The 55,425-nt window shown below is 65.6% G+C and carries 55 protein-coding genes (1 of these 55 only partly in view); 30 read left to right on the forward strand and 25 right to left on the reverse strand.

Annotation, left to right across the window (positions count from 1 at the left end):
• The first annotated feature begins 331 nt into the window (after positions 1–331).
• From pstS to C167_RS0123130, 7 genes are all read left to right on the forward strand, one after another.
• Complete coding sequence (pstS, locus tag C167_RS0123100) at positions 332–1,303, forward strand: phosphate ABC transporter substrate-binding protein PstS (RefSeq protein WP_017520680.1); 972 nt, start codon at positions 332–334, stop codon at positions 1,301–1,303.
• 395 nt (positions 1,304–1,698) lie between these two features.
• Positions 1,699–3,732 carry an ABC transporter permease subunit gene (locus C167_RS0123105; RefSeq protein WP_085988861.1) on the forward strand — a complete coding sequence of 678 codons (2,034 nt, stop codon included), beginning with the start codon at positions 1,699–1,701 and terminating at the stop codon, positions 3,730–3,732.
• A gap of 25 nt (positions 3,733–3,757) precedes the next feature.
• Complete coding sequence (gene pstA / locus C167_RS0123110) at positions 3,758–5,434, forward strand: phosphate ABC transporter permease PstA (RefSeq protein WP_026079231.1); 1,677 nt, start codon at positions 3,758–3,760, stop codon at positions 5,432–5,434.
• A gap of 52 nt (positions 5,435–5,486) precedes the next feature.
• Entirely contained in the window at positions 5,487–6,323 is an 837-nt protein-coding gene (pstB, locus tag C167_RS0123115) for a phosphate ABC transporter ATP-binding protein PstB (RefSeq protein WP_017520683.1), read from the forward strand.
• Between the two features lie 165 nt (positions 6,324–6,488).
• On the forward strand, positions 6,489–7,232 hold the full coding sequence (phoU, locus tag C167_RS0123120; protein WP_017520684.1) for a phosphate signaling complex protein PhoU: 744 nt from the start codon (positions 6,489–6,491) through the stop codon (positions 7,230–7,232).
• A gap of 133 nt (positions 7,233–7,365) precedes the next feature.
• Positions 7,366–8,259, forward strand: a complete 894-nt coding sequence (locus tag C167_RS0123125; protein WP_017520685.1) for a response regulator — start codon at positions 7,366–7,368, stop codon at positions 8,257–8,259.
• Positions 8,260–8,382: 123 nt separating this feature from the next.
• A complete protein-coding gene (locus tag C167_RS0123130; RefSeq protein WP_026079232.1) occupies positions 8,383–9,282 on the forward strand; it encodes a peptidoglycan DD-metalloendopeptidase family protein in 900 nt (299 codons plus the stop codon).
• Positions 9,283–9,350: 68 nt separating this feature from the next.
• Here the strand turns inward: C167_RS0123130 and C167_RS0123135 are convergent, their stop codons facing one another.
• From C167_RS0123135 to phoB, 3 genes are all read right to left on the reverse strand, one after another.
• On the reverse strand, positions 9,351–10,691 hold the full coding sequence (locus tag C167_RS0123135) for a hemolysin family protein (protein ID WP_017520687.1): 1,341 nt from the start codon (positions 10,689–10,691) through the stop codon (positions 9,351–9,353).
• 92 nt (positions 10,692–10,783) lie between these two features.
• Positions 10,784–12,088 (reverse strand): phosphate regulon sensor histidine kinase PhoR, encoded by a 1,305-nt coding sequence (gene phoR, locus C167_RS0123140; RefSeq protein ID WP_017520688.1) that lies wholly within the window; start codon positions 12,086–12,088, stop codon positions 10,784–10,786.
• Between the two features lie 39 nt (positions 12,089–12,127).
• Complete coding sequence (phoB, locus tag C167_RS0123145) at positions 12,128–12,817, reverse strand: phosphate regulon transcriptional regulator PhoB (RefSeq protein WP_017520689.1); 690 nt, start codon at positions 12,815–12,817, stop codon at positions 12,128–12,130.
• Positions 12,818–13,130: 313 nt separating this feature from the next.
• On the opposite strand from phoB, the gene C167_RS0123150 reads away from it, so the two are divergent.
• A complete protein-coding gene (locus C167_RS0123150; RefSeq protein WP_017520690.1) occupies positions 13,131–13,496 on the forward strand; it encodes a hypothetical protein in 366 nt (121 codons plus the stop codon).
• Between the two features lie 48 nt (positions 13,497–13,544).
• Here the strand turns inward: C167_RS0123150 and ubiA are convergent, their stop codons facing one another.
• The gene (gene ubiA / locus C167_RS0123155; RefSeq protein ID WP_017520691.1) at positions 13,545–14,435 is read right to left on the reverse strand and encodes a 4-hydroxybenzoate octaprenyltransferase; all 891 of its coding nucleotides are present in this window, start codon (positions 14,433–14,435) and stop codon (positions 13,545–13,547) included.
• Positions 14,436–14,462: 27 nt separating this feature from the next.
• Positions 14,463–15,002: a chorismate lyase gene (locus tag C167_RS0123160; RefSeq protein WP_200860175.1), complete on the reverse strand. Its 540-nt coding sequence runs from the start codon at positions 15,000–15,002 to the stop codon at positions 14,463–14,465.
• A gap of 235 nt (positions 15,003–15,237) precedes the next feature.
• Between C167_RS0123160 and C167_RS0123165 the strand changes: the two genes are divergently transcribed.
• The 5 genes from C167_RS0123165 (at position 15,238) to C167_RS0123185 (ending at position 18,002) form a co-directional block, all read left to right on the forward strand.
• Positions 15,238–15,405, forward strand: coding sequence for a rubredoxin (locus C167_RS0123165; protein ID WP_015479573.1), 168 nt, complete (start codon positions 15,238–15,240; stop codon positions 15,403–15,405).
• 197 nt (positions 15,406–15,602) lie between these two features.
• A complete protein-coding gene (locus C167_RS0123170) occupies positions 15,603–15,770 on the forward strand; it encodes a rubredoxin (protein ID WP_017520693.1) in 168 nt (55 codons plus the stop codon).
• A gap of 71 nt (positions 15,771–15,841) precedes the next feature.
• Entirely contained in the window at positions 15,842–16,996 is a 1,155-nt protein-coding gene (locus tag C167_RS0123175) for an NAD(P)/FAD-dependent oxidoreductase (RefSeq protein WP_017520694.1), read from the forward strand.
• Positions 16,997–17,192: 196 nt separating this feature from the next.
• The gene (locus C167_RS0123180; RefSeq protein ID WP_017520695.1) at positions 17,193–17,465 is read left to right on the forward strand and encodes an HU family DNA-binding protein; all 273 of its coding nucleotides are present in this window, start codon (positions 17,193–17,195) and stop codon (positions 17,463–17,465) included.
• Positions 17,466–17,600: 135 nt separating this feature from the next.
• On the forward strand, positions 17,601–18,002 hold the full coding sequence (locus C167_RS0123185) for a hypothetical protein (RefSeq protein WP_026079233.1): 402 nt from the start codon (positions 17,601–17,603) through the stop codon (positions 18,000–18,002).
• Between the two features lie 147 nt (positions 18,003–18,149).
• On the opposite strand, the gene C167_RS0123190 is transcribed toward C167_RS0123185, so the two are convergent.
• From C167_RS0123190 to C167_RS0123200, 3 genes are all read right to left on the reverse strand, one after another.
• Positions 18,150–19,556: an aminoacyl-tRNA deacylase and HDOD domain-containing protein gene (locus C167_RS0123190; RefSeq protein WP_017520697.1), complete on the reverse strand. Its 1,407-nt coding sequence runs from the start codon at positions 19,554–19,556 to the stop codon at positions 18,150–18,152.
• Between the two features lie 91 nt (positions 19,557–19,647).
• Positions 19,648–21,723 carry an ATP-dependent DNA helicase RecG gene (recG, locus tag C167_RS0123195; protein ID WP_017520698.1) on the reverse strand — a complete coding sequence of 692 codons (2,076 nt, stop codon included), beginning with the start codon at positions 21,721–21,723 and terminating at the stop codon, positions 19,648–19,650.
• Positions 21,720–22,652: a hydrogen peroxide-inducible genes activator gene (locus C167_RS0123200; RefSeq protein WP_017520699.1), complete on the reverse strand. Its 933-nt coding sequence runs from the start codon at positions 22,650–22,652 to the stop codon at positions 21,720–21,722. Before C167_RS0123200 ends, recG begins: the two co-directional genes overlap by 4 nt.
• 95 nt (positions 22,653–22,747) lie before the next feature.
• Here C167_RS0123200 and C167_RS0123205 point away from each other — a divergent pair, with 95 nt between their 5' ends.
• The 3 genes from C167_RS0123205 (at position 22,748) to C167_RS0123215 (ending at position 25,110) form a co-directional block, all read left to right on the forward strand.
• Positions 22,748–23,617 (forward strand): NAD-dependent epimerase/dehydratase family protein, encoded by an 870-nt coding sequence (locus C167_RS0123205; protein WP_017520700.1) that lies wholly within the window; start codon positions 22,748–22,750, stop codon positions 23,615–23,617.
• 1 nt (position 23,618) lies between these two features.
• Positions 23,619–24,419, forward strand: coding sequence for a helix-turn-helix transcriptional regulator (locus C167_RS0123210; protein WP_017520701.1), 801 nt, complete (start codon positions 23,619–23,621; stop codon positions 24,417–24,419).
• Between the two features lie 67 nt (positions 24,420–24,486).
• Positions 24,487–25,110 (forward strand): LysE family translocator, encoded by a 624-nt coding sequence (locus tag C167_RS0123215; RefSeq protein ID WP_017520702.1) that lies wholly within the window; start codon positions 24,487–24,489, stop codon positions 25,108–25,110.
• Between the two features lie 29 nt (positions 25,111–25,139).
• Here C167_RS0123215 and C167_RS0123220 read toward each other — a convergent pair whose 3' ends face one another.
• From C167_RS0123220 to C167_RS0123245, 6 genes are all read right to left on the reverse strand, one after another.
• Positions 25,140–25,874, reverse strand: a complete 735-nt coding sequence (locus C167_RS0123220) for a hypothetical protein (protein ID WP_017520703.1) — start codon at positions 25,872–25,874, stop codon at positions 25,140–25,142.
• Between the two features lie 60 nt (positions 25,875–25,934).
• Entirely contained in the window at positions 25,935–26,315 is a 381-nt protein-coding gene (locus tag C167_RS0123225; protein WP_017520704.1) for a RidA family protein, read from the reverse strand.
• Positions 26,316–26,336: 21 nt separating this feature from the next.
• Entirely contained in the window at positions 26,337–28,445 is a 2,109-nt protein-coding gene (gene spoT, locus C167_RS0123230) for a bifunctional GTP diphosphokinase/guanosine-3',5'-bis pyrophosphate 3'-pyrophosphohydrolase (protein WP_017520705.1), read from the reverse strand.
• Positions 28,446–28,505: 60 nt separating this feature from the next.
• Positions 28,506–28,772 (reverse strand): DNA-directed RNA polymerase subunit omega, encoded by a 267-nt coding sequence (rpoZ, locus tag C167_RS0123235; protein WP_017520706.1) that lies wholly within the window; start codon positions 28,770–28,772, stop codon positions 28,506–28,508.
• 99 nt (positions 28,773–28,871) lie between these two features.
• Positions 28,872–29,483 carry a guanylate kinase gene (gmk, locus tag C167_RS0123240; RefSeq protein ID WP_017520707.1) on the reverse strand — a complete coding sequence of 204 codons (612 nt, stop codon included), beginning with the start codon at positions 29,481–29,483 and terminating at the stop codon, positions 28,872–28,874.
• A gap of 46 nt (positions 29,484–29,529) precedes the next feature.
• Positions 29,530–30,393 carry a YicC/YloC family endoribonuclease gene (locus tag C167_RS0123245; RefSeq protein ID WP_017520708.1) on the reverse strand — a complete coding sequence of 288 codons (864 nt, stop codon included), beginning with the start codon at positions 30,391–30,393 and terminating at the stop codon, positions 29,530–29,532.
• Positions 30,394–30,559: 166 nt separating this feature from the next.
• Here C167_RS0123245 and rph point away from each other — a divergent pair, with 166 nt between their 5' ends.
• Together rph and C167_RS0123255 are read left to right on the forward strand one after the other, a co-directional pair.
• Positions 30,560–31,279, forward strand: coding sequence for a ribonuclease PH (rph, locus tag C167_RS0123250; protein WP_015479557.1), 720 nt, complete (start codon positions 30,560–30,562; stop codon positions 31,277–31,279).
• Between the two features lie 49 nt (positions 31,280–31,328).
• Positions 31,329–31,700, forward strand: a complete 372-nt coding sequence (locus C167_RS0123255; protein WP_017520709.1) for a DUF4870 domain-containing protein — start codon at positions 31,329–31,331, stop codon at positions 31,698–31,700.
• 68 nt (positions 31,701–31,768) lie between these two features.
• On the opposite strand, the gene C167_RS0123260 is transcribed toward C167_RS0123255, so the two are convergent.
• Positions 31,769–32,548 carry an exodeoxyribonuclease III gene (locus tag C167_RS0123260; RefSeq protein ID WP_017520710.1) on the reverse strand — a complete coding sequence of 260 codons (780 nt, stop codon included), beginning with the start codon at positions 32,546–32,548 and terminating at the stop codon, positions 31,769–31,771.
• Positions 32,549–32,629: 81 nt separating this feature from the next.
• Here C167_RS0123260 and pyrE point away from each other — a divergent pair, with 81 nt between their 5' ends.
• Positions 32,630–33,271, forward strand: a complete 642-nt coding sequence (gene pyrE / locus C167_RS0123265; RefSeq protein ID WP_017520711.1) for an orotate phosphoribosyltransferase — start codon at positions 32,630–32,632, stop codon at positions 33,269–33,271.
• Between the two features lie 56 nt (positions 33,272–33,327).
• A complete protein-coding gene (locus C167_RS0123270) occupies positions 33,328–33,909 on the forward strand; it encodes a DUF4124 domain-containing protein (protein WP_416774639.1) in 582 nt (193 codons plus the stop codon).
• Between the two features lie 16 nt (positions 33,910–33,925).
• Here the strand turns inward: C167_RS0123270 and C167_RS0123275 are convergent, their stop codons facing one another.
• Genes C167_RS0123275 through coaBC form a run of 5 tightly spaced genes read right to left on the reverse strand, consistent with a single transcriptional unit; the run spans position 33,926 to position 39,700 of the window.
• On the reverse strand, positions 33,926–34,372 hold the full coding sequence (locus C167_RS0123275) for an acyl-CoA thioesterase (protein ID WP_017520713.1): 447 nt from the start codon (positions 34,370–34,372) through the stop codon (positions 33,926–33,928).
• A 58-nt stretch (positions 34,373–34,430) separates the two neighbouring features.
• Positions 34,431–35,336, reverse strand: a complete 906-nt coding sequence (argB, locus tag C167_RS0123280; protein ID WP_017520714.1) for an acetylglutamate kinase — start codon at positions 35,334–35,336, stop codon at positions 34,431–34,433.
• 28 nt (positions 35,337–35,364) lie between these two features.
• Positions 35,365–37,989 (reverse strand): phosphomannomutase/phosphoglucomutase, encoded by a 2,625-nt coding sequence (locus C167_RS0123285; RefSeq protein WP_017520715.1) that lies wholly within the window; start codon positions 37,987–37,989, stop codon positions 35,365–35,367.
• Between the two features lie 39 nt (positions 37,990–38,028).
• Positions 38,029–38,484 carry a dUTP diphosphatase gene (gene dut / locus C167_RS0123290; RefSeq protein ID WP_017520716.1) on the reverse strand — a complete coding sequence of 152 codons (456 nt, stop codon included), beginning with the start codon at positions 38,482–38,484 and terminating at the stop codon, positions 38,029–38,031.
• A gap of 7 nt (positions 38,485–38,491) precedes the next feature.
• Positions 38,492–39,700, reverse strand: coding sequence for a bifunctional phosphopantothenoylcysteine decarboxylase/phosphopantothenate--cysteine ligase CoaBC (coaBC, locus tag C167_RS0123295; protein WP_017520717.1), 1,209 nt, complete (start codon positions 39,698–39,700; stop codon positions 38,492–38,494).
• Between the two features lie 140 nt (positions 39,701–39,840).
• On the opposite strand from coaBC, the gene radC reads away from it, so the two are divergent.
• The gene (gene radC / locus C167_RS0123300) at positions 39,841–40,515 is read left to right on the forward strand and encodes a RadC family protein (RefSeq protein WP_026079234.1); all 675 of its coding nucleotides are present in this window, start codon (positions 39,841–39,843) and stop codon (positions 40,513–40,515) included.
• A 4-nt stretch (positions 40,516–40,519) separates the two neighbouring features.
• Here radC and C167_RS0123305 read toward each other — a convergent pair whose 3' ends face one another.
• Positions 40,520–42,091, reverse strand: a complete 1,572-nt coding sequence (locus tag C167_RS0123305; protein ID WP_017520719.1) for an ABC transporter substrate-binding protein — start codon at positions 42,089–42,091, stop codon at positions 40,520–40,522.
• 365 nt (positions 42,092–42,456) lie between these two features.
• Here C167_RS0123305 and rpmB point away from each other — a divergent pair, with 365 nt between their 5' ends.
• Both rpmB and rpmG read left to right on the forward strand, forming a co-directional pair.
• Positions 42,457–42,693 carry a 50S ribosomal protein L28 gene (gene rpmB / locus C167_RS0123310; protein ID WP_015479545.1) on the forward strand — a complete coding sequence of 79 codons (237 nt, stop codon included), beginning with the start codon at positions 42,457–42,459 and terminating at the stop codon, positions 42,691–42,693.
• A gap of 12 nt (positions 42,694–42,705) precedes the next feature.
• Positions 42,706–42,861, forward strand: coding sequence for a 50S ribosomal protein L33 (gene rpmG, locus C167_RS0123315; protein WP_017520721.1), 156 nt, complete (start codon positions 42,706–42,708; stop codon positions 42,859–42,861).
• A gap of 114 nt (positions 42,862–42,975) precedes the next feature.
• Here rpmG and C167_RS0123320 read toward each other — a convergent pair whose 3' ends face one another.
• Complete coding sequence (locus tag C167_RS0123320; protein WP_017520722.1) at positions 42,976–43,338, reverse strand: cupin domain-containing protein; 363 nt, start codon at positions 43,336–43,338, stop codon at positions 42,976–42,978.
• 300 nt (positions 43,339–43,638) lie between these two features.
• On the opposite strand from C167_RS0123320, the gene C167_RS0123325 reads away from it, so the two are divergent.
• A complete protein-coding gene (locus tag C167_RS0123325; RefSeq protein ID WP_017520723.1) occupies positions 43,639–45,132 on the forward strand; it encodes an aldehyde dehydrogenase in 1,494 nt (497 codons plus the stop codon).
• Between the two features lie 294 nt (positions 45,133–45,426).
• Positions 45,427–46,596 (forward strand): MFS transporter, encoded by a 1,170-nt coding sequence (locus C167_RS0123330; protein WP_017520724.1) that lies wholly within the window; start codon positions 45,427–45,429, stop codon positions 46,594–46,596.
• Here C167_RS0123330 and C167_RS0123335 read toward each other — a convergent pair.
• The 3 genes from C167_RS0123335 to dadR form a co-directional block, all read right to left on the reverse strand.
• Positions 46,593–48,146, reverse strand: a complete 1,554-nt coding sequence (locus C167_RS0123335) for a phospholipase D family protein (RefSeq protein WP_017520725.1) — start codon at positions 48,144–48,146, stop codon at positions 46,593–46,595. The two genes, C167_RS0123330 and C167_RS0123335, sit on opposite strands and share 4 nt — an antisense overlap.
• Before the next feature lie 69 nt (positions 48,147–48,215).
• On the reverse strand, positions 48,216–49,535 hold the full coding sequence (locus tag C167_RS0123340; protein ID WP_017520726.1) for an NAD(P)/FAD-dependent oxidoreductase: 1,320 nt from the start codon (positions 49,533–49,535) through the stop codon (positions 48,216–48,218).
• Between the two features lie 147 nt (positions 49,536–49,682).
• Positions 49,683–50,171, reverse strand: coding sequence for a transcriptional regulator DadR (gene dadR / locus C167_RS0123345; RefSeq protein WP_015479539.1), 489 nt, complete (start codon positions 50,169–50,171; stop codon positions 49,683–49,685).
• A 172-nt stretch (positions 50,172–50,343) separates the two neighbouring features.
• Between dadR and C167_RS0123350 the strand changes: the two genes are divergently transcribed.
• From C167_RS0123350 to C167_RS0123370, 5 genes are all read left to right on the forward strand, one after another.
• Complete coding sequence (locus C167_RS0123350; protein ID WP_017520727.1) at positions 50,344–52,908, forward strand: intermembrane phospholipid transport protein YdbH family protein; 2,565 nt, start codon at positions 50,344–50,346, stop codon at positions 52,906–52,908.
• Between the two features lie 17 nt (positions 52,909–52,925).
• A complete protein-coding gene (locus C167_RS0123355) occupies positions 52,926–53,117 on the forward strand; it encodes a YnbE family lipoprotein (RefSeq protein WP_015479537.1) in 192 nt (63 codons plus the stop codon).
• A gap of 14 nt (positions 53,118–53,131) precedes the next feature.
• Entirely contained in the window at positions 53,132–53,476 is a 345-nt protein-coding gene (locus tag C167_RS0123360) for a YdbL family protein (RefSeq protein ID WP_017520728.1), read from the forward strand.
• A gap of 361 nt (positions 53,477–53,837) precedes the next feature.
• A complete protein-coding gene (gene dadA, locus C167_RS0123365) occupies positions 53,838–55,133 on the forward strand; it encodes a D-amino acid dehydrogenase (protein ID WP_017520729.1) in 1,296 nt (431 codons plus the stop codon).
• A protein-coding gene (locus C167_RS0123370) for a RidA family protein (protein ID WP_017520730.1) crosses the window boundary here: on the forward strand, positions 55,108–55,425 show its 5' portion. Its footprint extends 36 nt past the window's final position; the window shows 318 of its 354 coding nt (coding positions 1–318); the start codon lies at positions 55,108–55,110; its stop codon lies off the right edge, out of view. Before dadA ends, C167_RS0123370 begins: the two co-directional genes overlap by 26 nt.

Here is a 55,425-nt window from a genome sequence, read left to right on the forward strand (position 1 = left end):
TGGCCGGGGGTTTTGCTTTTGCGCGCGAGAAAGCCGGGTGTGCTGCTCAGGCGGCCCGTTGTAAATCTCGCTTCTGAAGCCGCTTAGGGTGATTTATGTTCGCCTGATTCGCGAGCAAGCTCGCTCCTACAAAGAGCATCAGCGCCCTTGGGATGGCTCTGGAACGCCCTTTCCCGCCCTGCTGGCTACTCCAATGGGCGTTGTTGCAACCGCCTGCCAACAGACTGATGGCATTTCATCCAACTGTCACATTCGCGTCATAGAGTCTTCATGCGGCCTGACGATACTGGCCCCCGTTCCATCCAACCCCATTCTCCTCAAGGAGCAAGGCATGAAACTCAAGCGTTTGATGGCGGCCCTGACTTTTGTCGCTGCAGGCGTAGGCACCGCCAGTGCGGTAGCCGCGATCGATCCGGCCCTGCCGGAATACCAGAAAGCCAGCGGTGTGTCGGGTAACCTGTCGAGCGTCGGTTCCGACACTCTGGCCAACCTGATGACCATGTGGGCGGAAGAGTACAAGCGCCTGTACCCGAACGTGAACGTGCAGATCCAGGCCGCCGGTTCCTCCACCGCGCCGCCGGCGCTGACCGAAGGCACAGCGAACCTCGGCCCGATGAGCCGCAAGATGAAGGACGTCGAGCTGCAGGCCTTCGAACAGAAGTACGGCTACAAGCCGACCGCTGTTCCGGTTGCCGTGGACGCCCTGGCGATCTTCGTGCACAAGGACAACCCCATCAAAGGCCTGACCATGCAACAGGTCGACGCCATCTTCTCCTCCACCCGCCTGTGCGGCGGCAAGTCGGACGTGAAGACCTGGGGTGATCTGGGCCTGACCGGCGACTGGGCCAACAAGCCCGTCCAGCTGTTCGGCCGTAACTCCGTGTCCGGCACCTACGGCTACTTCAAGGAAGAGGCCTTGTGCAAAGGCGACTACAAGCCGAACGTGAACGAGCAGCCGGGTTCGGCTTCCGTGGTTCAGTCGGTCAGCCAGTCCCTGAACGGCGTTGGCTACTCCGGCATCGGTTACAAGACCGCTAGCGTGAAGACCGTTGCCCTGGCCAAGAAAGAAGGCGGCGAGTTCATCGAAGACAACGAGGCGAATGCCCTGAACGGCACCTACCCGCTGTCGCGCTTCCTCTACGTCTACGTCAACAAGGCGCCGAACAAGCCGCTGAACCCGCTGGAAGCACAGTTCCTGAAGATGGTGCTCTCCAAGACCGGCCAGCAGGTTGTCGTGAAAGACGGCTACATCCCGCTGCCGTCCAAAGTCGCCGAAAAAGCGATCAAGGATCTGGGTCTGTAATCAGCCCTCCAACCGGGCGGAAACCGCCGCCCGGCATGGGCTGACGCTTACTCGACCGAGCCCGCCAGCATGGCTCTGCTGGTGGGCTTTGTCGCGTCACTTCCATGTCATCTTTCTGTCATACAGAGCCGCTAGGGTGTCACCCCATGAACGACATGGCCAACTCCCCGATGACTTCTTCTCTCCCCGAGCGGATCGATTTCAATACGCCTGCCCTGCAGCGCAAGCGCCGTATCCGCGCGCTCAAGGATCGACTGACCCGTTGGTACGTCCTGGTCGGCGGTCTCGCCGTGCTGGCGGCCATTACCCTGATTTTCTTCTACCTCGCCTACGTCGTGCTGCCGTTGTTCCGCGGCGCCGAACTGGAGACCCGCGATCCCCTGGCGCCCGCCTGGCTGAAGACGGCCCAGGCGCCGCTGCTGCTGAGCATCGAAGAGCAGAACATGGTGGGTATGCGCGTCGCCGCCAACGGCGAAGTGGTGTTCTTCGACGCCAAGAAGGGCGACGAGATGCAGCGCGTTGCGCTGAAGCTGCCCGCCGGCGCCAGCGTCACCTCCATTGCCGAGGACCAGCCGGGTCATCCGACCGTGGCGCTGGGCCTGTCCAACGGCCAGGTGCTGGTGTTCAAGCACAACTACCAGGTCACCTATCCGGACAACAAGAAGACCATCACTCCGCACATCGACTATCCCTACGGTGAAGCGCCGATGAACCTGGATCCCCAGGGACGTCCGCTGGAGCACGTGGCGATCGTCTCGGGTGATGACAGCCTGTTGCTCGCCGCGTCTGCCGGCAGCGAAATGCTGCTGCTTGGGCTGACCCAGCAGGAAAACATGCTGACCGGCGAGAGTACCCTGCAGGAAGAGCGCATCAACCTGCCGCAGATCGCCGAGCCGGTGAAGGCCATCTACATGGACCCGCGCAAGCAGTGGCTCTATGTGCTCAATGGCCGCGCCCAGGCCGACGTGTTCGACCTCAACAGCCACCAGCTCAACGGCCGCTACAAGCTGCTGGATGACGCCTCCGCCGAAGTGACTGCCAGCAGCCAGCTGCTGGGCGGTATCTCGCTGATGGTCGGCGATTCCAAGGGTGGCATCGGCCAGTGGTTCATGGCCCGTGGCGAAGATGGCGAACCGCGCCTGTCCCACGTGCGTGACTTCAAGCTGGGCGACCAGCCGATCACCAGCATCGCGCCGGAGCAACGCCGCAAGGGCTTCCTGGCCCTCGACAAGCAGGGCAACCTGGGCGTCTTCCATAGCACCGCGCACCGCACGCTGCTGGTAGAGAACGTCGCACCGTCCTCCGGCCCGATGGCCCTGTCACCGCGCGCCAACCGCCTGATCGTCGAGCAGGGTGGCGAGCTGCGCCGCTTCGGCCTCAGCAACCCGCACCCGGAAGTGTCCTGGAGCGCGCTGTGGGGCAAGGTCTGGTACGAGAGCTACGACAAGCCGGGCTACGTCTGGCAGTCCACCGCTGCGACCACCGACTTCGAACCCAAGCTGAGCCTCTCGCCGCTGACCTTCGGTACCCTGAAGGCCGCGTTCTACGCGATGATCCTCGCCGCGCCGCTGGCCATCGCCGCCGCCGTCTACACCGCGTACTTCATGGCTCCGGGCATGCGCCGCAAGGTCAAGCCGGTGATCGAGCTGATGGAGGCGCTGCCGACCGTGATCCTCGGCTTCTTCGCCGGCCTGTTCCTGGCGCCGTACGTCGAGGGCCACCTGCCGGGCATCTTCAGCCTGCTGCTGCTCACGCCGTTGGGCATCCTGGCTGCCGGCCTGATCTGGAGCCGCCTGCCCGAACGCATCCGCCTGAGCCTGCCGGCCGGTTGGGAAGCGGCGATCCTGATACCCGTGGTCCTCGCCACCGGTGCCTTCGCCCTGTGGATGAGCCCGCACCTGGAGACCCTGTTCTTCGGCGGCGACATGCGCCTGTGGATCAGCCACGACCTGGGCATCACCTACGACCAGCGCAACGCCCTGGTGGTGGGCCTGGCCATGGGCTTCGCGGTGATCCCGAACATCTTCTCCATCGCCGAAGACGCCATCTTCAGCGTGCCGCGCAGCCTGACCTACGGCTCCCTGGCTTTGGGCGCGACGCCCTGGCAGACGCTGACCCGCGTGGTGATCCTGACCGCCAGCCCGGGCATCTTCTCCGCGCTGATGATCGGCATGGGCCGTGCGGTGGGCGAGACCATGATCGTGCTGATGGCCACCGGCAACACCCCGGTCATGGACGTGAACATCTTCCAGGGCATGCGCACCCTTGCGGCGAACGTCGCGGTGGAAATGCCCGAGTCGGAGGTGGGCGGGACTCACTACCGTGTGCTGTTCCTCTCGGCACTGGTACTGCTGACCTTCACCTTCGTGATGAACACCCTGGCAGAGCTGATCCGTCAGCGCCTGCGCAAGAAATACGCGTCGCTCTAAGCGACGCCCGACGAGGCTACGTTCCGTGAAACAGAAACAGGAATCCGTCAAAGCGTGGTTTGCCAGCGGTTCTCCCTGGGTGTGGATGAACGCGGGTGCGGTATCCATCGCCGTGATCATGACCATCGGCCTGCTCGCCGTGATCGCCGTGCGCGGTCTCGGCCACTTCTGGCCGGCGGACGTGATCGAGGCGACCTACACCGTCCCCGGTGAAGCACCCAAGACCCTGATCGGCGAAGAAGTGCAGATCGAGCAGGTGCCACGCGAGCGACTGCGCGGCGCCGGACTGCCGGTGCCGGACAACGGCCCGGAGTTCATGACCCGCGAGTTGCTCAAGCTGGGCAACCGCGACCTCTACGGCAGCGATTTCTCCTGGGTGATCGGCGAGTGGCTGAACGACCGTCGCCACCCGGCTGACCTGGTGACCCTGGAACGCCGCGAGTGGGGCAACTTCTATGGCTACCTGCTGAGCGTGAAGGAAAACGGCAAGGTGGTCGCCGAAGGCCCGGGCGCCATGGCCGAGCTGCAGACCCGCCTCAAGCGCGTCGACGAGCTCTACGCCAAGCTCTACCAGCTGGAGAAGAAGGACATCGGCGGCATCAACCATGGTCTGGAGCGCCTGCGCCTGAAGGAACGTGGCCTGCAGCTGAACAACAAACTGGATGCCGCCGCCGAGGCTGACATCGCTGCCGGCCGCGCCGAGCTGAACGCCCAGTACAAGGTGCTGGAAGAACAGCTCAATGGCCTGCACCAGGAGTTCAACCGCGACAGCATCGTCATGCGCGATGCCACCGGGCAGCAGACCGAAATCAGCGTCGGCAAGCTGGTGCATGCCTACCAGCCGAACCAGATGGGCGTCGCGACCAAGCTGAGCTTCTACTTCAAGAAGCTGTGGGAATTCCTCAGCGACGACCCGCGTGAGGCCAACACCGAAGGCGGCATCTTCCCGGCCATCTTCGGCACCGTGATGATGACCCTGGTGATGGCCGTGATCGTTACCCCGTTTGGTGTGATCGCCGCCGTCTACCTGCGCGAGTACGCCCGCCAGGGTCTGCTGACCCGCATCATCCGCATCGCGGTGAACAACCTCGCGGGCGTTCCGGCGATCGTCTACGGCGTGTTCGGCCTGGGCTTCTTCGTCTACGTGCTGGGCGGATCCCTCGACCGGATGTTCTTCCCCGAAGCCCTGCCGGCGCCGACCTTCGGCACGCCAGGGTTGTTCTGGGCTTCGCTGACCCTGGCGATCCTTGCGGTGCCGGTGGTGATCGTGGCCACCGAGGAAGGCCTGGCGCGCATCCCGCGGGCCACCCGCGAGGGCTCGCTCGCCCTGGGCGCGACCAAGGCCGAGACCCTGTGGAAGGTGGTCCTGCCGATGGCCAGCCCGGCGATGATGACCGGCCTGATCCTTGCCGTGGCCCGTGCCGCCGGTGAAGTGGCGCCGCTGATGCTGGTGGGCGTGGTAAAGCTGGCCCCGGCGCTGCCGGTGGACGGCAACTACCCGTACGTGCACCTGGACCAGAAGATCATGCACCTGGGCTTCCACATCTATGACGTCGGCTTCCAGAGTCCGAACGTCGAGGCCGCGCGCCCGCTGGTGTACGCCACCGCGCTGCTGCTGGTGATGGTCATCGCCCTGCTGAACTTCTCGGCCATCGCCATCCGTAACCGCCTGCGCGAAAAGTACAAGGCGCTGGAAAACTGATTCTGCCGGCGGTGGGCCGTGCCCGCCGCCAAGCCTCCCAAGGAGACTGAACATGCAACATGAAACCGCAACCCACGGCATCGACATCGGCGCGCTCGGCCGCGGCGACCGCCAGGGCATGAACCTGGAGAGCGAGACCGTTGCCCTCCAGGTACCCGGCCTGAGCCTGTTCTACGGCGAGAAGCAGGCATTGTTCGACGTCAGCATGAACATCCCCAAGCAGCGCGTGACCGCCTTCATCGGCCCGTCCGGCTGCGGCAAGTCCACCCTGCTGCGTTGCTTCAACCGCATGAACGACCTGGTCGACGGTTGCCACGTGAAGGGCGAGATCCTGCTCGACGGCCATAACATCTTCGCCAAGAACGTCGATGTCGCCGAACTGCGCCGCCGCGTCGGCATGGTGTTCCAGAAGCCCAACCCGTTCCCCAAGAGCATCTACGAGAACGTGGTGTACGGCCTGCGCATCCAGGGCATCAACAAGAAGCGCGTGCTCGACGAAGCGGTCGAGTGGGCGCTCAAGGGCGCCGCGCTGTGGGACGAGGTGAAGGACCGCCTGCACGAATCCGCACTCGGCCTCTCCGGTGGCCAGCAGCAGCGCCTGGTCATCGCCCGCACCATTGCCGTGGAGCCGGAAGTCCTGCTGCTCGACGAGCCCTGCTCGGCACTGGACCCGATCTCCACCCTGAAGATCGAAGAGCTGATCTACGAGCTGAAATCCAAGTTCACCATCGTCATCGTCACCCACAACATGCAGCAGGCCGCGCGCGTCTCCGACTACACGGCGTTCATGTACATGGGCAAGCTGATCGAGTTCGGCGATACCGATACCCTGTTCACCAACCCGGCCAAGAAGCAGACAGAAGACTACATCACCGGTCGCTACGGTTGAGGCCATGAGAAATCTTCTCTGGCTTTGTCGGCGAAGCTTGCCGTACGGGATGTACTGTCGGCGCTTCGCCTTCGCGCCAGCGAAGATTTCTCAAGGGGCCCAATGCTCTGGTTGAGACCGGAAAAAGACTGAGTTCTGAACTTCGCACCTTTCAAGGGTTTGCACATGATCAACAAAGAAAGCCTCACCCACCACATCTCGCAGCAGTTCAACGCCGAGCTGGAAGATGTGCGCAGCCATCTGCTGGCCATGGGCGGCCTGGTGGAGAAGCAGGTCAACGACGCCGTCAATGCGCTGATCGACGCCGACTCGGGCCTGGCCCAGCAGGTGCGCGAGATCGACGACCAGATCAACCAGATGGAGCGCAACATCGACGAGGAGTGCCTGCGCATCCTCGCCCGCCGTCAACCGGCCGCCTCCGACCTGCGCCTGATCATCAGCATCTCCAAGTCGGTGATCGATCTGGAGCGCATTGGTGACGAGGCGTCGAAGATTGCCCGCCGCGCCATCCAGCTGTGCGAGGAAGGCGAGTCGCCGCGCGGCTACGTCGAGGTGCGCCACATCGGCAACCAGGTGCGCAAGATGGTGCAGGAGGCGCTGGACGCCTTCGCCCGCTTCGACGCCGACCTGGCGCTATCGGTCGCGCAGTACGACAAGACCGTCGACCGCGAATACAAGACCGCCCTGCGCGAGCTGGTCACCTACATGATGGAAGACCCGCGCGCCATCTCCCGCGTGCTCAACGTCATCTGGGCCCTGCGTTCGCTGGAGCGTATCGGCGACCACGCGCGCAACATCGCCGAACTGGTGATCTACCTGGTGCGCGGCACCGACGTCCGCCACATCGGCCTGACCCGCATGAAGGAAGAAGTGCAGGGCACCGCCGGCAGGGCCGACAAGGCCGAATAAGCCTGACGCCCGTACCAGAACGGACCCGGCGCTGACGCCGGGTTCGTCATTTTATGGCCGAGCGGTCCCTCACCAATGGCATGTAGCCACCCGGCAAGGCTATCCTTCGCCCTATCGTTTTCGGGAGATGCCGATGGGCAAGGTCAGTGTGCTGGTCGTGGATGACGCTCCGTTCATCCGCGACCTGGTGAAGAAAGGGCTGCGGGACCATTTCCCCGGTCTGCAGATCGAAGAAGCGGTCAACGGCCGCAAGGCGCAGCAGTTCCTCGCGCGCCAGGCCGTGGACCTGATCCTCTGCGACTGGGAAATGCCCGAGATGTCCGGCATCGAGCTGCTCACCTGGTGCCGCGAGCAGGACAACCTGAAGACCACGCCTTTCATCATGGTCACCAGTCGCGGCGACAAGGACAACGTGGTACAGGCCATCCAGGCCGGCGTCTCGGACTTCATCGGCAAGCCATTCTCCAACGACCAGCTGGTGAGCAAGGTAAAGAAGGCACTGTCGCGCGCCGGCAAGTTGGAGGCCCTGGCGGCCCAGGCTCCGCAGCGCAGCCTGGTGGGTTCCATGCCCAATGACTCGCTGGCCGCCCTTACCGGTGGCAAGGCCGAGGTGGTCCGCCCCGCCGCCGCGCCCACCGCGCCGCGTCCGGCGGCTCCGGCAGCGGCTGCCGCTGCTCCGGCCGCCCGCAGTGGCGCCAAGGGCCAACAGGGTCAGTTGCGCCTGCCTTCGGCGAGCCTGCCTTGCGTGATCAAGGCCCTCAGCCTCAAGGAGGCGCTGCTGGTGGTGAAACGCGGCGCGCCGCTGCCGCAGGTGCTGGAAAGCGCCGTGCTCGATCTGGAGGAAGACAGCGACGTTGCTCGCCTCAACGGCTACCTGCATGCCGTGGCGGCGCTGGAGCCCCGGCCGGACAGCGAGTGGCTGCAGCTGACCTTTCGCTTCGTCGACCGCGATCCGCAGAAGCTCGACTACCTGTCGCGCCTGATCGCACGAGGCAGCTCGCAGAAGCACTATGTGCCCGGCGCCTGATCGGTTACAAAATGCACCGGCCGCCGGGTAGTACTGCTTCACACCCCGACCGGCGGCAGGTCGCGACGCAAGGGCTACGCTGCTAGTCTTGCCTGCGTCGCCATACCTATAACCAGAGTCGACATGCTAGGGCGCAGTATCCTCCTGTGCGGTCTTCTGGCCGCATCCGGGACGGCTTCGGCCGTGACCATCTACAAGTACACCGACGCCAACGGCGTGGTCACCTACACGGACAAGGCCGTGGCGGGTGCGGCTGTCTTCGTTTTCCGCGACCGCATGGTCGAGCACCTGGAAGAACAGGTGAAGCTCGAGACCAGGAAGCACGCTGGCGGCGAGACCTTGCAGGTGCGCAACGACCTGTATGCGCCAGTGGAGGTCGAGCTCAGCGTGAGCGGCGCGCAGAACGCGGTGGGCGCGCCGGAACGACCGATTCGTTGGGTACTGCCGCCGCGCAGTTCGATCCGCCTGGCGACGCTGACGCCGCTCGATCCCGCCAAGCCGCTGCGCTACAAGCCGAAGCTGCGCTATGCACTGGGTGATCCGCGTCCGGCCCCGCTGTCCTACCAGTACGCCCTGCCTTGGGTAGGTGGCCCGTTCCGCCTGACCCAGGGCGCCAATGGCCGCTACAGTCACTACACGCGCAAGGGCCGCTATGCCATGGACATCGCCATGCCGGTGGGCACGCCCATCGTTGCGGCGCGGGGCGGCACCGTGGTGAAGATCGAGAACGGCCAGAGCGGGCGTGGCAAGAATCCGTCCGGCAATTTCGTGCGGGTTTTGCATGACGACGGCACCATGGGGGTCTACCTGCACCTGATGCGCGGCTCGGTGCTTGTGCGTGAGGGGCAGCGCGTCGCCACCGGCTCGCCGCTGGCAAAGTCGGGCAACACCGGCAACAGCAGCGGGCCGCACCTGCACTTTGTGGTGCAGCGCAACGTCGGCCTGGACCTGGTTTCGATTCCCTACGACTTCGCCCAGCCGGTGGATACGCTGCCCAATTTCGCGGTGGTCCGGGAGCACTGACTCCAGCGGACTGCCTGAATGCAAAAAGGCTGCCCGAGGGCAGCCTTTTTCATTCAGGGGCGAGGCGCTCAGTCGAGCTTCACCACCTTGGCGAGGACGATCTTAGGGCCCTTCATCTTCTTCACGATAATGCGCAGGCCTTCGGTATCCAGTACTTCCTCTTCTTCCGGCACACGCTTGAGGGTGTCGTAGACCAGGCCGGCAAGGGTGTCCGCCTCGACATGGTCCAGGTCCAGCCCCAGCAGGCGTTCCAGCTTGAACAGCGGGGTGTCGCCGCGCACCAGCAGTTTGCCGGGCTGGTAGGCGACGATGCCGCGCTCGGCCTTGCGGTGTTCGTCCTGGATATCGCCAACCAGCACTTCCAGCACATCTTCCATGGTCAGGTAGCCGACGACCTTGTGGTCGGCTTCCTCCACCAGCGCGAAGTGCGAGCCGCCCTGGCGGAACTGTTCCAGCAGGCGCGCCAGCGGCAGGTGCTTGGTGACCTTCTCCAGCGGATGGGTCAGTTCGTCGAGGTCGAAGGACTCCGGCAGACTGTCCAGCGTGGCCAGGGCCAGCAGCAGGTCCTTGATGTGCAGCAGGCCGATGAACTCGCCCTTCTCGCTGTCGTACACCGGGTAGCGGCTGTACTTGTGGCGGCGAATGGTGGCGAGGATGTCGTCCAGCGGCGCGTTGCGCTCCAGGTAGACCAGGTCTTCGCGGGAATTGGCCCAGTCCACCACTTCCAGCTCGCCCAGCTCCACAGCGGAAGCCAGCACGCGCATGCCCTGGTCGCTGGGGTCGTGGGCGCGGCTGGAGTGCAGGATCAGCTTGAGCTCGTCGCGGCTGTAGTGGTGCTCGTGGTGCGGTCCCGGCTCGCCTTGCCCGGCGAACTTCAGGATGGTGTTGGCACTCGCGTTGAGCAGCCAGATGGCCGGGTACATCGCCCAGTAGAACAGGTACAGCGGCACCGCCGTCCACAGCGACAGCAGCTCCGGCTTGCGGATGGCCCAGGACTTGGGCGCCAGCTCGCCGACGACGATGTGCAGGTAGGAAATGATGAAGAACGCAGTGAAGAACGACACGCCGCGGATGACTTCCTCGGAGTGCACGCCGACCATGGCCAACAGCGGTTCGAGCAGTTCGGCGAAGGCCGGCTCGCCGACCCAGCCCAGGCCCAGGGAGGCCAGGGTGATGCCCAGCTGGCAGGCGGAGAGGTAGGCGTCGAGCTGGTTGTGCACCTTGCGCAGGATGGTGCCGCGCCAGCCGTGCTGGTTGGCGATGGTCTCCACGCGCGTGGAACGCAGCTTGACCATGGCGAACTCGGCGGCGACGAAGAAACCGTTGAGCACGACGAGGAACAGGGCGAACAGGATCAGGCCGAAATCGGCGAAATAGGTCAGGAAGTTGCTACTAGGGGAAGGGTCCATGGTTCTGTTGGTTCAAGAATGGACGGACAAGAATGCGGTTCTCGGGGCCTGGCTGGCAAGCCCGTCTATACCAGAGTCGATGTCGGCCGCCGTTATGCGCGGCTCTCCACCTGCTGCGGCGGGAAGTGGCAGGTGAAGCTGCTGCCCTTGCCCGGCACGCTGCTGATGTCCAGGGTGCCACGGTGGCGCAGCAGCACGTGCTTGACGATGGCCAGACCCAGGCCGGTACCGCCGGTGCTGGCGTTGCGGCTGGAATCGACGCGGTAGAAGCGCTCGGTCAGGCGCGGCAGGTGCTTGGGGTCGATGCCGATGCCGCTGTCCTGTACGGCCAGGTGCGCACCTTGCTCGTCCGCCCACCAGCGGATGCGGATCTCGCCTTCGTCGGGGGTGTACTTCACGGCGTTGAACACCAGGTTGGAGAAGGCGCTGCGCAGTTCCGCCTCGCTGCCCTTGAGCTTCACCTTCGAGTCCGCCTCCAGGCTGATGCGGTGGCCGCGCGTGCCGGACAGCGCCTGGGCGTCGTTGCGGATCGAGAGCAGCAACAGGTCCACCGCCACCGGCTTGTTGTCCGCCGGGTAATCGGTGGCTTCCAGCTTGGCCAGCAGGAGCAGGTCATTGAGCAGGTTCTGCATGCGCCCAGCCTGCTGCTGCATCTGCTGCAGCGCGCGGGTCCAGCGCGGGTTCACGTCGTCGACGTTGTCCAGCAACGTCTCCAGGTAGCCGGCAATCACCGTCAGCGGCGTGCGCAGCTCGTGGGAGACGTTGGCGACGAAGTCCTTGCGCATCTGTTCCAACTGGTGGACGCGGGTCACGTCGCGCACCAGCATCAGGTGCTCGCCGGCGCCATAGAGGGTGATGTGGAACTGCAGGCGCAGGTTGTCGTTGATCGGCGAGGGGAGCTCCAGCGGCTCGCGGTAGTCCTCGGCCTCGAAATATTCCTTGAAGCGCGGATGGCGGACCAGGTTGGTCACCGGCTGGCCGCCGTCCTGCGGGCTCTTCAGGCCCAGCAGGCGCTCGGCAGACTGGTTCCACCACTCCAGGTTGCCGTCGCGGTCGAGCAGGATCATGCCGTCGCGCAGCGCCGCGGTGGATTCCTGCATGCGGTCGATCACCGCCTGCAGACGCCCGCGGGCGCGCTGGTTGCGCCGCTGCAGGTGGTAGATGCTGTCGAATACCTCGCCCCACAGGCCGTAGCCATCGGGCGGGGGCTCATCGGGCTGGTGGTTCTTCAGCCACTTGTGCAGGCGCAGCAGCTGCCAGGTCGACCAGCCGAGGTAGGCCGCCAGCGCCACGGCGATGGCCCAGCCGTACTGGCCGGTGATCAGGCCGAGCAGCGCGCCCGCGGCTACGACCAGCAGCAGGTGGCGCACCAGCACGCCACTCCAGTTCTGGGTCACGACATTCCGTTCCTTGTGCCCGTCGAGTCGAGGACTCGGTCAGCTTTTGGTCGAGAAACGATACCCGGTGCCGCGCACGGTCTGAACCAGATTTTCGTAGACCTCGCCCAGGGCCTTGCGCAGCCGGCGGATGTGCACGTCGACGGTGCGCTCCTCGACGTAGACGTTGCCGCCCCAGACCTGGTCCAGCAGCTGGCCGCGGGTGTAGGCACGCTCCTGGTGGGTCATGAAGAACTGCAGCAGGCGGTATTCGGTGGGGCCCATTTCGGCGGGCTTGCCATCGATGGTCACGCGGTGGCTGATCGGGTCGAGCAGCAGGCCACCGACTTCGATCGGCGTCTCGCTGTCGCCGGCGCCGGTGCGGCGCAGTACGGCCTTCAGGCGGGCAACCAGTTCGCGCGGGGAGAAGGGCTTGGTGATGTAGTCATCCGCACCGACTTCCAGACCCTGGATCTTGTTGTCCTCTTCACCCTTGGCGGTGAGCATGATGATCGGGATGGCCGAGGTCAGCTCGTCGCGCTTGAGGCGGCGCGCCAACTCGATGCCGGAGGTGCCGGGCAGCATCCAGTCGAGCAGGATCAGGTCCGGCTTGCGATCGACGATCACCGCATGCGCCTGCTGGGCGCTGTCGGCCTCCAGACATTCGTAGCCGGCCATCTCCAGGGCCACGGCGATCATTTCCCGGATCGGAGCTTCGTCATCGACGATGAGGATTGTCTTGCCAACCATGCTGAGGCCTCAGAATTTCTGTAATGCGCCGCATTAGATAACGGAAATATTTCATGAATGTGACACCGCGATGGTAGCCGAGCCTTGTCGCAGAGCGCTCGTCTATGCTGAAAGGCGCGTCGCGCGATCCCTGCGCGGCACATAAAAAACCCTCCGGCCATGTCGGCGGTGTGCCTGGCTGCGAGCCTGCCGGAGCCTTGCGATGACGGTAGCGAGGGCCTTGTCGATGTCGCCCTGGCCGGCCCTGCCTGCAATCCCGCCGGCCTTTGCGTCGATGCTCGCGCCGTTTCCACCTCACCAGAGGAGAAACCTGATGAAACAGCTATTCCCGGCCCTGGCACTGGGCCTGATGCTGCCGGCGATGTCCGCCATGGCCGCCGAGCCCGGCATGGAAAAGAACGGCATGCTGGTCGATGCCAAGGGCATGACGCTCTACACCTTCGACAAGGACGGCGGCGGCAAGTCGGCCTGCAATGGCGGCTGTGCACAGAACTGGCCGCCGCTGATGGCTTCCGCCGATGCCAAGGCGAAGGGCGAGTGGACCCTGATCAAGCGCGATGACGGCACTGTGCAGTGGGCCTACAAGGGCAAGCCGCTTTACACCTTCGTGCAGGACAAGAAAGCCGGCGACATGGCCGGCGAAGGCAAGATGGGCGTCTGGCACATGGCCAAGCCCTGACGGCTTCATGTAGGAGCGAGCAAGCTCGCTCCTACAAGGTCGCCGCGCTCAGCGCAGGGCGAAGTCCGTCACGGTGCCGAGGAAGATCGCCAGCCCCGCCCAGTGGTTGTGCAGGAACGCCTTGAAACACTTCATCGGCTCGCGGTCACGGGTCGAATGGAACTGCCAGGCGAAGCAGCCCGCCGCCACGGCCAGGCCCAGGTAATAATACAGATGCATCGCCAGCTTGTTGCCGGCCAGGATCAGCAGCAGGAGCATCAGACCCTGCAGGCTCAGGTTGATCACCCGGTCGGCGTCGCCGAAGAGGATCGCTGTGGACTTCATGCCCATCTTCAGGTCGTCCTCGCGGTCGGTCATCGCGTAGTAGGTGTCGTACGCCACCGTCCACAGTACGTTGGCGAAGAACAGCAGCCAGGCCACCGCCGGCAGCGTGCCGCCGGCCGCAGTGAAGGCCATCGGGATGCCCCAGGAGAACGCCGCGCCCAGCACTACCTGCGGGTAGTAGGTGTAGCGCTTCATGAACGGGTAGAGCGCCGCCACCGCCGCGCCGCCGAAGGATAGCCAGATCGTCTGCGGGTTGGTGCACAGCACCAGCAGGAAGCTCAGCCCCAGCAGGACGAAGAAGGCGATCCAGGCCTCGCGCACGGTGATCCTGCCGGTCGCCAGCGGGCGAGCCTTGGTGCGCTCGACGTGGCCGTCGAGCTTGCGGTCGGCGAAGTCGTTGATCACGCAGCCGGCGGCGCGCATCAGCACGGTGCCGAGGACGAAGATCACCAGGTTCTTCGCGCTCGGCACGCCGCCGCTGGCCATCCACAATGCCCACAGCGTCGGCCAGAGCAGCAGGTAGATGCCGATAGGCTTGTCCATGCGCGTCAGCTGGATGAAGTCCCAGGCGCGGGGATGCAGGCGGGCGAGGGGTTTGATCAGGGCGACGAACATGGCGGCCTCCGGAAAGCGATCCGGGAATTATACGGGCTGTTGTTCCACCCGTTGCCACAGCGATGGCAGGAATACTTCGGCGACCAGTACGCCCAGGCCGTCGCGGCTGAAGCAGGAGCGGCGGCCCCACAGGCGCTCGGCGCGCACTTCGGCCGGCAGGCTGGCGGCCGGGTAGCGGCACACCTTGATGGGGCCGCGCTGGAAGGCGCGGTCGCTGAACAGCAACTCACCCAGCGAGCGCGTGCCGAGCAGGCGCAGGTCGAAGCCGGAGCCTTCCAGCGCCGAGCGCGCGGCCACGCTGCGGGCGAACACCCAGGGCGTGTCGTGGCCTTTGAGGTACACCTCGCGCACCCAGCCCTGGCTGCCGTCCGGCACGCCGAGCGCGGCGCACTCGTCGGTGCGCAGGCGATGCCAGCCCTCGGCCAGCGGCTGCACGGCGAAATGGTCTGCGCAGAGCGCGGTCAGCCGGCGCGTCAGCGAGCCTTCGTCGAACAGCCAGTCCACCACCTGGGCGGCGGGAGCGGGGTGCAACTGGGCGGCGGTGAGCCAGCGGGGCGGGTGGATCAGGGCGGCTTCGGGCACGGCGTGGACTGCGGTTGGCCAGGGACGCGGCAGCTTAACACGGCGCCTTTGCGTGGCCGATTGCGTTGTCCGCAAGGGTGCATTACGCCAGACCCCACCAAAGGTTGGGCCGGCCATCCGAGGTTTTTCCAGGGACTTGCGCGCCAAGCCCATCGCCAGTACAAAGCCGGACATTGGATGCACCGACGTCCAAGCGACAAGAACCTGAAGGTGATAGCTGATGAAGAAGTGGCAATGCGTGGTGTGTGGCCTGATCTATGACGAGACCAAGGGTTGGCCGGAAGAGGGCATCGCCGCCGGTACTCGCTGGGAAGACGTGCCGGAAGACTGGCTGTGCCCGGATTGCGGCGTCGGCAAGCTGGATTTCGAGATGATCGAGATCGGCTGATCCCGACAGGATGGGTTCCCGCGACGGCGGCCTTCGGGCCGCCGTCGGCGTTTGCGCACCCGGCAGGCCCACGCCTGACACGGTAGACTGCTAGTGCGCCGGGTTGGCCCTGCTGACGGAGCCCGGCGTCGCGCCCGCCGTTGGCCGGTGCGCGCCGATACGTTAGCTTCAGCGCAAATCGCAGGAGGGCTTGGCCGATGCGCAAATGGCAATGCGTGGTCTGTGGCTTCATCTACGACGAGGCACTGGGCCTGCCGGACGAGGGCATCGCCCCCGGCACGCGCTGGGAAGACATCCCGGCGGACTGGGTCTGCCCGGATTGCGGCGTCGGGAAAATAGACTTCGAGATGATCGAGATTTCCTGAACCCGACCCGACGAATTCATGCGGCAGCCGTGCCGTCTTTACGAAATGGCGTGTTTTGAGGTGAGAGAGCAATGAGCGACAACGCACCGCTGGTGATCATCGGAACTGGCCTGGCCGGCTACAACCTGGCCCGCGAGTGGCGCAAGCTGGACAGCGAGACGCCGCTCCTGCTGATCACTGCCGACGACGGCCGCTCCTACTCCAAGCCGATGCTCTCCACCGGTTTCTCCAAGGACAAGGACGCCGATGGCCTGGCTATGGCCGAAGCGGGCGCCATGGCCGACCAGCTCAAGGCGCGCATCCTCACCCACACCCGTGTCACCGGCATCGACCCCGGCCACCGACGCATCTGGATCGGCGAGGAAGAAATCCACTACCGCGACCTGGTGCTGGCCTGGGGCGCCGAGACCCTCCGCGTACCGGTCGAGGGCGATGCGCAGGACCTGATCTTCCCGATCAACGACCTGGAAGACTATGCGCGCTTCCGCAGCGCCGCCGCCGGCAAACGCCGCGTGCTGCTGCTGGGCGCCGGCCTGATCGGCTGCGAGTTCGCCAACGACCTCTCCAGCGGCGGCTTCCAGATCGACGTGGTAGCGCCCTGTGAGCAGGTCATGCCCGGCCTGCTCCATCCGGCAGCTGCCCAGGCGGTGCAGCAGGGGTTGGAAGGCCTCGGCGTGCGCTTCCACCTCGGCCCGGTGTTGAACAGCCTGATGCGCGGCGCAGATGGCCTGGAAGCGCACCTCTCCGATGGCCAGGTGATTCCCTGCGATCTGGTTGTCTCCGCCGTCGGCCTGCGCCCGCGCATCGACCTGGCTGCTGCCGCCGGCCTGGATATCAATCGCGGCGTGATGGTCAACCGCGAGTTGCGTACCTCCCACGACAACATCTACGCCCTGGGCGACTGCGCCGAGGTCGATGGCCTCAACCTGCTCTACGTGATGCCACTGATGTCCTGCGCCCGCGCGCTGGCGCAGACCCTGGCCGGCAAGCCGACGCCGGTGGCCTACGGCGCCATGCCAGTGACCGTGAAGACGCCGGTGTGCCCGCTGGTGGTGTCGCCGCCGCCGCGTGGCAGCGAGGGCGAATGGCACGTGGAAGGCTCTGGCCCGGACCTCAAGGTGCTGTGCCGGGATACCGCCGGTCGATTGCTCGGATATGCCCTGACCGGGGCCGCCGTGGGCGAAAAACTCTCGCTGAACAAGGAGTTGCCGGCGCTACTGGCGTGACAGGCGTCGCCAATGGCGTTTTTGCCGTGGGAAAGTGCCCGCAAATTGTCAGACGATACTGGCGTACCAGCCGGCGGCGTGCCATTCTCCCCCCGTCTGCCGCAGCCTAGAGCCTGTACGGCAAGCCTGCGGTGCCTTGGGCGCTGTTGGGAAGACAGCACGGACACAACAACAACAAACCGTCAAAGAGGCATTTATGCGTAAACCAGAACTCGCCGCCGCGATCGCCGAGAAGGCCGACCTCACCAAAGAACAAGCCAACAAGGTGCTGAACGCGCTGCTGGATGAAATCACTGGCGCGCTCAACCGCAAGGACAGCGTTACCCTTGTCGGTTTCGGTACCTTCGTTCAGCGCCATCGTGGCGCCCGTACTGGCAAGAACCCCCAGACTGGCCAGCCGGTCAAGATCAAAGCCAGCAACACCGTTGCATTCAAACCGGGCAAGGCGTTGAAAGACGCGGTCAACTGATCGCTCTTGGCCCGGAGCCAGAGCGGCTCCGGGTTGCCTCCTCCAGTTACACAATCCCTCCAAAAGACCGGATGTAGTCCGTTTTTAAACTGGCTACAATGCGCAGACTATTGTCTCGAACGTCGAGGTTTGTGCATGAAATTCCGTCTACTCCTGTGGATGCTCGGTCGCCTGATGGCCAAGGCCAGCCGCGAAAACCCGGCGTTCCGGAAGCAGCTCGAAGGCAAGGACCTGGTGTTCCAGCTCCACACCCTCGACGGCAAGGTCGCCCGTCACTACATCGTCCAGGACCTCAAGGTCAGCGCCCGTCGCGGCACCCATCCGCAGCCGGCCTTCGCGCTCGGCTTCAAGGACGGCGCCTACGGCTTCGCCACCATGACCTCGAAGAACCCGCAGCTGGCCTTCATGCAGGGTATCCAGAACAAGGACATCCAGATCCAGGGCAATCCCGGCCTGGTGATCTGGTTCCAGGGCCTGGTGAAGTACCTCAAGCCGAAGAAGAAGGCCGCGCCGAGCAGCGACAAGAAAGCCGCCTGAGGCGCTTTCGACGGACGGAAAAAAGGCCCCTGACGGGGCCTTTTTCGTGTGATGGGAAAGCTCTTGTAGGAGCGAGCTTGCTCGCGAACCGGAGGCGCTCGGTGTCAGCCCATGTTCGCGAGCAAGCTCGCTCCTACGAAAGGCGTATCAGTGTCCCGGATTGAACTGGCTGGCCAGCTCGCGCAGCACCGCTTCGGCGTCGAGTACCTTGTGGACAGCGTCCTCGGCCTTCTCGCGCGGAATATCCAGGCGATCCAGCAGGTCCTGCGGAATGTCGGTCTCGGGGCCGCTGCCGATGCCGTGGTTGCGCAGCAGGCGGGTGGCCAGGCAGACCAGGTTGGCATAGGCCGAGCAGTCGCCGGCGTAGGTCGGGTCGTGCTGGAAGCGCAGCGCGGTGTAGATCTCTTCCGGCATGTCCCAGGTGCGCATCAGCCAGGCGCCGATCTGCTCGCGGGTGATGCCCAGCAGGTGCTGCTCGACGAGGTTGTGCTCGACGTGCGGGTTCACCTCCAGGTGCCGGCAGATCAGCGAGAAGTGTGGCGGGAAGATGTGCGCCAGGACTAGGTAGCCGATGCTGTGCAACAGGCCGCCGAGGTAGGTCAGGCCAGCTTCCGGGCGCTCGGCGCGCGGCACGGCGCGGGTCAGGCCTTCGATCACCGCGGCGGTGTAGATCGCCTGGTGCCAGTAGGGCGTGGCGTGTTGCGGCTGGTCCTTGGGCAGGCTCAGGGTCTTGCCCAGGGCCAGGCCGAGGGCGAGGTTGATCACCAGGTCGAAGCCCAGTACGCGGACGATGGCGTCTTCCACCGAGCGAATCTTGCCGGGCGCGGCGTAGTAGGGCGATGCCGCCCAGCTGACCACCTGGGCGGCCAGCGCGGGGTCGGTCTCCACGACGCCGGTGATGTCGTCCACGGTGGCGTTGGGATCCACGCGCAGCTTGATGATCTTCTGCGCGGTTTCCGGCAGCGGCGGGATCTCGATGGTTTCCTCGAGGCGCTGCTGGATGCGACGGGCGGTGAAGGCCTGCACGGCCTGGGAGATTTCCTTGCGGTCGTCGTCCGGGCGGTCGAGGTTCGGTCGGATCGATTCCAATGCCACGCCAAAGCGCGCCGCGCTGGCTTTCTCCAGCAGGCTGCGGAAGGACGCGGTGGGAATCTCCAGCAGCGTGCCGGCCGTGCCGGACTCGATCAGCAGCTGGGATTCCTGCAGCAGGCGCTCGTCATACAGGCAGGGCGAGCTGGTCAGCGGCGGCAACGCCGGCAGGCGGCCGAGCTGGTGTTTGCCGAGCATGCGCTCCAGGCGATCGGGCTTGACCGCCACCAGCTTGCGCCCGGTGAGTTCGGCCAGGCGGTTCAGGTCCAGCAACTGGCTTTGCGGGAACAGCACCAGCAGGGTGCCGACGGCATCCTCCAGCAGGCTCGCCTGCACCCGGCGCGGCGCCGGAAGGGTGGTAGCGTCGCTGACCTCGCGAGAGGGAATGCCCAACTTGGCGAGCAGCTGCAGGATGACCTCGGGGGCCTGCGAGGAGTCGGATGGGGCGCGTGCAAGGTCGCTCATGAATGTGATCCGGTTATCAACGGCTGGGTCGGAGTATAACCACGCAGTCAGCGTGACCGAGCGGTCAACCGACCGGCGAAAGTGAAATAGATCACACTTGTCCGTATTGCTGCCCGTGTCGCAGCCAGCGCGCCAGCAAAGGGCTGACCGATTGCGGCCAATGGGCCAGCAGGGCCTGGGCGGCATCGCGCACCGCCGGAAGCAGGTCGGCATCGCGCATCAGGTCGGCTACCTTGAATTGCAGCAGGCCGGTCTGGCGAGTGCCGAGCATTTCGCCGGGGCCGCGCAGTTCCAGGTCCTTTTCGGCAATGACGAAGCCATCGCAGGTCTCGCGCATGATGCCCAGGCGCTCGCGGCCGATCTGCGACAGCGGCGGATGGTAGAGCAGCACGCAGTGACTCGCCGCGCTGCCCCGGCCGACGCGGCCGCGCAGCTGGTGCAGTTGGGCCAGGCCCAGGCGCTCGGGGTTCTCGATGATCATCAGGCTGGCGTTGGGCACGTCCACGCCGACCTCGATCACCGTGGTGGCGACCAGCAACTGCAGCATGCCTTCCTTGAAGGCTTCCATGACCACGGCCTTGTCCGCCGGCTTCATGCGCCCATGGATCAGGCCGACGCGTAGCTCACCCAGCGCCGAGGAAAGTTCCTCATAGGTGGTTTCTGCGGCCTGGCAGGTGAGTTCTTCGGATTCCTCGATCAGCGTGCACACCCAGTAGGCCTGGCGGCCCTCCGCGCAGGCGGCGCGCACCCGCTCGATCACTTCGATGCGGCGGCTGTCGGCCACCAGCACGGTGTTCACCGGGGTACGGCCGGGCGGCAGCTCGTCAAGGATCGAGGTGTCCAGGTCGGCGTAGGCGCTCATCGCCAGGGTCCGTGGGATGGGCGTGGCAGTCATGATCAGCTGGTGCGGGCAGAGCCGCCCGTCGACGCCTTTCTGGCGCAGGGCGAGGCGCTGCTGTACGCCGAAGCGGTGCTGCTCGTCGATGATCACCAGGGCCAGGCGCTTGAACTTCACTTCGTCCTGGAACAGCGCGTGGGTGCCGACGATCATCGGCGCGCCGCCGGCGATCTGTTCCAGCGCGCTGGCGCGGGCCTTGCCCTTGAGCTTGCCGGCCAGCCACGCGACTTCGATGCCCAGCGGCTGCAGCCACTTGGTGAAATTGAGGAAGTGCTGTTCGGCGAGGATTTCCGTCGGCGCCATCAGCGCTACCTGGTAGCCGGCTTCCAATGCCTGCAGGGCGGCCAGGGCGGCGACCACGGTCTTGCCGGCGCCCACATCGCCCTGCACCAGGCGCAGCATGGGTTCGGGTTGGGCAAGGTCGTAGGCGATCTCCGCGCCGACTCGCTGCTGCGCGCCGGTGGGCTTGAAACCGAGGTTCTTCAGGTACAGCGCCGGCAGGCGCTTGGCCGGCGGCAGCTGCGGCGCGGCCTGGGAGCGCACGCTCTCGCGCAGGCGCTGAAGCGACAGCTGGTGGGTCAGCAGTTCTTCGAAGGCGAGACGGTGCTGGGCCCAGTGGCGGCCTTCGGCGAGTTCTTCCAGGTCGGCGTCCGGCGGCGGCCGATGCAGGTAGCGGATGGCTTCGTCCAGCGGGCCCAGGCGGTAGTCGCGGGCCAGCTCCGCCGGCAGCCAGTCCGGCAGGCTCGACGGACCCAGGCGCGCCAGGGTCTGCTCGCTGAGCTGGCGCAGGCGCTGCTGGGTCAGGCCTTCGGTGGTCGGGTAGATCGGTGTCAGCGTCTGCTCCACCGGCGCCGCGGCGGCGTCGGTGAGCGAGCGGTATTCGGGGTGGTAGATTTCCAGACCCGATGCGCCGGGGCGCGCCTCGCCGTAGCAACGCAGATGCGTGCCGCGCTTGAGATTCTCTTTCTGCGCCTGGCTGAAGTGGTAGAAGCGCAGGCTCAATATGCCGGTGCCGTCCTGCAGGCGCACCAGCAAACTGCGGCGCTTGCCCATCACCACGTCGGCGCCGGAGACCACGCCTTCGACCACCGCATCCTGTCCCGGACGCAGCGCGCCGATGGGGGTGATCCGGGTGCGGTCCTGGTAGCGCAGCGGCAGGTGGAAGAGGATGTCCTGCAGGTTTTCCAGGCCGACCTTCGCCAGCTTCTCTTCCAGCGCGGCGCCCACGCCCTTGAGCGCGGTGACCGGGACGTTCGACAGATCGGTCATGCCGGCTCGGCTTCACCCTTGACGGTCGGCTTGGCGACCGAGCACAGGCGGATCGAGTCGGCCAGCACCTCGATGGCGCGCGGCCGCGGGAAGCTGGCGCGCCAGGCGATGGCGACGGTGCGGAAGGGGACTGGCGCACTGAACGGGCGCACTTCCAGCACGCCCGGCGCGTAGTGGTGGCTGTCCACGGCGGAGAACGGCAGCACCGACACGCCAAGGCCGGAGGCGACCATGTGACGGATGGTTTCCAGCGAGCTGGATTCCACCGTGGTGTGCTTGTTCTCGCCGCCCTTGTGGGTGGTCGGACAGGCTTCGAGGACCTGGTCGCGGAAGCAGTGGCCCTCGCCGAGCAGCAGCAGGCTCTTGTCGTTGAGCAGTTCCGGGTCGATGGTTTTCTTCGCGGTCCACGGATGGTCCGCCGGCATCAGCACGTAGAACGGCTCGTCGAACAGCTGCAGGGTCAGCACGTCGGCTTCCTGGAACGGCAGGGCGATGATGATCGCGTCCAGCTCGCCGGTGCGCAGCTTGTCGCGCAGGATGTGGGTGAAGTTTTCCTCGATGTACAGCGGCATCTGCGGAGCGACCCGGTGCAGCTGCGGGATCAGGTGCGGGAACAGGTAGGGGCCGATGGTGTAGATGGCGCCGACCTTGAGCGGCGAGGTCAGCTGGTTCTTGCCGGCCTGGGCCAGCTCGCGGATGCCCTGCGCCTGCTCCAGCACCTTCTGCGCCTGCGCGACTATGCCTTCGCCCACCGGGGTCAGGCGCACCGCACTCTTGCTGCGCTCGAAGATCAGCACGCCGAGCTCGTCTTCGAGCTTCTTCACGCCCACCGACAGGGTCGGCTGGCTGACGTGGCATCGCTCCGCGGCGCGGCCGAAGTGTTGCTCCTGGGCAAGCGTGACGATGTAGCGCAGTTCGGTAAGGGTCATGGCGACTAAGTCCGTTGAGGTGGCCCAAGCATAGCGGCTGCACCGCCGCGAACCAACCGCGCTAAACTTCCGAGCTTTGATTCGCGGAGCCAAGCATGAGCAAGAGCACCTTCCCCAGCCTGATCATCGTCGGTTGCGGCGACGTTGGCAGCCGCCTGGGACGTCAACTGGCCGCCCGCGACTGGCGCGTCCACGGCCTGCGCCGCAACGTCGCCGCGCTGCCGCTGGAAGTGCTGCCGGTGGCCGGCGACCTGGACCAGCTCGAATGTCCCGACACCTGGTCGGTGGGCCAGCTGGACTACCTGGTGTTCTGCGCCGCCGCGACCCAGCACGACGAGGCCGGCTATCGCGCCACCTACGTCGAGGGCCTGCGCAACACCCTTGGCTGGCTGCAACAGCGCGGGCAGCTGCCCAAGCGCCTGCTGTTCGTCTCCAGCAGCGGCGTTTACGCCCAGCGCGATGGCGAGTGGATCGATGAGACCTCGCCCGCCCGGGCCCAGAGCTATTCCGGCAGCGTGATGCTCGAGGCCGAGCAGGTGGCACTGCAGAGCGGCATTCCCGCCAGCGTCGTGCGCCTTACCGGTATCTACGGTCCCGGCCGGGAGTGGCTGCTCAAGCAGGTGCGCGAGGGCTACCGCGTGGCCAGTGAGCCGCCGCTGTACGCCAACCGTATCCATGCCGAGGATGCCGCCGGCCTGCTCGCCGCGCTGCTGGAGGCGGACCGCCGCGGCGTTGCACTGGAGCAGTGCTACCTCGGCGTCGACAACGAGCCGGCGGCGCTGCACGAAGTTGTCGGCTGGTTGCGCGAACATCTGGGCATCACCCATTGGGCTGACGAGCAGACCGTACGTCGCGCCGGCAGCAAGCGTTGCAGCAATGCCCGCGCTCGCGCGCTGGGCTGGGAACCGCGCTACCCGAGCTTCCGCGAAGGCTATGCGGCCATCCTCGCCGGGAAACAGGACTGAGATGGACGCCAACCGACTGCTGGCGCGCCCGTGGTTACCAGGGGTGGAGTTGTTCCATGCGGACTTCTCCGGCCAGCCGTTCGGGCGCCACAGCCATGATGCCTTCGCCATCGGCGCCATCCTCCACGGCGCCGGCGGCTACCAGTGCCGTGGCGCGCACCACGTGCTGCCGGCCGGCACGCTGTCGCTGATGAACCCGGAGGAGCCGCACACGGGCAATGCCGAGTCCGAGCGGCTGGTCTATCGCATGCTCTACATCGAGGAATCGCGCCTGCTGCCGCTGCTCGGGCGCAAGCAATTGCCGCGCGGCTTCCAGACGCTCAATCCGCACGATGACGGCCAGGTGGCGGAGGCGCTGCGGCGTGTCGCCACGGAATTCGAGCGCAACGACGCGCTGGCGCTGGAGAGTGAGCTGCTGGCGTTGCTGGAATTGGTGTTCGTCCGCCACGGAGGCATGCGCGCGACTGCCTCGGCGTCGCGCGACGGTAGCGTCACTGCCAAGCTGCGCGATTACCTAGAAGCGCATTACCGCGAGGCGGTCAGTCTCGAAGCGCTGGCCGCACTGCTGCAGCGCCATCCGCGCCACCTGATCGAAGCCTTCCGCAACGCCTATGGCGTGCCGCCGCACACCTACCTGCTGCAGCGGCGCATCCGCGAGGCCAAGCGCCTGCTGGTGGGCGGCGAGAAGCCGCTGGACGTTGCACTGGCGCTGGGCTTTTACGACCAGGCGCATTTTTCCGGCACCTTCCGCCGCTTCACCGGCGTCACGCCCGGACGTTTCCTGCGCGCCACGCGCACCTGACTTTCTTCCAAGACCGGCGCTCCCCGGAGCTTGCAGACTGCGCGACGCCGCTATTCGGGAGATCGCCATGTTCGCCGCTTTTGCGCTGGTCGCCAGCACTCACTTCGCCGCCCTGCTGTCGCCGGGCCCGGACTTCTTCCTGTTGATCCGCGCCGCATTGCTGCGCGGTCGGCGTCACGCCGACGGCTGCGCGGCGGGCATTGCCCTGGCCAATCTGGCGAGCATGCTGCTGGTGCTCTTTGTCCTCGGTCTGCTGCCAGAAGTGGCGAGCCACGGGCTGCGTGTGGTGCAACTGCTGGGCGGCGCCTACTTCGTCTGGCTGGGCGCGCAGGCCGTTCTGGCGCGGCGAGAGCTGGAGATTCCCACAGAGCTGGGCGAGTTGCGCAGCGGAGGATTTCTGCGGGGTATGCGCGAAGGCCTGCTCGCCAGCAGCCTGAACCCCAAGCTGCCGATTTTCTATACCGGGCTGTTCGGCGTGCTCGGGCAGTTCCACCTGCCGGGCTGGGCACTGGGCGTCTGCGTGCTGTGGATGGGCGCGGTGGTGCTGTTCTGGGACATGGCGCTGGTGCGCATGCTGGACCGCCCACGCTGGCGCGGCTGGCTCAAGCGCCGGGTCACGGCGCTGGACCGCCTTTGCGGCGGCCTGCTGCTGGTGCTGGGTGGCTGGCTGTTGTGGAGCGGGCTGCGCTGACGTTCCACCAATCGCGCCCGCTCGCGCGATCAGTCGCGCTCCAGGGTCCAGACCTTGTTGCCCGGCGCGTACTGCGGCATCTCGTCGGCCTGGGCGCGGTTCACCGCCTCGAACAGTTCCAGCTTGTCGCCGTCGCGTTCGAAGAGGAATTCGCGGCCCTGCTGGCCCTGTTGCAGCCAGATACTGTCGTTGTCGCCGCTCATCGCCGCACAGTCGCCGGCCAGGCACAGCGCATAGCGATCGAAGCCGGGCATGCCTTCGAGGCTGCCGTTGGGCATGAACTTCACCTTGCTGCCCTGGCCCTGGCCTTCCTCGATCACCCAGGTGCCCTTGAGGTAAGCGGCGTACAGGGCGTTCTCGAAGGTGCTGCCAGCCGGGCCCTGCGCGGCGGGCTGCTCCTTGGGACGCAGGAAGCGCTGCTCGGGCCAGTTGTCGCTGCCCACCTGCACCAGTTCCTTGCCGTCCAGTTCGAGGGATTCCTGGTTGCTGCCGTAGAAATCGACGCGGTAGTGCTTGGGGTCGGTCGGGGTCAGCTGGCCTTCGCCCAGCTCGAAGCCATTGCTGAAGGTGGCCTGGCCGGCCTGGGTGTCCAGCTTCCATTCCAGGTTGGGGCCGTAGGCCAGCAGCGCCTCGCGCAGCTTGCCACCCTTGCCGGCGGCGTCGATGGCCGCCTGGTTGACCCAGACGCCGGAAGGGTCGGACGGGGTGCCGGCGCAGCCGGTGAGCAGGCCGGTCAGGGCGCACAGGATCAGGGCGCGACGCATGTTTGCTCCTTGCAGACAAGAGAACGGGGCCGCTGGGGCCCCGTAGGAATCACGTAACGCTTACTCCAGGACGACGATGGCGTCCATCTCGACCTGGGCGCCCTTGGGCAGCGCGGCAACGCCGATGGCGGCGCGGGCCGGGTAGGGCTGGACGAAGTACTTGCCCATGATCTCGTTGACCTTGGCGAAGTGCGACAGGTCGGTGAGGAAGATGTTCAGCTTGGCCACGTCGTGCAGGTAGCCGCCGGAAGCCTCGATCACGGCTTTGAGGTTCTCGAAGACCTGGACGGTCTGCTCTTCGAAGCCCTCGACCAGTTCCATGGTTTTGGGATCCAGCGGGATCTGACCGGAGACATAGACGGTGTTGCCAGCCTTGATCGCCTGGGAGTAGGTGCCAATGGCGGCCGGTGCCTTGTCGGTGTGGATAACGGTCTTGGTCATGTCGACTCCTTGGGGTGGGGATCAGCTGCGCATGCGGGTGATGCGGATCACGCCCTTGAGCGCGCGCAGCTTCTTGATGACGCGGGCCAGGTGCACACGGTCATGCACGCTGACGACGAGCTGGACCACGCTGATGCGACCGTCGCGCTCGTCCATGCTGATCTTCTCGATGTTGCCGTCGGCGGCGTTGACGCTGGTCGCCAGCAGGGCGATCAGGCCGCGCTGGTGCTCCAGCTCGACGCGCAACTCGACGTTGAATTCGCCGGTGACATCCTTGGCCCAGCTGAGCTGGATGCACTTTTCCGGGTTGTGGCGGATTTCGCTGATATTCCGGCAGTTCTCCAGGTGCACGACCATGCCCTTGCCGGCGGACAGGTGGCCGACGATCGGATCGCCCGGGATCGGCGTGCAGCACTTGGCATAGCTGAGCACCAGGCCTTCCGTGCCGCGGATCGCCAGCGGCCCTTCGGCGCTGGGCGCTTCCTCTCCTTCGCTGGATAGCAGGCGGCGCGCGACCACATAGGCCATGCGGTTGCCCAGGCCGATCTCTTCGAGCAGGTCCTCGAAGACTTCCATGCGGTATTCGGTGAGCACGCCCTGGATGCGTTCCTGCGGAATCTTCTCCAGGTGGCTGTCGAAGCCGGCCAGGGTCTTGTTCAGCAGGCGCTCGCCGAGGTTGATCGACTCGGAGCGGCGCTGCAGCTTGAGCGCGTGGCGGATGTGCGTGCGCGCCTTGCCGGTGACCACGAAGTTCAGCCAGGCCGGGTTCGGCCGGGTGCCCGGCGCGGTGACGATTTCCACCGTCGCACCGCTTTGCAGCGGTTCTGACAGCGGTGCCAGGCGGCGGTTGATGCGACAGGCGATGCAGCTGTTGCCCACGTCGGTATGCACCGCGTAGGCGAAATCCACCGCCGTGGAGCCTTTGGGCAGCTCCATGATGCGGCCCTTGGGCGTGAAGACGTAGACCTCGTCCGGGAACAGGTCGATCTTCACATTCTCGATGAATTCCAGCGAGTTGCCGGCGCGTTGCTGCAGTTCGAGGATGCCCTTCACCCACTGGCGGGCGCGGGCGTGGGTACCTTTCTGCGCTTCCTCTTCATTGGACTTGTACAGCCAGTGCGCGGCGATGCCGTGGTTGGCCATCTCCTCCATCTCGCGGGTGCGGATCTGGATTTCGATGGGCACGCCATGCATGCCGAACAGCGTGGTGTGCAACGACTGGTAGCCGTTGGCCTTGGGAATCGCGATGTAGTCCTTGAAGCGACCGGGGAACGGCTTGTACAGGTTGTGCACGGCGCCGAGTACGCGGTAGCAGGTGTCGACCTTGTCGACGACGATGCGGAAGGCGTAGACGTCCATGATCTCGTTGAACGCCTTGCGCTTGCCGCGCATCTTCTTGTAGATGCTGAAGAGGTGCTTCTCGCGGCCCAATACCTGGCCTTCCATGCCTTCGCGGGCAAGGCAGTTGACCAGCGATTCCTGGATCTTGCCGACGATCTCGCGGCGGTTGCCGCGGGCCTTCTTCACTGCCTGGCGGATACGCTCGGAGCGCATCGGGTGCATGGCCTTGAAGCCCAGGTCCTCGAACTCCACGCGCATGCTGTGCATGCCCAGCCGGTTGGCAATGGGCGCGTAGATTTCCAGGGTTTCCTTGGCGATGCGGCGGCGCTTCTCGCCGGACAGCACTTCCAGGGTGCGCATGTTGTGCAGGCGGTCGGCCAGCTTCACCAGGATCACGCGAATGTCGCGCGCCATGGCCATGGCCATCTTCTGGAAGTTCTCGGCCTGCGCCTCGGCCTTGGACTCGAAGTTCATCTGGGTCAGCTTGCTGACCCCGTCCACGAGTTCCGAGACGGTTTCACCGAACTGCGCGGTGAGCGCTTCCTTGGCGATGCCGGTGTCCTCGATCACGTCGTGCAGCATGGCCGCCATCAGGCTCTGATGGTCCATGTGCATGTCGGCGAGGATATTGGCGACGGCGAGCGGGTGGGTGACGTAGGCCTCGCCGCTGCGGCGGCGCTGCCCGTCGTGGGCCTGCTCGGCGTAGTAGTAGGCGCGGCGGACCAGGTTGACCTGGTCCGGGCCCAGATAGCTCGACAGACGATCAGCGAAGGCGTCTATGCTCGGCATGGGTCGACCCCCTGCCGCGCGGCCAGCTTTAATGCACCGATTCGTCGGTCGGACATCGACTTACAGGGCCTCGTTGTTGGCCTCGTCTTCGAAGGCAGCGAACAGCGGCTCTTCTTCAACCACGTCCTCCAGCTGAACGATTTCGTTGTCGATCAGGCCGGAAGCGATTTCGCGCAGCGCGACGACGGTGGGCTTGTCGTTTTCCCACGGTACCTTCGGCTCCTTGCCGCCGGTGGCCAGCTGACGCGAACGCTTGGTGGCGAGCATGACCAGCTCGAAACGGTTATCGACGTTGTCCAGGCAGTCTTCAACGGTGACGCGGGCCATGGTGTTCCTCGTACTGAAATGTAGGCCCGGAAAATGCCGGGCGGACTGGATAGTCTAAAAAATCGCCAATCTTTATGGAAGTGCCTTCTCTCGGCGACTTCAGGCCAGCAGGCGTTGCAGCAGCTCGGTGTGGCGTTGCTGCTGGGCGTCCTGGCGCAGCTGGCGGGCGCGGAAGATCGCCTTGAGGTCTTCCAGCGCGTGGGCGAAATCGTCGTTGATCACCAGGTGATCGTATTCCACATAGTGGCTCATTTCGCTGACGGCTTCCTGCATGCGACGCTCGATCACCTCATCGCTGTCCTGGCCGCGATTGGTCAGGCGCTGGCGCAGCGCTTCCTGGCTCGGTGGCAGGATGAAGATCGACTGCGCCTGGGGCATCAGCCGGCGTACCTGCTGTGCGCCCTGCCAGTCGATCTCCAGGATCAGGTCGTTGCCTTCGGCGAGGGTCTTCTCGACCCAGCGCTGGGAGGTGCCATAGAGGTTGTCGAAGACTTGCGCGTGCTCGAGGAATTCGTTGCGCTCGAGCATGGCGCGGAAGGTGTCGTGGCCGACGAAGTGGTAGTTCACCCCGTCCACTTCGCCCGGACGCATGCCGCGGGTGGTGTGGGAGACGGAGACGCGCACGCTGGGCATGACGTCGAGCAGGGCCTTGACCAGGCTGGTCTTGCCGGCGCCCGACGGCGCGGAAACGATGTACAGGGTGCCGGACATGGCGCTTTCCTGGAGTTGCGGTGGATTGGGGCCGGATGCGTCCGGCTTACTCGATATTCTGCACCTGTTCGCGCATCTGCTCGATCAGGACCTTGAGGTTGACCGCAGCCTGGGTGGAGCGCGGGTCGAAAGCCTTCGAACCTAGAGTGTTGGCCTCGCGGTTGAGTTCCTGCATCAAAAAGTCCAGGCGTCGGCCGGCGGCGCCGCCGGCCTTGAGCACGCGGCGTACTTCGGTGACGTGGGTAGTCAGGCGGTCCAGTTCCTCGGCGACATCGCTCTTCTGGGCCAGCAGAACCATTTCCTGTTCCAGGCGCTGCGGGTCGAGCTCTGCTTTCATCTCGGTGAATCGGTCGAGTACTTTCTGGCGCTGGTTGGCGAGCATTTCCGGCACCAGTTGGCGCAGATTGGCGACGTCTTCCTGCATGGCGGTCAGGCGCTCTTCGATGATCCTTGCCAGCTCAGCGCCTTCGCGGGCGCGGCCGGCCTTGAGTTCGTCCAGTGCCTGGGTGAAGGCGGCCAGGGCACTGGCGTTGAGCGCCTGCGGGTCGGCGGCATCGCCCACCAGCACGCCGGGCCAGGCCAGCACGGCCAGCGGGTCGAGCGGGGCGGGCTGCCGGATCAGTCCGGCGACGGTCTCGGCGGCGGCAACCAGTTGCGCGGCGCGCTCGCGGTCGACCTGCAGCGGCTTGCCGGCGTTTTCCTCGTTGAAGCGCAGGGTGCACTCCACCTTGCCGCGCGACAGGCCCTGGCGCAGCGCCTCGCGCACCGCGCCTTCGAGGTCGCGGAAGGCTTCGGGCAGGCGCAGGTTGGGTTCCAGGTAGCGGTGGTTGACCGAGCGCAGCTCCCAGCTGAGGGTTCCATGGGTGCTGGCGCGCTCGACGCGGGCGAAGGCGGTCATGCTGTGGACCATGGAGTCACCTCTCAAAAAGGGCTGGGAAAACGGCCGACAGGTCGTCGGAAACCGGTAATTGTACCCCAGCGTAGCGCGCAGCCGCACGCCGGCGGTGGTTGCGCCCGTCCGCTGGCCTCTATAATGGCGGACATTCCCCCGCCAGCAATCTGTACAGGATGCCTCCATGAACCGTCCCAGTGGCCGCGCCGCCGACCAACTGCGCCCGATCCGTATCACCCGCCATTACACCAAGCACGCCGAGGGCTCCGTGCTGGTCGAGTTCGGCGACACCAAGGTGATCTGCACCGTCAGCGCCGAGTCCGGTGTGCCGCGCTTCCTCAAGGGCCAGGGCCAGGGTTGGCTGACTGCCGAATACGGCATGCTGCCGCGCTCCACCGGCGAGCGTAACCAGCGCGAAGCCGCGCGCGGCAAGCAGGGCGGCCGCACCCTGGAAATCCAGCGCCTGATCGGCCGCTCCCTGCGTGCCGCGCTGGACCTGTCCAAGCTGGGCGAGAACACGCTGTACATCGACTGCGATGTGATCCAGGCCGACGGCGGCACCCGCACCGCCTCGATCACCGGCGCCACCGTGGCACTGATCGATGCCCTGGCCGTGCTGAAGAAGCGTGGCGCGCTCAAGGGCAACCCGCTCAAGCAGATGGTTGCTGCGGTTTCCGTGGGCATGTACCAGGGCGAGCCCGTGCTCGACCTGGATTACCTGGAGGACTCCGCCGCCGAGACCGACCTGAACGTAGTCATGACCGATGCCGGCGGCTTCATCGAAGTCCAGGGCACTGCCGAAGGCGCACCCTTCCAGCCGGCTGAACTCAATGCCATGCTGGAGCTGGCGCAGCAGGGCCTGCGCGAACTGTTCGAGCTGCAGCGCGCCGCGCTGGCAGACTGACCCGGCGGGCGGCCAGCCCGCCCGATCCTCAAGTGCAAGGAGCGAAAGGATGAGCGACGAAGTACCGGTACAGCAGGTTCAGCGGAGCCAGGAGGCCCGCCAGTGGGCGATGTTCTGCCACTTCGCCGCCTTTCTCGGCTTCATCTTTCCGTTCGGCAACCTGCTCGGGCCGCTGATCGTCTGGCAGATCAAACGTGAATCGGACCCGTTCGTGGACCGTCAGGGCAAGGAAGCGCTGAACTTCCAGATCACCGTGAGCCTTGCGGTAGTAGTCAGCTGCCTGCTGATGCTGGTGGTGATCGGCTTCTTCCTGCTGGGGCTGGTGAGCATTGGCGCGCTGGTGCTGACCATCATTGCCGGGATCAAGGCCAACGAGGGGCTGGATTACCGCTATCCCTTCACCTGGCGCCCGATCAAGTAATCCCGGGCATGAAAAAGCCGGCGCTAAGCCGGCTTTTTTCTGTCCGCCGAGGGCGTACGAACCGGGACTCAGATGCTCAGCGTCCAGTCGTAATCGACGATCAGCGGCGCATGCTGCGAGAAGCGCGGCTGGCGCGGCAACTTGGCGTTGCGCACGAAGCGACGCAGACCCGGCGTGAGGATCTGATAGTCGAAGCGCCAGCCCAGGTTGAGCAACTCGGCCTGTTCGCTTTCCGGCCACCAGCTGTACTGGTCGCCTTCGCGGTTGACCTCGCGCAGGGCGTCGACGTAGCCCATGGTGCCGAAGATCTCATCCATCCAGCCGCGCTCCGGCGCCATGAAGCCCGGAGATTGCTGGCATTCGCGCCAGTTCTTCACGTCCAGCTTCTGGTGCGCGACGTACAGCGAGCCGCAATAGATGTATTCGCGGCGCTTGCGGCGCTGCTTGTTCATGTACTGGGCGAAATCGTCCATGAACTTGAACTTGTGGTTCAGGTTCTCGTCCCCTTCCTGCCCGGTAGGCAGCAGGAGAGTGGCGATACTCACCTTGTCGAAATCGGCTTGCAGGTAGCGCCCGTAACGATCGGCCATCTCGAAACCCAGGCCGCTTATGACAGCCTTGGGTTGCAGACGGCTATAGATTGCGACGCCGCCCTGACTGGGCACTTCGGCATCGCAGGCGTACAGGAAGTAGCCATCCAGTTGGTAGGACGGGTCATCCAGATCGAAAGCGGAGGCGCGGGTATCCTGCAAGCAGATCACGTCGGCATTCTGGGCTTGCAGCCAACTGAGCAAACCACGCTCGGCTGCAGCCTGAATACCATTCACGTTCACACTGATGATCCGCATAAATGGCCCCCAAAATCACGTGTGTGTATGATACCCGAGCTCAAACGGTTTAGCTAAATTCATACCGGCCGGTTCTCTCCCATGCAGCCATATCAACGCGATTTCATCCGCTTCGCCATCGAGCGCGGCGTTCTTCGTTTCGGCGAATTCACCCTCAAGTCCGGGCGCACCAGCCCGTACTTCTTCAATGCCGGTTTGTTCAACACCGGCGTTGCGCTGTCCCAGCTGGGTCGTTTCTACGCCAGCGCGTTGGTCGACAGCGGCATACCTTTCGACGTGTTGTTCGGCCCGGCCTATAAAGGAATTCCGTTGGCGGCCGCTACAGCCATTGCGCTGGCGGAACAGCACGGCCTCGACCTGCCCTGGTGCTTCAACCGCAAGGAAGCCAAGGACCACGGCGAAGGCGGCACGCTGGTCGGGGCTCCGCTGACCGGCCGCGCGCTGATCATCGATGATGTGATCACTGCCGGTACCGCGATCCGCGAGGTCATGCAGATCATTGACGCCCAGGGCGCGCAGGCGGCCGGCGTACTGATCGCGCTGAACCGCCAGGAGCGCGGCAAGGGCGAGCTGTCGGCGATCCAGGAAGTCGAACGGGACTTCTCGATTCCGGTCGTCAGCATTGTTTCGCTGGAACAGGTGCTGGAGTATCTGGCTGGCGATGCACAGCTCAAGCAGCATCTGTCGGCGGTCGAGGCGTATCGAGCGCAGTACGGTATCTAACCGGAACAAGGGTGTCGGGCATGGCCAAGCAGGGTGCTTACCGTTACAGGGTGTTGATGGGGCTTCTGGGAACCGTGCTCGCGGGCGGGGCGCTGGCGGCCGGGCAGCCGGCCGGCCAGGTCGAGATGTACCGCTACGTCAATGACAAGGGCATCACCGTCATCGACCGCTTGGGCGTGCCGCCTCAGTACATCGGCAAAGGTTACCAGGTGCTCAACGACCAGGGCCGGGTGATTCGCGAGGTGCCTCCGGCGCCGACCGCCGCCGAGATCGAGCAGCGCAAGGCGGCCGCCGCCCGCGCCAGTTCCGATCAGCAGCTGATGCGCATGTACACCAGCGTCGAAGATGTCGACCGGGCCCGTGAGCGCAAGCTGGCCGAGCTCGACGGGCTGACCAGCGTGGCCAAGGGCAACCTGCAGTCGCTGAAGACGCAGCAGGCCAACCTGCAGGCTCGCGCCGCCGATCAGGAGCGCGCCGGGCGCCCGGTGCCGGAAGACCTGGTCGCCCAATTGGGCAACCTGCGCAGCGACGAACAGCGCTTGCGGCAGGATATTGCCCGCTATCAGCAATTGCGCGAGCAGGCGGTGCGCAGTTTTACCGAAGATCGCGCCCGCGTCTCCCAACTGGTGGGCAACTGAGCCCAGGCTGCGCCGCTCACTGTTGCGGCGAGACTCGTTCGAATTCGTTGATCTTTCCGCGCAGCCAGTCCGGCAGCGGCTGGCTCGTCCGGTCGACGCCAGCGTAGGCGTAGATCAGCTCGCCCAGCGTCAGCAGGGTTTCCTCGCACCAGATCGACACCTGGAAGGTCAGGCTGCTGCGGCCCAGCCGGCTGACGCGCACGCCGATTTCCAGCCAGTCGTCGAAGCGTGCGGGCGCCAGGTACTCCAAAGTGGTCTTCACCGCGAACAGATCGCCGCCGCCACGCAGCAGGTCGGCCGGGTAGCTCACACCCAGGTGGCGGTAGTACTCGGTGGTGGCGACGTCGGCATAGGTCAGGTAGTTGCCGTTGAAGACGATGCCCTGCGGGTCGACCTCCGACCAGCGTACGCGCAGGCCTTGGAAGAAGCTGAAGTCGTTGCGGGAAACGGGGGGCGTGGCCATGCGGATGCTCCAGACGGAAAAACACCCGCGAGGATCGCTCCTGGCGGGTGTCTTTTGATCAGCGCTGCTTGCGGTTGGTGATCAGGGTGCCGACACCGCTGTCGGTGAAAATCTCCAGCAGCACGGCGTTGGGCACGCGGCCATCGATGATGTGCGCGCTGGTCACGCCGCCCTGTACCGCCTCGAGCGCGCAGCGGATCTTCGGCAGCATGCCGCCGTAGATGGTTCCGTCGGCGATCAGCTCGTTGACCTGCTCGGTGGTCAGGCCGGTGAGTACCTGGCCCTGCTTGTCCATCAGGCCGGCGATATTGGTGAGCAGCATCAGCTTCTCGGCCTTCAGCGCCTCGGCTACCTTGCCGGCCACGAGGTCGGCGTTGATGTTGTAGGACTCGCCGTTGGCGCCCACGCCGATCGGCGCGATGACCGGGATGAAGTCACCCTGCACCAGCATGTTCAACAGGTCGACGTTGACGCCGGTGACTTCGCCCACATGGCCGATGTCGATGATTTCCGGCTTGGTCATCTCCGGCGTCTGGCGGGTGACGGTGAGCTTTTTCGCACGGATCAGCTCGGCGTCCTTCCCGGTCAGGCCGATGGCGCTGCCGCCATGACGGTTGATCAGGTTGACGATGTCCTTGTTCACCTGGCCGCCGAGGACCATCTCCACCACGTCCATGGTCTGCGCGTCGGTGACGCGCATGCCATCGATGAAGTGGCTCTCGATCGACAGGCGATTGAGCAGGTCGCCGATCTGCGGACCACCACCATGAACCACCACCGGGTTGATGCCGACGGCTTTCATCAGCACCACGTCGCGGGCGAAGCTGTTCTTCAGCTCGTCCGTCTCCATGGCGTTGCCGCCGTACTTGATCACCAGTGTCTTGCCGACAAAGCGGCGGATGTAGGGCAGGGCTTCGGCAAGGACGCGGGCAACCTGGGCGGCGTCATCGCGGCTCTGGGTCATGGTGGGCTCCGGCATGAGTGCTACAGGGTCAGAAGGGCAGGCTGAGGGCGGGGTCGACCGCTTTCAGCTGGGTGCGGAACACGTCCTTGATGCGTTCCAGTTCGTCCTGGGAGTCCGCCTCGAAACGCAGCACCAGCACCGGCGTGGTGTTGGATGCGCGAACCAGGCCCCAGCCTTTGGGATAATCCACGCGCACGCCGTCGAGGGTGGTGAGATTGGCTTCACCCCACTGGCCGCGGGCCTGCAGCGCCTCGATCAGGGCGAACTTGCCCTCGTCGGTGACAGTGATGTTGATTTCCGGGGTGGAGATGTCCAGCGGGAACGCGGAGAACACGCGCTCGGCGTCGCGCTTGTCCAGGCTGATGATTTCCAGCAGGCGCGCGGCGCTGTAGATGCCGTCGTCGAAGCCGTACCAGCGTTCCTTGAAGAAGATGTGGCCGCTCATCTCGCCAGCGAGCAGGGCGCCGGTTTCCTTCATCTTCTTCTTGATCAGCGAGTGACCGGTCTTCCACATCACCGGGCGACCGCCGTAGCCGCTGATCAGGGAGATCAGGCGGCGGGTGCATTTGACGTCGAAGATGATGTCGGCGCCCGGGTTGCGCGAGACCACGTCCTTGGCGAACAGCATCAGCAGGCGGTCGGGGTAGATGATGGTGCCTTCGTTGGTCACCACGCCCACGCGGTCGCCGTCGCCGTCGAAGGCCAGGCCGAGGTCGGCGCCGGTTTCCTTCACCTTGGCGATCAGGTCTTCCAGGTTCTCGGGCTTGCCCGGGTCCGGGTGGTGGTTGGGGAAGGTGCCGTCGACATCGCAGTACAGCGGGATCACGGTGCAGCCCAGCGCTTCGATCAATTGCGGGGCGATCACGCCGGCCACGCCGTTGCCGCAGTCCACCACCACTTTCAGCGGCTTGGCCAGGGCGATGTCGTCGCGGATCTGCTGGAAGTAGCGCGGCAGGATGTCGACCTGCTGCACGCTGCCTACGCCGGAGGCGAGGTCTTCGTTCTGGATGCGTTCGCGCAGGGCCTGGATCTGCTCGTTGGCCAGGGTCTCGCCGGCGACGACGATCTTGAAGCCGTTGTAGTCCGGCGGGTTGTGGCTGCCGGTGAGCATCACGCCCGACTTGCCTTCGAGGACATTGGCCGCGTAGTACAGGACCGGCGTGGGAACCATGCCGATGTCGGTGACCTGGCAACCGCAGTCGACCAGGCCCTGGATCAGTTGCTGGACCAGTTCGGGACCGGACAGGCGGCCGTCACGGCCCACGGATACGCACGGCTCACCGCGCGCCAGGCTTTCGGAACCGATCGCGCGGCCGACCCAGTAGGCGGTCTCGGCGGTCAGGGTGTCGCCGACCACGCCACGGATATCGTAGGCGCGGAAGATGCTGGCGGGCAGCTGTGGGGTTTTAGGCGTGCTCATAGCGGATGTGTGCTCCAATCCCAGGAGATCCTGGTCTTCATCAAGAATATCGATGTCCAGAATGTCGGTGTTCTGGAACAGCGGATCGACCAATGGCGGTTCGGTGGCAGCGACCGGGCCTCTGGCTGCAGCGACAGCCGGGGTCGGCTGAACGGCTGCGGCCGGGGCGGCGGGAGCACTGGCACTGGGTGTTTCGGTCTTGCGGCGTGGCTGGCGGGCCAGCGCCTGAGCCAGGGCCTGCAGGCTCGGCAGGCTCAGCTCAGGAGCTTTGGCAGTGCGTTGGCCGGCGAGTTCCTGAATGAACTGCCCCAATGCCTGGGCATCCTTGCTGACCCGGCGCTGCATCGCACTTTGCGCAAGATAGAGGCCGAGCAGCCCGCCGGCCAGTGCAAGCAGCGCGGCGATACCCAGCAGGGATGGCGAATAGAGCTGGCCGGTCACGCTCGGGCCCGGGGTGAAGCTCAGCTTCCAGTTCGGATTGCCGCTGGGCAGCTCCATCGGCATGGCGTCGCTGGCCTGGCCGCGTTGCAGCAGGACCTGCGCCGGTGAATTGCCGAACTGCTGGGAAAGCTTCAGCTGGCCGATGTCGGCGGACATCGGTGGCAGGTTGCCGAGCAGGCGTTGCAGGTCGACGACCAGCAGCAGGGAACCCTGGATCGAGTTGTCCGCCGCGCGCAGGGCGGTGGGGCTGTACACCAGCCAGCGGGTACCGACCTTGTAGGCCTCTGGCGCCACGGCCTGGCCGCTTTCGACGCGGTGCAGCATGTCCAGCGCGGCATAGTTCAGCGGGCCGGGGCGAGCGGTATCCTGCACGGCCTGGCCGTTGGCGTTGAGGTGGACGTCCACCAGGCCGTCCAGATGGCCCTGGGTCATTGCCTTCTCCAGCGCGGCGATGCGCGCCGGGTCATTGCTCTGCAGGGTGGGCAGCAGTTGCGGATCGCCCGCCATGGCGCGACTGTCCGCAGCCAGCAGGTTCAGGGACTGGCGCAATGCGCCGGACTGATTCTCCGACCAGGCATTGCTCAGCTGGGCGATGTGCGCGCGATCGGCCTGACCGAACAGGCTGAACCACAGCAGCGCACCGGCTGCCGCCACGCCGCCCACGGTGAGAACCAGCGATGGCAGCAGCGGCTTGAGGTCGACCCTGGAAGCCGGTCCTTTGACGGGCTTCTCCGCCGGCACGAGCTCTGGCAGTTCGGCGCTGTCCTTGGCAGTGCGTTGGAAAAGTTTCATGCAACGTCTCCTCGGCGATTCATCCTGAAAAGGGAAAGGTCAATGGCTACCGGAGTGACCGAAGCCGCCGGCGCCGCGCTGGGTTTCGTCGAAGGTTTCGACCAGCTCGAAATGCGCCTGCACCACCGGCACCAGCACCAGCTGGGCGATGCGTTCGCCAATGGCGATCTTGAACGCCGTCTGCCCGCGGTTCCAGCAGGAGACCATCAGCTCGCCCTGGTAGTCCGAGTCGATCAGGCCGACCAGGTTGCCCAGCACGATGCCGTGCTTGTGGCCCAGGCCCGAGCGCGGAAGGATCAGCGCGGCCAGTCCCGGATCGGCGACGTAGATGGACAGGCCGGTGGGGATCAGCACGGTCTGGCCCGGTTCGAGGACGCAGTCCTCCTGGAGCATGGCGCGCAGGTCGAGGCCGGCGGAACCCGGAGTGGCATATTGCGGCAGCGGGAAATCGCTGCCCAGGCGGGGATCGAGGATCTTGGCTTGCAGGGAATGCATTGAGTTCTCAGTGTTGATTGATGCGTTCGGCGATGAAGGCAATCAGCTGGCGGGCAATCTTGCCCTTGCTGGTCTGGGCGAACGCAGTCTTGTGCAATTCGCGGTCGATGACCGTGATGGCGTTCTCTTCACTATTGAAGCCAATGGACGGATTGGCGACGTCATTGGCGACGATCAGGTCGAGATTCTTGTCCTTGAGCTTGCGCGAGGCGTATTCGAGCAGGTTCTCGGTCTCGGCGGCGAAGCCGACGCTGAAGGGCCGATCCTCGCGCAGCGAAAGGGTGGCGAGGATGTCGGGATTGCGTACCAGCTGCAAGAGCAGGCCGTCACCCTTGGTGGGGTCTTTCTTGAGTTTCTGCGGCGCCACCAGCTCCGGGCGATAGTCGGCCACGGCGGCGGAGGCGATCAGGATGTCTGCCGGCATCGCCGCTTCACAGGCGGCCAGCATGTCGCGGGCGCTGACCACGTCGACACGGCTCACCCGGTCCGGGGTCGGCAGGTGCACCGGGCCGGTCACCAGGGTCACGCGGGCGCCGGCTTCGGCGGCCGCTTCGGCCAGGGCGAAGCCCATCTTCCCGGAGCTGTGGTTGGTGATGTAGCGCACCGGGTCGATGTTTTCCTGGGTCGGCCCGGCGGTGATCAGGATGTGCTGGCCGGTCAGGGCCTTGAACTCGAAGCAGTCGGCGGCGCGCTGTGCCAGCTCCTCGGCTTCGAGCATGCGTCCCGGGCCGACGTCTCCGCAGGCCTGGCTGCCGGCGGCGGGGCCGAAGAAATGCAGGCCGCGGCTACGCAGCAGCTCGGCATTCACCTGGGTGGCCGGGTCGCGCCACATGGCCTGGTTCATCGCCGGGGCCAGGGCAACCTGTGCGTCGGTGGCGAGCACCAGGGTGGTCAAAAGGTCGTTGGCCGCGCCCTGGGCCAGCCGCGCCATGAGGTCGGCAGTGGCGGGGGCGATCAGCACCAGGTCGGCCCAGCGAGCCAGCTCGATGTGCCCCATGGCCGCTTCGGCGGCGGGGTCGAGCAGGTCCAGGTGGACCGGGTGGCCGGAAAGGGCCTGGAGCGTGAGCGGGGTGATGAACTCGCGGCCGCCCTGGGTCATCACGACACGCACCTCGGCGCCCTGGTCTCGCAACCGGCGGACCAGTTCGGCGCTCTTGTAAGCGGCGATACCGCCGCCGACGCCCAGAACGATGCGTTTACGATAGAGCCGCTGCATAGGCCAGCCTTAAATACGGAAATGGATGACGCGCGCTGAAGCCGGCGACGCCTCCCCAGGCCTCCGGCTGCGCGAAGCGAGGGGGCTAAGATAGCACAGCGCCTGCGCCGGAACAGCGGGCGGCCTGACGGGGAGGTCCCTTGAGTATTCGTGACTGGCCTGCGGCGGAGCGCCCGCGGGAAAAATTGCTCGAGAGAGGAGCGGCGAGCCTGAGCGACGCCGAGCTGCTCGCCATCTTCCTGCGGACCGGCGTGGTCGGCTGCAGTGCAGTCGATCTTGCGCGGCGCCTGCTCAGCGAATTCGGCAGCCTGCGCGCCTTGCTGGAGGCCGATCTGGATTCGTTCTGCAGTCACCTGGGCCTGGGCGTCGCCAAGTTCGTGCAGTTGCAGGCCGTACTGGAAATCGCCCGGCGTCATCTTGCCGAGCAGCTCAGCCGCAATTCGGCGCTGGAGAGCCCCCAAGCCGTGCGCGACTTCCTCAAGGCGCGGCTGCGCCACGAACCCCACGAGGTCTTCGCCTGCCTGTTCATGGACAACCGCCATCGGGTGCTGGCGTTCGAGATACTGTTCCACGGCTCCATCGACAGTGCCAGCGTCTATCCCCGGCAGATCGTCAAGCGCGCCCTGGCGCACAACGCCGCCGCGCTGATCCTCGCGCACAATCATCCTTCAGGCATCTGCGAGCCGAGCCAGTCCGATGACCTTCTGACCCGACGCATCGTCCAGGCGCTGGCGCTGGTCGATGTGCGCGTGCTGGATCACTTCATCGTCGGTGACGGTGAGCCGCAGTCGATGGCTGAGCTGGGAATGCTGTAGCGCGCTACAGCTGCACCTTCGAGAAGTCCTGGCGACCGAACGGACTTACCCCGTAGCCCTTGACGTTCTGGCGGATCAGCGCCGAGGCGGTTGGGTGCGCCAGCGGTAGCCACAGCGCCTGGTCGTGAATGATCTGCTGTGCCTGGTGGTACAGCTCGCTGCGTTTGGCCTGGTCGGCCACCGACTTGCCCTGGCTGATCAGGCCGTCGAGCTTGTCGTCGCAGTAACGCGCGAAGTTCAGCCCGGATTTCACGCTGGCGCAGGAGAACTGCGGGGTGAGGAAGTTATCCGGGTCGCCGTTGTCGCCGGCCCAGCCCATGAACAGCAGGTCATGCTCGCCGGCCTTGGCGCGGCGGATCAGCTCGCCCCACTCGATCACGCGGATCTCGACCTGGATGCCGATCCGTGCCAGGTCCGCCTGCAGCAGCTGCGCGCCGACGCTGGGGTTGGGGTTGAGCAGGCTGCCGGACGGGCGGGTCCAGATGGTGGTCTTGAAGCCGTCCTTGTGCCCGGCTTCGGCCAGCAGGGCTCGGGCCTTGTCCAGGTCACGCGGGTAGCCGGGGATGTCCTTGGCGTAGCTCCAGGTGTTCGGCGGGTAGACGCCGTCGGCGGCGGTGGCGCTGCCGGCGAATACGCTCTGGAGGTAGGTGCCCTTGTCGAAGGCGAGGTTGATCGCCTGGCGTACCTTGGGATTGTCCAGCGGCGGGTGCTGGCTGTTGATGCCGACGAAGGCGGTCATGAAGGCCGGAGTCTGCTCGACCTTGAGCTCGGCGCTCTTCTGCGCAGCCTCGACGTCCAGCGGCTTGGGCGACAGGGCGATCTGGCATTCGCCGCGCTTGAGCTTCTGCAGGCGCACGCTGGCGTCCGGGGTGATGGCGAATACGAGGTTATCCACAGCAGGCTTGCCGCCGAAGTACTGGGCGTTGGCGGCGTAGCGCACCACGGCGTCCTTCTGGAAGCGCTTGAAGACGAAAGGCCCGGTGCCGATCGGCTGGGCGTTGAGCTTCTCCGGGGTGCCGGCCTTCATCAGGTGATCGGCATATTCGGCGGAATAGATAGAGGCGAAACCCATGCTGAGCATCGCCAGGAAGGTGGCGTCCGGGTGGGTGAGGCTGAAGCGCACATGGCGCTCATCGACCTTCTCCACGGCCTTGACCAGGCTCGGCAACTGCATCGACTGGGCATGGGGGAAGCCGCTCTGCGCGACCTTGTGCCAGGGCTGGGCCGGGTCGAGCATGCGCTGGAAGCTGAACACCACGTCGTCGGCGGCAAGCGTCCGGCCCGGCTTGAAGTAATCCGTGTGGTGGAAGGCCACGCCATCGCGCAGCTGGAAATCATACGTCAGGCCGTCTTCGGAGACCTTCCAGCTTTCGGCCAGGCTTGGCACCACCGCGCCTTTGGCGGCGTCGAAGTCCACCAGGCGGTTCATCAGCACATCGGCCGAGGCGTTGGTGGTGGTCAGCGAGTTGTACTGGACCACGTCGAAGCCTTCGGGGCTGGCTTCGGTGCACACGCTCAGCGAGGCGGCACTGGCGAGGGCGGGGGAAAGAAGGAGGGCTAGGAGGGCAAGACGCATGACGAACTCCGTGTGAGCTGGCAAGATGCCCATCCGCGAGGCTGGGCGGGTCATGCAAGGCTGTTGTCAGCCTCGAAGGAGCTACCCTAGACCAAGCCGCCGCCCGTCACAACGATGACAGGCGACGAACGGCACCAGTGCCACGGCCCACGGGGGCTGGCGTCGAGTTTTCCGAGTCATGCTTTCCCTTGCAGCGCTGGGCGTCTTTCTGATATAAAGCTGCGCTCTTTTCTGGGGCCCTGCTCTGATCCTGCGACTTCCTCGCGGCGAAGCGGCAGTTAAGACCCCGGTGAAACTGAGAATCCTATTGAGTTAAGCAGCCAACCCATGCCGGGTTTGGCATGTGGTTTACAGAGGGCTGAGCCATGTCGAGAGTTTGCCAAGTGACCGGTAAGGGTCCGGTTACCGGGAACAACATTTCCCACGCACACAACAAAACCCGTCGCCGTTTCCTGCCGAACCTGCAGCACCACCGTTTCTGGGTAGAATCCGAGAAGCGTTTCGTGCGTCTGCGCGTTTCCGCTAAAGGCATGCGTATCATCGACAAGCGTGGTATCGAGGCCGTTCTGAACGACCTGCGCACCCGCGGCGAAAAATTCTAAGGAGCTGCAGTCATGCGCGAACTGATTCGTCTGGTGTCCAGCGCCGGTACCGGCCACTTCTACACCACCGACAAGAACAAGCGTACCAAGCCTGAGAAAATCGAGATCAAGAAATACGATCCGGTTGTTCGCAAGCACGTGATCTACAAGGAAGCCAAGATCAAGTAATTGATCTTCGCCCTTGTGAAGAAACCCGCCCCTCGTGGCGGGTTTTTTCTTGCCCGGGCAAAAACCCCAGGCGAAAAAAAGCCCGCCGATGGCGGGCTTTTTCATGTCCGGTGCTCAGCCCTTCTGCTCGAAGATCACGTAGACCTTGCGGCAGGGCTCCAGCACTTCCCAGGTGCCGCTGAATCCGGCCGGGATGACGAAGCGGTCGCCGACGCGCACGGTCTTGGCACCGCCGTTGGCGTCACGGATCACCGACACGCCCTGGAGGATCTCGCAGTACTCGTGCTCGGTGTAGCTGACGTTCCAATGGCCCGGCTCGCCTTCCCAGATGCCCACGTTGAACTGGCCGCAGTCGCTGGCGTAGTGGTTGCGCACATTCTGCGCCGGGTCGCCCTTGATGATGCGGTCCGGAGCGGGGCGGTAGTGTTCGGGGGCGGTGGTGGCCTGGGCGAAATCGACGATCTGCTCGACGTTCATGGCGGTCTCGGTTCTTTAGAGTTGTTGGCGAGAGTGCGTGCGGGCACGCGCAGCGCTGTTGGATATTTACTCCGAAGCGGCTGTCGGAAAACCATCAGCCGACGAATCAGGGCAGTCTATGTTTAATAAAACGAACGTGACAAGGCTATTTGACCGCATAGTGTAAAAAATATTGAAAATTGGCGGTCTCCGGTTTAGGGTGGCGAACAGCATGCGTTTGCTCCGCCTTGCGGAATATTTGACAGCGCGCCTGCCCGGCGCCTGCACCTGATAAGTACATTAATAAGAGGACACGTTGTCATGGGTAACCTCACTCGCGCCGATTGGGAAGCTCGCGCCAAGGACCTGAAGATCGAAGGCCGCGCCTTCGTCAACGGTGAATACGTCGACGCCGCATCCGGCGCCACCTTCGATTGCATCAGCCCCGTGGATGGCCGCTTCCTGGCCAAGGTCGCCAGCTGCGACCTGGCCGATGCCGAGCGTGCCGTGCAGGTCGCCCGTGCCGCCTTCGACTCCGGCTCCTGGTCGCGCCTGGCCCCGGCCAAGCGCAAGAAGGTCATGATCCGCTTCTCCGAGCTGCTGCTGGAGAACGCCGAGGAACTGGCCCTGCTGGAAACCCTCGACATGGGCAAGCCGATCAGCGACTCGCTGAGCATCGACGTGTCCAGCGCCGCCAACAGCCTGCGCTGGAGCGGAGAGGCGATCGACAAGATCTACGACGAAGTCGCTGCCACCGCCCACAACGAACTGGGCCTGGTCACCCGCGAGCCGGTCGGCGTCGTCGCCGCCATCGTGCCGTGGAACTTCCCCCTGCTGATGACCTGCTGGAAACTCGGCCCGGCGCTGTCCACCGGTAACTCGGTGATCTTGAAGCCCTCCGAGAAATCCCCGCTGACCGGCATCCGCATCGCCCAGCTGGCCATCGAGGCCGGCATCCCGAAAGGCGTGTTCAACGTCCTGCCGGGCTTCGGCCACACCGTAGGCAAGGCCCTGGCCCTGCACATGGACGTCGATACCCTGGTGTTCACCGGTTCGACCAAGATCGCCAAGCAGCTGATGGTCTACGCGGGCGAATCGAACATGAAGCGCGTCTGGCTGGAAGCCGGCGGCAAGAGCCCGAACATCGTCTTCGCCGACGCTCCGGACCTCAAAGCCGCTGCTGAAGCCGCCGCCAGCGCCATCGCCTTCAACCAGGGCGAAGTCTGCACCGCGGGCTCGCGCCTGCTGGTGGAGAAGTCGATCAAGGCCGAGTTCGTGCCGATGGTGGTCGAAGCCATCAAGGCCTGGAAGCCGGGCAACCCGCTGGACCCGGAAACCAACGTCGGTGCGCTGGTCGACACCACCCAGATGAACAACGTGCTGAGCTACATCCAGGCCGGCCACGACGACGGCGCCAAGCTGGTGGCCGGCGGCAAGCGCACCCTGGAAGAAACCGGCGGCACCTACGTCGAGCCGACCATCTTCGACGGCGTGACCAATGCCATGCGCATCGCCCGTGAAGAGATCTTCGGCCCGGTGCTGTCGGTCATCGAGTTCACCGATGCCGAAGAAGCCGTGCGCATTGCCAACGACACTCCGTACGGCCTGGCCGCCGCGGTGTGGACCAGCGACCTGTCCAAGGCCCACCTGACCGCCAAGGCGCTGCGCGCCGGCAGCGTGTGGGTGAACCAGTACGACGGCGGCGACATGACCGCTCCGTTCGGTGGCTTCAAGCAGTCCGGCAACGGTCGCGACAAGTCGCTGCACGCGTTCGACAAGTACACCGAGCTGAAGGCCACCTGGATCAAGCTCTGAGGACGGTTCGGAGGGGCTGCGCGTCGGCCATGCTGCGTTGAGAACGAATTTTGGCTGCTACGGGCGTAAACTCCGCGCCAAAATTCGTTCTCGCCTTGCCTGGCTCTAGCTCGCACCCTTCGTAGCGAACTTAGCAATTCAGGCCGGTCTTGGTCGGCCCCGATCCAGGGGCCGGCTCTGATAAAGAGCCACACCCGCGGCCGGGTTTCCCTCAGGGAAGCCCGGCCGCTGTGCATTGCGCATCGGGCACCCCTCGCGCCTGGCGTGCGCTCCGGATGGAACGGGAGAAAGACAATGCGTTGGGGACCGTATTTCGCTGTGTGTGCTGCCGTCATCAGCATCGGTCTGGCCCTGGGCCTGACCATGCCGCTGGTTTCACTACGCCTGGAAGGCTGGGGTTACGGCAACTTCGCCATCGGTGTCATGGCCTCCACGCCGGCCGTGGGTGTGCTGTTGGGTGCAATGATTGCCGGGCGCCTCGCCTCGCGGGTCGGCACGCCGCTGCTGATGCGCCTGTGCCTGCTCTCCGGGGCCTTTTCGGTCGGCCTGCTGGCGCTGCTGCAGAGCTACCCGGTCTGGCTGTTCCTGCGTCTGCTGATCGGCGTGCAACTGACCGTCGTGTTCATCCTCGGTGAAAGCTGGATCAACCAGTTGGCCGTCGAGAAATGGCGCGGTCGGCTGGTCGCCCTGTATGGCACCGGCTACGCACTGAGCCAGCTATCCGGCCCGGTGCTGCTGACCTTCATCGGCACCGCCGACAACCGTGGCTTCTGGTTCAGCGTCTGCCTGCTGGTGGGCGGCTCCCTGCTGCTGCTCGGCCGTACCGGCGCCCCCAAGGTCGACCCGAACAGCGCCAACGGGCGCGGGCTTTTCACCTTCTGCGGTCAACTCCCAGCCATTGCCTGGGCGGTGGTGCTGTTCGCCGGCTTCGAGGCGATGATCCTCACCTTGCTGCCGGTCTACGGCATCCAGCAGGGCTTCACCCAGGCGGTGGCGCTGGCGATGGTGAGCACTGTGGTGGTCGGCGATGCGCTGCTGCAATTGCCCATCGGCTGGCTGGCCGACCGCGTCTCGCGGCAGATGCTGTTCAAGGGCTGCGGCATGGTCCTGTGCGCGAGCAGCCTGGCCATGCCGCTGTTGCTGCAGCACATCGCCATCTGGCCGGTGCTGGTGCTGTTTGGCGCGAGTGCGGGCGGGCTGTTCACCCTGTCGCTGATCCTTATCGGCGAGCGTTATCGCGATGACGCGCTGGTCCGTGCCAACGCGCACATCGCCCAGCTCTGGGGCATCGGTTGCCTGATCGGGCCGCTGGCGACCGGCGCGGCCAGCCAGTGGATCAGCGGCCATGCGCTGCCGCTGGTGATGGCGCTGGGGGCGGCGGGCTTCGTGATCCTGGTGAGCCTGCGCGGGCTGCCGCCGGTAACGAACTCGATCGACGCCGCGCAGCAGCAGGAGAGCTCCTAAAGCATTTTCTCCAGCCCGATGGCGCCGGCGATCCACGCGTTGAGCCGGCGCCAGGCGTTGCCCGGCTCCCGCTCCAGCGTCACCCGCTTGCCGCCGCGCTCCTCGATCCAGACCAGTTTCGGCGGGTCGCTGTTCGGTGCGATCTTCACCTGGTAGCTGACGCTCGGCGACATACTGGCCAGCGCCAGGCGGCGCACCTGCTCGGCCAGTTCCGGGCTGTCGACGATGATGCCGACCTCGGTGTTCCACAGCACCGAGCGCGGGTCGAAGTTCAGCGAGCCGACGAACACCTGCTGCTGGTCGAACACCGCCGCCTTGCTGTGCAGGCTGGCGCTGCTCGAACCGCGCACCCTCCATGGCGCCCCGGACAGGCGCTGGTCCGGATCGGCGCGCAGCTCGTAGAGCTTCACCCCGTGGTCCAGCAGTTCCAGCCGATAGGGCGCATAGCCGGCGTGCACAGCAGGCACGTCGGTCGCCTCCAGCGAGTTGGTCAGCAGGCGCACGCTGACGCCGCTGTCGGCGCGCTGGGTCAGGTACTCGACGCCGGCGCTGGTCGGCACGAAATAGGCCGAGACCAGGATCAATTCCTTCGAAACGCCGTCGAACAGCGGTTGCAACTGGGTGCTCAGCAGTTGTTCGGAACCCCGCTCGCCCTTGTCCAGAACCTTCAGTGGGGTGTCCCACACTGCCTTGCCTGGCGCCCAGACCAGATTGTCCAGCCAGTTCTGCAGGTGCGGGCGGTCGCTGTTGCGGTTCAACCGGGCAATGTAGCTGGAGCTTTTCACCCGCTCCTTGGCCAGGTAGCGGTCCAGTTTGCGGCGCATGTGGTCGAGTTCGTCGAGGTCCGGGTCGCTCCACAGGTAGTCCTCGATGGGCCGGCTGATGCGGCTGTTCCAGTACTGGTCGAAGCTCTGCCCCAGCGATTGCGCCACGGGGCCGACGCCCATCAGGTCGAGGTCGCTGAAATTCATCTCGGCCTTGGCGTCGAAGTACTCGTCACCCAGGTTGCGGCCGCCGACGATGGCCACGCTGTTGTCCGCCAGCAGCAGTTTGTTGTGCATGCGCCGGTGCTGCTCGGAGAGGTTGAACAGCCGCCCCAGGTTGCGCGTGACGCCGGTGCTGCGGCCTAGGTGCAGGGGGTTGAACAGGCGCACCTGGATGTTCGGGTGGGCGGCGAGGTTGCCCAGCTCGTAGTCCCAGCCGTCGCTGCTGGTGTCGTCGATCAGGATGCGCACGCGCACGCCGCGGTCCGCTGCGTGCAGCAACTCGCGGATCAGGGCGCGGGTGGTGAGGCCGTCGTGGACGATGTAGTACTGAATGTCCAGGCTGCGCTGGGCCTTGCGGATCAGCTCGGCGCGGGCGAGGAAGGCGTCGACGCTGGAGGCCAGCAGGTGGAAGCCGGACTGCCCGGGATGGGCGGCCGCCTGTTTGCTGATCTGGTTGTCCAGCCGGGTGCCCTGCACTGGCAGCACGTGTGAAGGCTCTGGCGGCGGCGCGCTGGCGCAGCCACCCAGGATGAGCAGGATCAGCAGGAACAGGCGTGGAAGCAAAAAGAAGTCTCCGACAAGCCCGCCGGTGACGGGCTGCGGAAGATTCTAGCCGCTGGTTCGCCCCGGCGGTCAGCTGCCGAGGGTTTCCTTGAAGCGATACCAGGCCATGCCCAGGGCCAGCAGCGGCGAGCGCAGCAACTTGCCGCCGGGGAAGGTGATGTGCGGCACCTTGGCGAACAGTTCGAAGCCACTGCCCTGCTGGCCGGTAATGGCTTCGGCGAGCAGCTTGCCGGCCAGGTGCGTGGCGTTCACCCCATGGCCGGCGTAGGCCTGGGCGAAGTACACGTTGGGCTGGTCGGGCAGGCGGCCGATCTGCGGCAGGCGATTGGCGCCGATGCCGATCATGCCGCCCCACTGGTAGTCGATGCGCACGTTCGCCAAGTGCGGGAACACCTTGAGCATCTTCGGCCGCATGTACGCGGCGATGTCCGCCGGGTCGCGCCCGGAATAGTGGCAGGCACCGCCGAACAGCAGGCGGTTGTCGGCGGAGAGCCGGTAGTAGTCCAACGCCACGCGCTGGTCGCACACCGCCATGTTCTGCGGCAACAGGGCGTGGGCCTGTTCGGCTGACAGCGGTTCGGTGGCGATCACGTAGCTCCCGGCGGGCAGTACCTTGCCATCGAGATAGGAATTCAGCCGGTTCTGGTAGGCGTTGCAGGCGATCACCAGGGTCCTGGTGCGCACGCTGCCCCGGGCGGTGCGCACGCGCACTTCACTGCCGTAATCGATGCCGATGACGGCTGAGTTCTCGAATAGCCTGACGCCCAGGCTCTGCGCCGCGGCGGCTTCGCCGAGGGCGAGATTGAGCGGGTGCAGGTGGCCGGAGCCCATGTCCACCATGCCGCCGACGTACTGGTCGGAGCCGACGATGGAGCGCATGTCCTCTTTCGGAACCATGCGGAGCTCGTGGCGGTAGCCGAGGCCTTTCAGCTCGTCGAAGTCTTCCTGGAAGCCTTCGACGTCCGACGGCTTGTTGGCGAGGTCGCAGTAGCCCCAGGTCAGGTCGCAGTCGATGGAATATTGAGCGACGCGGCGGCGGACGATCTCCACCGCTTCCAGTCCCATCAGCTTCATGGCGCGCATGCCGTCGGCGCCCACCACCGGCTCGAACTGCTCCAGGCCATGGCCGACACCGCGGATCAGTTGACCGCCGTTGCGCCCGCTGGCGCCCCAGCCGATCTCGTGGGCTTCCAGCAGGATCACCGAGAGCCCGCGCTCGGCCAGTTCGATGGCCGTGTTCAGCCCGGAGAAGCCGCCGCCGATGACGCACACGTCGGCCTTTTCCTCGCCGGCCAGGGGCGGTACTTCGAGGCGGCGGTTGACGCTCGCGGCGTAGTAGGACGGGGCGTGGCGGTCGGTGTGCACCGGCTGGCGAACGCGGGCGTTCATGTGCGATATCCTGATTTTTGTGTTGCTAAAATTTTACGCAGGATAAACGCCGACTTCCCGTGCAGCCAATAGCCACACGGGAAAAAACGCCGGAAGTCGTAAACAGATCTGTTGAGATCCGCGAACGGCGCGGAATCAGCCCGCTTTTCAGTCAGGTATGGGCAGCGTGAGGCTTTCCTTCACCTCTTCCATCACGATGTAGCTCTTGGATTCGCGCACGTGGGGCAGCTTGAGCAGGATGTCGCCCAGCAGCTTGCGGTAGGAGGCCATCTCGGAGATGCGCGCCTTCACCAGGTAATCGAAGTGGCCCGACACCAGGTGACACTCCAGCACGTGGGGCAGCTTGAGCACCGAGCGACGGAAATCCTCGAAGGTATCGCCGGACTTGTAGTCCAGGCTGATCTCGACGAACACCAGCAGGCTGGCCTTGAGGTACTGCGGGTTCAGCCGGGCGTTGTAGCCCATGATGATTCCCTCGCGCTCCAGCCGGCGCACGCGCTCGGTGCACGGCGTGGTGGAGAGGCCCACGCGCTCGCCCAGTTCGGTGAAGGAGATGCGACCTTCCTCCTGCAGGATGCGCAGGATGTTGCGGTCGATCTTGTCCAGTTCGCGGCGGCTTTGATGCTGGGTTCTCATGGGAGGGACTCTGAAGTCGAGCAAAGAGCTTTGGGGGAATGTCGGCAATATAGTCGGTTGTGCAGGGAATATCACTGGCAACCCTTGAACTTCCCGCGCCGGACGGCCAGCCTGTAGGCCAACGTAACGCCGTTTTCGGCCGATGCCGGTCGTTCTTCGCAGAGGCTTTCGCATGTCGCTTCCCCGCCTGCGCACCCTTCTCCTGCTGCTGTTGCTGCTCCTGGCACTGGCGGTCGGCGCGGTGTGGCTGGCGGTTCCGCGCCTGCTGGCGCATGCCGGGGTGAGCATCGAGCACTGGCAGGGCCTGGGCATTTCCGGCCAGGGCCTGACGCTGCAACGCCTGGCCCTGCAACGGCAGACGCCGGACGGCGCGCGTCTGGCGATACAGCTGCAGGACCTGCGCGTCGGCTGGCCCGAGCATGAAGACGGACGCTGGCGCCTGAAAGAGCTGGCGGCCGGCATGATCGACGTGCGCCAGTGGCCGGGGCAGGGCGCGCCGGAGGATGACGCCGCGCTACCGGATATCGCCCAGCTCAACCGCTGGCTGGCGCTGCTGCCCGGCCGGCTGGCGCTGGAGCATGTCGTCGTCGAATTGCCCTGCGCCCGCGAACAACGCTGCAGCCTCAACGGCAGCGCCCACTGGCAGCAGATCCAGGGCGGCGCCGCCGCGCTGGGCGGTGAGCTGCGCCAGGGCGGGCAGCAATTGGCATTCAACGGCCTGCTGCAACCGGGCGACGGCCAGTGGCGCCTGCAACTGGACAGCTACCTGGACAACGAACAACTGCTGTCCCTCGACTCCAGCTGGACGCCCGCCAGCCGCCAGCTCAGCGGCGGTCTCTACAGCCCCGCGGTGCCGCCGGTGCAGGCGGTGCGCAACTGGCTCGGCGCATGGCTGCCGACGCCGAACCTGCCGTTGCCGATCCCCGAGGCCGGGCGCCTTCGCCTGAGCTGGGACACCCACCTGGCCGGCAACGCCGCCTGGCCGGACTGGCCGGGCCTGCGCGACGGCCAGGGGAGCATCGATCTCGCCCTGCAACTGCCGCAGCCCTGGCCCCTGCCGGGCGCGGGCAATCTGCAGGGCGACTTGCGGCTGATCGCCAGCGCGGCCGCCAACGGCTGGCGTCCGACGGTGGTGAGCGGGGATTTGCGCCTGTCCGATCTCTACGGCGACTGGCTGCAGGCGCTGCCGGTCGGCCTGCGCCCGGCGCGCCTGACCCTGCGCCTGGAGCCCGGCGTGGACGACGAGGCCGGCAGCGTGCGCGCCGACCTTCGCGCCGAGGGCGCCGCCGACCTGCGCCTGCGTTCTCGCGTGGCGCTGCTGGAGGCGACCCCGCTGGCACTGCAACTGAGCGATTCGCGGCTGGAGGGGAAGGTCCCGCACCTGGAGCTGGCCGGCCTGCGCGGCGACAACAGTCGCGTCGACCTGGGCTTCGACGGTCGGATCGATCAGCAGTCGGCGAGTTTCAACGTGGCCGATGGCGCCCACGTTCAAGTCGGCACGCTGGCCGGTCCGCCATCGCTCAAGGCCAGCAGACTGGCCGCCTCGCTGGGCAAAGGCACGCTGAATCTCGGGTGGGGCACTGACACGCCGGCCACCCTGCAACTGGATGCCCCGTTGAAACTGGCCGTGGGCGAGTTGCGCCAGCCCCACGTCAAGCCGCTGTCCTGGAATGCCGTGGGTACGCTCGTGGCCAGTCTCGACGCCCAGCAGTTCCAGGGGCGCCTGCTGAACAGCGGCGGCCTGAATGCCGAGGTCGGTCTCAGCCACTCGGCAAAGCAGGGCACTGTCCTGAGTGCGCGCCATCCCGAATTCTTCCTGCGCACCGGCAACCCGCTGGAAAAGTCCCTCGGCGACTGGCCCGGCCTGCTCAGCCTGAACAACGGCAAGGCCAGCTTCGACCTGAACTGGCGCCTGCCGCCGGGCGCGGCGCCGCAGAGCCTCGAGCTGAACCTGCGTGGCAGCGGACTGGAGGGCGTCTATGACCGCAGTGAGGTCCATGGCCTCGACCTGCAGGCGAACGTCGCCCTGAAGGGCGCGCAGATTCAGGTGCAACTGCCGCAGGTGAAGGTCGCCTCGCTCAACCCCGGCGTGACCCTGGGGCCGTTGACTGTGCAGGGCAGCTACACGGCATCGCTGGCGGCGCCGTTGGCCGGGCGGGTCGACTGGCGACAGGCCGAGCTGGGCCTGTTCAACGGCCGCGCCTGGCTGCCGGCGGGTGCTGTGGATCTTTCCACGCGTGGCCAGGGTCTGACCCTGCGGCTGGAAGGGCTGGCGCTGGAGGCGATTCTCGCGGCCTACCCGGCTGAAGGGCTGTACGGCACCGGCATCCTCGATGGCAACCTGCCGCTGGCGTTGAACCAGGGCAAGCTGGTGATCCACGGCGGCGAGGTCGCCGCGCGGGAGCCGGGCGTGCTGCAGTTCCGCTCGGAGAAGATCCAGTCACTGGGCAAGAGCAATCCGGCCATGCAACTGGTAGCCACCGCCATCGACGACTTCCGCTACGACAAGCTGAGCAGCCGCGTGGATTATGATGATTCCGGCACGCTGCTCCTCGCCCTGAGCCTGAGCGGGCGCAATCCCGCGCTGGAGCAGGGGCGGCCGATCAACCTCAACGTCAACCTGGAGGAGAACGTGCCCAAGCTGCTCACCAGCCTGCAACTGAGCGACCGGGTCAGCGACACCATCCGCAAGCGCGTGCAGGACCGCCTGCGCAACGACCCGGCCGCCGCGCCATGACCGCAAGGAGAACCCCGATGCGCCTCCGCGCCTTACTTCCTTTCCTGCTCCTGGCGGGCCTCGCCCAGGGCTGCACGCCCACCGTGCAACTCGCCGCGCCCAAGGAGCCGATCAACATCAACCTCAACGTGAAGATCGAGCACGAGATCTACATCAAGGTCGACAAGGCGCTCGACGGCATCATTAACGAGAACAGCGGCCTGTTCTGAGAAGGAGCCTTTTCATGAAATTGCACCGCAAACTGGGCGTCGCATTGCTTGCCCTCAGCCTGAGCCTGCCGGTCATGGCGATGAGCCTGGAGCAGGCCATGTCCGCCCTGGGTGGCGCCAAGTCCCAGGGCCTGGTGGGCGAGCAGGCCGACGGCTACCTGGGCGTCGTGAAGAACGGCGGTGACGCCGCCGAAGTTGCCGCGCAGATCAATGCCGCGCGCCGCGCGGAATACCAGAAGGTCGCCAGCCAGAGTGGCGCCACCCTCAAGGACGTGGAATCCCTGGCCGGCAAGAAGGCCATCGAGCGGACGCCGTCCGGGCAGTACGTGCAGGTCAACGGCCAGTGGGTGCGCAAGTAAGCACGCCAAGCGGATTTCCCTGCTCGCCGCCGCTGCCCGCGGCGAGTCCGGGGTGCTGCGGCGGAAGCAGGTAATTCCCGTCGGAAAATGCTCCGGCGCGAGAAGTTCTGGGTAATCCCGTTCTGTTCGCTATTTCCTCTGGTTCTGGTGAAATTTTCGCCAGATCCTCGACCAACCGGTCTCGGGTGAAAATGCGCTGATCCTGGTGGATGTCCCTCCGTGAAAGCGACTTTCGCCAGGATTTTTCGTCAAAACACACATCGCAATCAGTGAATATCGCTGAGCCTGACTTCCTATACTGCGCGCATCTACGTTCAGAATAAGAAACGTCCGCGCCCCTGGCGCGACGTAGGAGGCAAAGATGCGTGTTCTGGTGCTCGGCAGCGGTGTGATCGGTACCGCCAGTGCTTACTATCTCGCCCGTGCCGGCTTCGAAGTGGTCGTCGTCGACCGCCAGCCCGGCCCGGCCCTGGAAACCAGCTTCGCCAACGCCGGCCAGGTCTCGCCTGGCTACGCCTCGCCCTGGGCCGCCCCGGGCATCCCGCTCAAGGCCATGAAATGGCTGATGCAGACCCACGCCCCCCTGGCCATCAAGCTGACCGGCGATCCCAGCCAATACAGCTGGATGTGGCAGATGCTGCGCAACTGCAACGCCAAGAGCTATGCGGTGAACAAGGAGCGCATGGTGCGCCTGTCCGAGTACAGCCGCGACTGCCTCGACGAACTGCGCGCCGAGACCGGCATCACCTACGAAGGCCGCTCCCTGGGCACCACCCAGCTGTTCCGCACCCAGGCCCAGCTGGACTCCGCCGCCAAGGACATTGCCGTCCTGGAAAGCACCGGCGTTCCCTATGAAGTGCTGGACCGCGCCGGCATCGCCCGTGTCGAGCCGGCCCTGGCCAAGGTCGCCGACAAGCTGGTCGGCGCCCTGCGCCTGCCCAACGACCAGACCGGCGACTGCCAGATGTTCACCACCAAGCTGGCCGAAATGGCCAAGGCCCTGGGCGTGGAATTCCGCTTCGGCCAAGACATCCAGCGCCTGGACTTCGCAGGCGACCGCATCAACGGCGTCTGGGTCGATGGCCAGCTGGTCACCGCTGACCGCTACGTACTGGCGCTGGGCAGCTACTCGCCGCAGATGCTCAAGCCGCTGGGCATCGACGCCCCCGTCTACCCGCTCAAGGGCTACTCGCTGACCGTGCCGATCACCAACCCGGACATGGCGCCGACCTCGACCATCCTCGACGAGACCTACAAGGTTGCGATCACCCGGTTCGACCAGCGCATCCGCGTTGGCGGCATGGCGGAAATCGCCGGCTTCGACCTGTCGCTGAACCCGCGTCGCCGCGCCACCCTGGAAATGATCACCACCGACCTCTACCCGGACGGCGGCGACGTCAGCCAGGCGGAGTTCTGGACCGGCCTGCGCCCGGCCACCCCGGACGGCACCCCGATCGTCGGTGGCACCCGCTTCCGCAACCTGTTCCTCAACACCGGCCACGGCACCCTGGGCTGGACCATGGCGTGCGGCTCGGGCCGCTACCTGGCCGACCTGATGGCCAAGAAGCGTCCGCAGATCAGCACCGAAGGCCTGGACATCTCCCGCTACGGTTCCACCTCGGAGGCTCAGAATGGCCATCCAGCGCCTGCACACTAATCAGCGCATGAGCCAGGTCGTCGTCCACAACGGCACGGTGTACCTCGCCGGCCAGGTGGCGGACGACCTCACCGCCAACGTCGAGCAACAGACCCGTGAAGTCCTCGCCAGCGTCGAGCGCCTGCTCGACGAGGCTGGCACCGACAAGTCGCGAATCCTCTCGGCAACCATCTACCTCAAGGACGTCGCCGCCGACTTCGCCGGCATGAACGGCGTCTGGGACCAGTGGGTCCCGCAGGGTTGCGCCCCGGCACGCGCCACCGTCCAGGCGGCGCTGTGCTACCCGGAGATC

The sequence above is a fragment of the Pseudomonas nitroreducens TX1 genome (assembly GCF_000313755.1).
Lineage (GTDB): Bacteria > Pseudomonadota > Gammaproteobacteria > Pseudomonadales > Pseudomonadaceae > Pseudomonas > Pseudomonas nitroreducens_A.

Excerpts from the sequence above, each read along its gene's own strand:
- pstS (WP_017520680.1), top strand. The coding sequence starts at position 332 with ATGAAACTCAAGCGTTTGATGGCGGCCCTGACTTTTGTCGCTGCAGGC.
- pstB (WP_017520683.1), top strand. The coding sequence starts at position 5,487 with ATGCAACATGAAACCGCAACCCACGGCATCGACATCGGCGCGCTCGGC.
- phoU (WP_017520684.1), top strand. The coding sequence starts at position 6,489 with ATGATCAACAAAGAAAGCCTCACCCACCACATCTCGCAGCAGTTCAAC.
- C167_RS0123125 (WP_017520685.1), top strand. The coding sequence starts at position 7,366 with ATGGGCAAGGTCAGTGTGCTGGTCGTGGATGACGCTCCGTTCATCCGC.
- C167_RS0123130 (WP_026079232.1), top strand. The coding sequence starts at position 8,383 with ATGCTAGGGCGCAGTATCCTCCTGTGCGGTCTTCTGGCCGCATCCGGG.
- C167_RS0123135 (WP_017520687.1), bottom strand. The coding sequence starts at position 10,691 with ATGGACCCTTCCCCTAGTAGCAACTTCCTGACCTATTTCGCCGATTTC.
- phoB (WP_017520689.1), bottom strand. The coding sequence starts at position 12,817 with ATGGTTGGCAAGACAATCCTCATCGTCGATGACGAAGCTCCGATCCGG.
- C167_RS0123150 (WP_017520690.1), top strand. The coding sequence starts at position 13,131 with ATGAAACAGCTATTCCCGGCCCTGGCACTGGGCCTGATGCTGCCGGCG.
- ubiA (WP_017520691.1), bottom strand. The coding sequence starts at position 14,435 with ATGTTCGTCGCCCTGATCAAACCCCTCGCCCGCCTGCATCCCCGCGCC.
- C167_RS0123165 (WP_015479573.1), top strand. The coding sequence starts at position 15,238 with ATGAAGAAGTGGCAATGCGTGGTGTGTGGCCTGATCTATGACGAGACC.
- C167_RS0123170 (WP_017520693.1), top strand. The coding sequence starts at position 15,603 with ATGCGCAAATGGCAATGCGTGGTCTGTGGCTTCATCTACGACGAGGCA.
- C167_RS0123175 (WP_017520694.1), top strand. The coding sequence starts at position 15,842 with ATGAGCGACAACGCACCGCTGGTGATCATCGGAACTGGCCTGGCCGGC.
- C167_RS0123180 (WP_017520695.1), top strand. The coding sequence starts at position 17,193 with ATGCGTAAACCAGAACTCGCCGCCGCGATCGCCGAGAAGGCCGACCTC.
- C167_RS0123185 (WP_026079233.1), top strand. The coding sequence starts at position 17,601 with ATGAAATTCCGTCTACTCCTGTGGATGCTCGGTCGCCTGATGGCCAAG.
- C167_RS0123190 (WP_017520697.1), bottom strand. The coding sequence starts at position 19,556 with ATGAGCGACCTTGCACGCGCCCCATCCGACTCCTCGCAGGCCCCCGAG.
- recG (WP_017520698.1), bottom strand. The coding sequence starts at position 21,723 with ATGACCGATCTGTCGAACGTCCCGGTCACCGCGCTCAAGGGCGTGGGC.
- C167_RS0123200 (WP_017520699.1), bottom strand. The coding sequence starts at position 22,652 with ATGACCCTTACCGAACTGCGCTACATCGTCACGCTTGCCCAGGAGCAA.
- C167_RS0123205 (WP_017520700.1), top strand. The coding sequence starts at position 22,748 with ATGAGCAAGAGCACCTTCCCCAGCCTGATCATCGTCGGTTGCGGCGAC.
- C167_RS0123210 (WP_017520701.1), top strand. The coding sequence starts at position 23,619 with ATGGACGCCAACCGACTGCTGGCGCGCCCGTGGTTACCAGGGGTGGAG.
- C167_RS0123215 (WP_017520702.1), top strand. The coding sequence starts at position 24,487 with ATGTTCGCCGCTTTTGCGCTGGTCGCCAGCACTCACTTCGCCGCCCTG.
- C167_RS0123220 (WP_017520703.1), bottom strand. The coding sequence starts at position 25,874 with ATGCGTCGCGCCCTGATCCTGTGCGCCCTGACCGGCCTGCTCACCGGC.
- C167_RS0123225 (WP_017520704.1), bottom strand. The coding sequence starts at position 26,315 with ATGACCAAGACCGTTATCCACACCGACAAGGCACCGGCCGCCATTGGC.
- spoT (WP_017520705.1), bottom strand. The coding sequence starts at position 28,445 with ATGCCGAGCATAGACGCCTTCGCTGATCGTCTGTCGAGCTATCTGGGC.
- rpoZ (WP_017520706.1), bottom strand. The coding sequence starts at position 28,772 with ATGGCCCGCGTCACCGTTGAAGACTGCCTGGACAACGTCGATAACCGT.
- gmk (WP_017520707.1), bottom strand. The coding sequence starts at position 29,483 with ATGTCCGGCACCCTGTACATCGTTTCCGCGCCGTCGGGCGCCGGCAAG.
- C167_RS0123245 (WP_017520708.1), bottom strand. The coding sequence starts at position 30,393 with ATGGTCCACAGCATGACCGCCTTCGCCCGCGTCGAGCGCGCCAGCACC.
- rph (WP_015479557.1), top strand. The coding sequence starts at position 30,560 with ATGAACCGTCCCAGTGGCCGCGCCGCCGACCAACTGCGCCCGATCCGT.
- C167_RS0123255 (WP_017520709.1), top strand. The coding sequence starts at position 31,329 with ATGAGCGACGAAGTACCGGTACAGCAGGTTCAGCGGAGCCAGGAGGCC.
- C167_RS0123260 (WP_017520710.1), bottom strand. The coding sequence starts at position 32,548 with ATGCGGATCATCAGTGTGAACGTGAATGGTATTCAGGCTGCAGCCGAG.
- pyrE (WP_017520711.1), top strand. The coding sequence starts at position 32,630 with ATGCAGCCATATCAACGCGATTTCATCCGCTTCGCCATCGAGCGCGGC.
- C167_RS0123270 (WP_416774639.1), top strand. The coding sequence starts at position 33,328 with ATGGGGCTTCTGGGAACCGTGCTCGCGGGCGGGGCGCTGGCGGCCGGG.
- C167_RS0123275 (WP_017520713.1), bottom strand. The coding sequence starts at position 34,372 with ATGGCCACGCCCCCCGTTTCCCGCAACGACTTCAGCTTCTTCCAAGGC.
- argB (WP_017520714.1), bottom strand. The coding sequence starts at position 35,336 with ATGACCCAGAGCCGCGATGACGCCGCCCAGGTTGCCCGCGTCCTTGCC.
- C167_RS0123285 (WP_017520715.1), bottom strand. The coding sequence starts at position 37,989 with ATGAAACTTTTCCAACGCACTGCCAAGGACAGCGCCGAACTGCCAGAG.
- dut (WP_017520716.1), bottom strand. The coding sequence starts at position 38,484 with ATGCATTCCCTGCAAGCCAAGATCCTCGATCCCCGCCTGGGCAGCGAT.
- coaBC (WP_017520717.1), bottom strand. The coding sequence starts at position 39,700 with ATGCAGCGGCTCTATCGTAAACGCATCGTTCTGGGCGTCGGCGGCGGT.
- C167_RS0123305 (WP_017520719.1), bottom strand. The coding sequence starts at position 42,091 with ATGCGTCTTGCCCTCCTAGCCCTCCTTCTTTCCCCCGCCCTCGCCAGT.
- rpmB (WP_015479545.1), top strand. The coding sequence starts at position 42,457 with ATGTCGAGAGTTTGCCAAGTGACCGGTAAGGGTCCGGTTACCGGGAAC.
- rpmG (WP_017520721.1), top strand. The coding sequence starts at position 42,706 with ATGCGCGAACTGATTCGTCTGGTGTCCAGCGCCGGTACCGGCCACTTC.
- C167_RS0123320 (WP_017520722.1), bottom strand. The coding sequence starts at position 43,338 with ATGAACGTCGAGCAGATCGTCGATTTCGCCCAGGCCACCACCGCCCCC.
- C167_RS0123325 (WP_017520723.1), top strand. The coding sequence starts at position 43,639 with ATGGGTAACCTCACTCGCGCCGATTGGGAAGCTCGCGCCAAGGACCTG.
- C167_RS0123330 (WP_017520724.1), top strand. The coding sequence starts at position 45,427 with ATGCGTTGGGGACCGTATTTCGCTGTGTGTGCTGCCGTCATCAGCATC.
- C167_RS0123340 (WP_017520726.1), bottom strand. The coding sequence starts at position 49,535 with ATGAACGCCCGCGTTCGCCAGCCGGTGCACACCGACCGCCACGCCCCG.
- dadR (WP_015479539.1), bottom strand. The coding sequence starts at position 50,171 with ATGAGAACCCAGCATCAAAGCCGCCGCGAACTGGACAAGATCGACCGC.
- C167_RS0123350 (WP_017520727.1), top strand. The coding sequence starts at position 50,344 with ATGTCGCTTCCCCGCCTGCGCACCCTTCTCCTGCTGCTGTTGCTGCTC.
- C167_RS0123355 (WP_015479537.1), top strand. The coding sequence starts at position 52,926 with ATGCGCCTCCGCGCCTTACTTCCTTTCCTGCTCCTGGCGGGCCTCGCC.
- C167_RS0123360 (WP_017520728.1), top strand. The coding sequence starts at position 53,132 with ATGAAATTGCACCGCAAACTGGGCGTCGCATTGCTTGCCCTCAGCCTG.
- dadA (WP_017520729.1), top strand. The coding sequence starts at position 53,838 with ATGCGTGTTCTGGTGCTCGGCAGCGGTGTGATCGGTACCGCCAGTGCT.